45 protein-coding genes and 1 tRNA gene (1 of these 46 running past the window's edge) are annotated in these 57,671 nt (G+C 63.9%); 28 read left to right on the forward strand and 18 right to left on the reverse strand.

All coding sequences use genetic code 11. The features are described 5' to 3' along the window. Positions 1-163: 163 nt before the first annotated feature. From NKI21_RS27890 to NKI21_RS27905, 4 genes are all read right to left on the reverse strand, one after another. A complete protein-coding gene (locus tag NKI21_RS27890; protein WP_023813395.1) occupies positions 164-1,537 on the reverse strand; it encodes a HAMP domain-containing sensor histidine kinase in 1,374 nt (457 codons plus the stop codon). Then, on the reverse strand, positions 1,534-2,211 hold the full coding sequence (locus tag NKI21_RS27895; protein WP_352442366.1) for a winged helix-turn-helix domain-containing protein: 678 nt from the start codon (positions 2,209-2,211) through the stop codon (positions 1,534-1,536). The genes NKI21_RS27890 and NKI21_RS27895 overlap by 4 nt, the downstream gene beginning before the upstream one ends. Before the next feature lie 433 nt (positions 2,212-2,644). Then, positions 2,645-3,436 carry a COG4705 family protein gene (locus tag NKI21_RS27900; RefSeq protein WP_352723092.1) on the reverse strand — a complete coding sequence of 264 codons (792 nt, stop codon included), beginning with the start codon at positions 3,434-3,436 and terminating at the stop codon, positions 2,645-2,647. A gap of 266 nt (positions 3,437-3,702) precedes the next feature. Further along, positions 3,703-4,188, reverse strand: coding sequence for a hypothetical protein (locus NKI21_RS27905; protein ID WP_352442369.1), 486 nt, complete (start codon positions 4,186-4,188; stop codon positions 3,703-3,705). 221 nt (positions 4,189-4,409) lie between these two features. Here NKI21_RS27905 and NKI21_RS27910 point away from each other — a divergent pair, with 221 nt between their 5' ends. Together NKI21_RS27910 and NKI21_RS27915 are read left to right on the forward strand one after the other, a co-directional pair. Next, a complete protein-coding gene (locus NKI21_RS27910; RefSeq protein WP_128305956.1) occupies positions 4,410-4,775 on the forward strand; it encodes a RidA family protein in 366 nt (121 codons plus the stop codon). Between the two features lie 30 nt (positions 4,776-4,805). Continuing rightward, the gene (locus NKI21_RS27915) at positions 4,806-6,038 is read left to right on the forward strand and encodes an amidohydrolase/deacetylase family metallohydrolase (protein WP_128305957.1); all 1,233 of its coding nucleotides are present in this window, start codon (positions 4,806-4,808) and stop codon (positions 6,036-6,038) included. A 234-nt stretch (positions 6,039-6,272) separates the two neighbouring features. Here NKI21_RS27915 and NKI21_RS27920 read toward each other — a convergent pair whose 3' ends face one another. After that, positions 6,273-8,087: an NAD(P)-binding domain-containing protein gene (locus NKI21_RS27920; RefSeq protein ID WP_352868456.1), complete on the reverse strand. Its 1,815-nt coding sequence runs from the start codon at positions 8,085-8,087 to the stop codon at positions 6,273-6,275. Positions 8,088-8,203: 116 nt separating this feature from the next. Beyond that, positions 8,204-9,148, reverse strand: coding sequence for a MurR/RpiR family transcriptional regulator (locus NKI21_RS27925; protein ID WP_352868459.1), 945 nt, complete (start codon positions 9,146-9,148; stop codon positions 8,204-8,206). Positions 9,149-9,483: 335 nt separating this feature from the next. On the opposite strand from NKI21_RS27925, the gene NKI21_RS27930 reads away from it, so the two are divergent. The 5 genes from NKI21_RS27930 to NKI21_RS27950 all read left to right on the forward strand — a co-directional run bounded on the left by NKI21_RS27930 (position 9,484) and on the right by NKI21_RS27950 (position 15,519). Then, positions 9,484-10,311, forward strand: a complete 828-nt coding sequence (locus tag NKI21_RS27930) for an ABC transporter ATP-binding protein (protein WP_352868462.1) — start codon at positions 9,484-9,486, stop codon at positions 10,309-10,311. After that, entirely contained in the window at positions 10,308-11,156 is an 849-nt protein-coding gene (locus NKI21_RS27935; protein WP_352868464.1) for an ABC transporter permease, read from the forward strand. Before NKI21_RS27930 ends, NKI21_RS27935 begins: the two co-directional genes overlap by 4 nt. Positions 11,157-11,227: 71 nt before the next feature. Beyond that, positions 11,228-12,391, forward strand: coding sequence for an ABC transporter substrate-binding protein (locus tag NKI21_RS27940; protein ID WP_352868467.1), 1,164 nt, complete (start codon positions 11,228-11,230; stop codon positions 12,389-12,391). A 305-nt stretch (positions 12,392-12,696) separates the two neighbouring features. After that, positions 12,697-13,788 carry a Gfo/Idh/MocA family protein gene (locus tag NKI21_RS27945; RefSeq protein ID WP_352868470.1) on the forward strand — a complete coding sequence of 364 codons (1,092 nt, stop codon included), beginning with the start codon at positions 12,697-12,699 and terminating at the stop codon, positions 13,786-13,788. Positions 13,789-14,109: 321 nt separating this feature from the next. Continuing rightward, positions 14,110-15,519 carry an amidase gene (locus NKI21_RS27950; protein WP_352868473.1) on the forward strand — a complete coding sequence of 470 codons (1,410 nt, stop codon included), beginning with the start codon at positions 14,110-14,112 and terminating at the stop codon, positions 15,517-15,519. Between the two features lie 281 nt (positions 15,520-15,800). On the opposite strand, the gene NKI21_RS27955 is transcribed toward NKI21_RS27950, so the two are convergent. After that, on the reverse strand, positions 15,801-17,045 hold the full coding sequence (locus NKI21_RS27955; RefSeq protein ID WP_352442375.1) for a M24 family metallopeptidase: 1,245 nt from the start codon (positions 17,043-17,045) through the stop codon (positions 15,801-15,803). A 67-nt stretch (positions 17,046-17,112) separates the two neighbouring features. Beyond that, positions 17,113-17,679, reverse strand: coding sequence for an invasion associated locus B family protein (locus tag NKI21_RS27960; RefSeq protein WP_245273202.1), 567 nt, complete (start codon positions 17,677-17,679; stop codon positions 17,113-17,115). 257 nt (positions 17,680-17,936) lie between these two features. Between NKI21_RS27960 and NKI21_RS27965 the strand changes: the two genes are divergently transcribed. The 6 genes from NKI21_RS27965 (at position 17,937) to NKI21_RS27990 (ending at position 33,968) form a co-directional block, all read left to right on the forward strand. Further along, positions 17,937-30,302, forward strand: coding sequence for an inverse autotransporter beta domain-containing protein (locus tag NKI21_RS27965; RefSeq protein ID WP_352868477.1), 12,366 nt, complete (start codon positions 17,937-17,939; stop codon positions 30,300-30,302). A 216-nt stretch (positions 30,303-30,518) separates the two neighbouring features. Further along, positions 30,519-31,019: a phage tail protein gene (locus NKI21_RS27970; RefSeq protein WP_352868480.1), complete on the forward strand. Its 501-nt coding sequence runs from the start codon at positions 30,519-30,521 to the stop codon at positions 31,017-31,019. Positions 31,020-31,031: 12 nt separating this feature from the next. Continuing rightward, positions 31,032-31,538 (forward strand): phage tail protein, encoded by a 507-nt coding sequence (locus NKI21_RS27975; RefSeq protein ID WP_128304313.1) that lies wholly within the window; start codon positions 31,032-31,034, stop codon positions 31,536-31,538. A 10-nt stretch (positions 31,539-31,548) separates the two neighbouring features. Beyond that, entirely contained in the window at positions 31,549-32,073 is a 525-nt protein-coding gene (locus NKI21_RS27980) for a phage tail protein (RefSeq protein ID WP_128304312.1), read from the forward strand. 29 nt (positions 32,074-32,102) lie between these two features. Beyond that, positions 32,103-33,419 (forward strand): DUF8189 domain-containing protein, encoded by a 1,317-nt coding sequence (locus NKI21_RS27985; protein ID WP_128304311.1) that lies wholly within the window; start codon positions 32,103-32,105, stop codon positions 33,417-33,419. 3 nt (positions 33,420-33,422) lie between these two features. Continuing rightward, entirely contained in the window at positions 33,423-33,968 is a 546-nt protein-coding gene (locus NKI21_RS27990) for a GNAT family N-acetyltransferase (RefSeq protein ID WP_352868484.1), read from the forward strand. 299 nt (positions 33,969-34,267) lie between these two features. Here the strand turns inward: NKI21_RS27990 and NKI21_RS27995 are convergent, their stop codons facing one another. After that, positions 34,268-34,537: a DUF6916 family protein gene (locus NKI21_RS27995; protein WP_352442381.1), complete on the reverse strand. Its 270-nt coding sequence runs from the start codon at positions 34,535-34,537 to the stop codon at positions 34,268-34,270. A gap of 358 nt (positions 34,538-34,895) precedes the next feature. On the opposite strand from NKI21_RS27995, the gene NKI21_RS28000 reads away from it, so the two are divergent. After that, the gene (locus tag NKI21_RS28000; protein ID WP_352868487.1) at positions 34,896-35,687 is read left to right on the forward strand and encodes a SapC family protein; all 792 of its coding nucleotides are present in this window, start codon (positions 34,896-34,898) and stop codon (positions 35,685-35,687) included. A 62-nt stretch (positions 35,688-35,749) separates the two neighbouring features. Here the strand turns inward: NKI21_RS28000 and NKI21_RS28005 are convergent, their stop codons facing one another. Both NKI21_RS28005 and NKI21_RS28010 read right to left on the reverse strand, forming a co-directional pair. Further along, a complete protein-coding gene (locus NKI21_RS28005; RefSeq protein WP_352799192.1) occupies positions 35,750-36,313 on the reverse strand; it encodes a type 1 glutamine amidotransferase domain-containing protein in 564 nt (187 codons plus the stop codon). 176 nt (positions 36,314-36,489) lie between these two features. Then, positions 36,490-36,564 (reverse strand) — tRNA-Gly (locus tag NKI21_RS28010). Positions 36,565-36,809: 245 nt separating this feature from the next. Here NKI21_RS28010 and NKI21_RS28015 point away from each other — a divergent pair. The 4 genes from NKI21_RS28015 (at position 36,810) to NKI21_RS28030 (ending at position 39,417) form a co-directional block, all read left to right on the forward strand. Continuing rightward, a complete protein-coding gene (locus tag NKI21_RS28015) occupies positions 36,810-37,307 on the forward strand; it encodes a prolyl-tRNA synthetase associated domain-containing protein (RefSeq protein WP_023810886.1) in 498 nt (165 codons plus the stop codon). Between the two features lie 84 nt (positions 37,308-37,391). Next, positions 37,392-38,393, forward strand: coding sequence for a thioredoxin (gene trxA / locus NKI21_RS28020; RefSeq protein ID WP_127297739.1), 1,002 nt, complete (start codon positions 37,392-37,394; stop codon positions 38,391-38,393). A 103-nt stretch (positions 38,394-38,496) separates the two neighbouring features. Next, positions 38,497-39,168, forward strand: a complete 672-nt coding sequence (locus NKI21_RS28025) for an LON peptidase substrate-binding domain-containing protein (RefSeq protein WP_023810888.1) — start codon at positions 38,497-38,499, stop codon at positions 39,166-39,168. Between the two features lie 9 nt (positions 39,169-39,177). After that, entirely contained in the window at positions 39,178-39,417 is a 240-nt protein-coding gene (locus NKI21_RS28030) for a Trm112 family protein (RefSeq protein ID WP_023810889.1), read from the forward strand. Positions 39,418-39,642: 225 nt separating this feature from the next. Here the strand turns inward: NKI21_RS28030 and NKI21_RS28035 are convergent, their stop codons facing one another. From NKI21_RS28035 to NKI21_RS28045, 3 genes are read right to left on the reverse strand one after another with little or no spacing between them, the layout of a single operon-like run. Then, positions 39,643-42,990 carry an error-prone DNA polymerase gene (locus NKI21_RS28035; RefSeq protein ID WP_352868492.1) on the reverse strand — a complete coding sequence of 1,116 codons (3,348 nt, stop codon included), beginning with the start codon at positions 42,988-42,990 and terminating at the stop codon, positions 39,643-39,645. Continuing rightward, a complete protein-coding gene (locus tag NKI21_RS28040; RefSeq protein ID WP_352442385.1) occupies positions 42,987-44,462 on the reverse strand; it encodes a DUF6504 family protein in 1,476 nt (491 codons plus the stop codon). Before NKI21_RS28040 ends, NKI21_RS28035 begins: the two co-directional genes overlap by 4 nt. Beyond that, positions 44,404-45,456 carry an ImuA family protein gene (locus NKI21_RS28045; protein ID WP_352442386.1) on the reverse strand — a complete coding sequence of 351 codons (1,053 nt, stop codon included), beginning with the start codon at positions 45,454-45,456 and terminating at the stop codon, positions 44,404-44,406. Before NKI21_RS28045 ends, NKI21_RS28040 begins: the two co-directional genes overlap by 59 nt. 183 nt (positions 45,457-45,639) lie before the next feature. Between NKI21_RS28045 and NKI21_RS28050 the strand changes: the two genes are divergently transcribed. Continuing rightward, positions 45,640-46,062: a metallopeptidase family protein gene (locus NKI21_RS28050; protein WP_023763026.1), complete on the forward strand. Its 423-nt coding sequence runs from the start codon at positions 45,640-45,642 to the stop codon at positions 46,060-46,062. A 31-nt stretch (positions 46,063-46,093) separates the two neighbouring features. Here the strand turns inward: NKI21_RS28050 and NKI21_RS28055 are convergent, their stop codons facing one another. After that, positions 46,094-46,780: a TetR/AcrR family transcriptional regulator gene (locus NKI21_RS28055; protein WP_352442387.1), complete on the reverse strand. Its 687-nt coding sequence runs from the start codon at positions 46,778-46,780 to the stop codon at positions 46,094-46,096. A gap of 172 nt (positions 46,781-46,952) precedes the next feature. Here NKI21_RS28055 and NKI21_RS28060 point away from each other — a divergent pair, with 172 nt between their 5' ends. Beyond that, positions 46,953-47,639 carry a hypothetical protein gene (locus NKI21_RS28060; protein ID WP_352442388.1) on the forward strand — a complete coding sequence of 229 codons (687 nt, stop codon included), beginning with the start codon at positions 46,953-46,955 and terminating at the stop codon, positions 47,637-47,639. Here the strand turns inward: NKI21_RS28060 and NKI21_RS28065 are convergent. Both NKI21_RS28065 and NKI21_RS28070 read right to left on the reverse strand, forming a co-directional pair. Beyond that, positions 47,626-47,832, reverse strand: a complete 207-nt coding sequence (locus NKI21_RS28065; protein WP_013528780.1) for a DUF1737 domain-containing protein — start codon at positions 47,830-47,832, stop codon at positions 47,626-47,628. The two genes, NKI21_RS28060 and NKI21_RS28065, sit on opposite strands and share 14 nt — an antisense overlap. Before the next feature lie 51 nt (positions 47,833-47,883). Next, on the reverse strand, positions 47,884-48,774 hold the full coding sequence (locus NKI21_RS28070) for an HpcH/HpaI aldolase/citrate lyase family protein (RefSeq protein ID WP_352442389.1): 891 nt from the start codon (positions 48,772-48,774) through the stop codon (positions 47,884-47,886). 517 nt (positions 48,775-49,291) lie between these two features. Here NKI21_RS28070 and NKI21_RS28075 point away from each other — a divergent pair. From NKI21_RS28075 to NKI21_RS28090, 4 genes are read left to right on the forward strand one after another with little or no spacing between them, the layout of a single operon-like run. Then, positions 49,292-50,830: a DUF4153 domain-containing protein gene (locus tag NKI21_RS28075; RefSeq protein WP_352868497.1), complete on the forward strand. Its 1,539-nt coding sequence runs from the start codon at positions 49,292-49,294 to the stop codon at positions 50,828-50,830. A gap of 3 nt (positions 50,831-50,833) precedes the next feature. After that, positions 50,834-51,526 (forward strand): response regulator, encoded by a 693-nt coding sequence (locus NKI21_RS28080; protein WP_352868500.1) that lies wholly within the window; start codon positions 50,834-50,836, stop codon positions 51,524-51,526. Next, on the forward strand, positions 51,517-53,118 hold the full coding sequence (locus NKI21_RS28085) for an ATP-binding protein (RefSeq protein ID WP_352868503.1): 1,602 nt from the start codon (positions 51,517-51,519) through the stop codon (positions 53,116-53,118). Before NKI21_RS28080 ends, NKI21_RS28085 begins: the two co-directional genes overlap by 10 nt. Positions 53,119-53,147: 29 nt before the next feature. Further along, entirely contained in the window at positions 53,148-54,314 is a 1,167-nt protein-coding gene (locus tag NKI21_RS28090; protein ID WP_352868506.1) for an NAD(P)/FAD-dependent oxidoreductase, read from the forward strand. Positions 54,315-54,537: 223 nt separating this feature from the next. Here NKI21_RS28090 and NKI21_RS28095 read toward each other — a convergent pair whose 3' ends face one another. Then, the gene (locus NKI21_RS28095) at positions 54,538-54,963 is read right to left on the reverse strand and encodes a GNAT family N-acetyltransferase (protein WP_352868508.1); all 426 of its coding nucleotides are present in this window, start codon (positions 54,961-54,963) and stop codon (positions 54,538-54,540) included. 127 nt (positions 54,964-55,090) lie between these two features. Here NKI21_RS28095 and leuD point away from each other — a divergent pair, with 127 nt between their 5' ends. The 4 genes from leuD to NKI21_RS28115 form a co-directional block, all read left to right on the forward strand. Next, the gene (gene leuD / locus NKI21_RS28100; RefSeq protein WP_127329306.1) at positions 55,091-55,696 is read left to right on the forward strand and encodes a 3-isopropylmalate dehydratase small subunit; all 606 of its coding nucleotides are present in this window, start codon (positions 55,091-55,093) and stop codon (positions 55,694-55,696) included. A gap of 84 nt (positions 55,697-55,780) precedes the next feature. Beyond that, positions 55,781-56,710: an Ivy family c-type lysozyme inhibitor gene (locus tag NKI21_RS28105; protein WP_352612521.1), complete on the forward strand. Its 930-nt coding sequence runs from the start codon at positions 55,781-55,783 to the stop codon at positions 56,708-56,710. Positions 56,711-57,022: 312 nt separating this feature from the next. Continuing rightward, positions 57,023-57,406, forward strand: coding sequence for a RidA family protein (locus NKI21_RS28110; protein ID WP_352723110.1), 384 nt, complete (start codon positions 57,023-57,025; stop codon positions 57,404-57,406). 13 nt (positions 57,407-57,419) lie between these two features. Next, positions 57,420-57,671, forward strand: partial view of a VOC family protein gene (locus NKI21_RS28115; RefSeq protein WP_352555955.1) — the 5' portion only. 99 nt of this gene lie beyond the right edge of the window; the window shows 252 of its 351 coding nt (coding positions 1-252); the start codon lies at positions 57,420-57,422; its stop codon lies beyond the right edge, outside the window.

A 57,671-nucleotide genomic window follows, 5' to 3' on the forward strand; every position in this document is an offset into this window, starting at 1 on the left:
CCGGCCTCAAACCCGAGCCGCAAGGCACCCCACATTGGCCTGACCCTCCCTCCTTGCCCCTATAACTTAATAACGCAACGGGCCCACAAGGGGGGAGATTGGCCGTCACTTCGGCTTTCGCCAATTTCCTTACCTCAGGCATTGGACGAATGGTTCATTTCGCCTACCAATCCAGCGCCGGCGGAAAGCTCACCGCCACCTCAAGGCCAGGCCGACAATCCTCAAGCGTAATCGACGCGCCATGCAGGTCGGCGATGGCCCTGACAAGGCTGAGACCCAGCCCGCTGCCGGATGTCGACCGGCTATGGTCCAGCCGATAAAGCCGCTGAAACACTTTTTCATGTTCGTCGGTGGGAATGCCGGGACCGTTGTCGGCGACACCGGCAACGACGCGTTCGCCCTGGCGCGTCGCCGACAGCTTTATCGTCGTGCCCGATGGACAATGGCGCAGCGCGTTCTCGACCAGATTGGCGAACATCTGCGTCAACAGCTCGCGATCGCCATGGATCCGGTCCGTCGTTTCCTGTGGTTGCGCCAACGACAGCGACTTTCCGTCGTCCTCGGCAACATCGGCATAGATCTCGGCGATGGTTTGCAGCACCTCGCCCAGATCGACATCGGTGAACCGCGCCCGGCGCGCGCCGGCTTCGATCTGCGCGATGCGCAGCAGCGCATCGAAGGTCTCGTTGATCTGCAGGCTCTCGGCATGCGCCTCCGCCAGTTCAGCCGCGATTTTCTGGCCCGACAGGTTCTTTTCCGATGCGGTGTCGAGGATCATCTGCAACCGGTTGAGCGGCGTCTTCAGGTCGTGGGCGATGTTGGCGCTGACCTGTTTCATGCCTTCGACCAGTGCCGACAGGCGATCGAGCGCGGCATTGACCTGGCTGGAGACGATGTCGATGTCGTCGCCCTTGCCGGTCAGCGGAATGCGGGTGTCCAGCCGTCCGTGCGAGACATCCACCATGGTGGCGGCGATGCCGTCGAGACGGCGCTGGACCCGCGAGGCCAGCAGGGCGCCGCCGGCGACCGCCAGCCCGGTGATGATCAGGGTTCCCCAGCCAAAGCTCATCAGCACGATCCTCTCCAGCTCCTCCGTCTCGGAAAGGCTGAAGGCGACGGTCAGGGTGTTGCCGCCGACCGGACCGGAATAGGCGCGGTACTCGGCGCCGGGCGGCACGCCGGGCATTTCGGTGTCGAACATCGAGAAGCCGTCGGGGAGCCCTGCCGCGGTGAAGTTGCCGGCCAGGCGATTGCCCGTCGCGTCGGTCAGCGAAAACAGCTGCTCCTTCTTGAGGCTGCGCAGGGAGTGGCTGCCGACGGTCTCAACCAGCTCCTTGAGATCGTTCTCGGCATAGGTCGCGGCGACCACCGCGTAGGTCTCCTTGATGGTGTCGTCGAGCCGCTCGGCAAGATCGGCGCTCATCATCTGGTAGACGATGGCGCCCGACAGGACGAAGGCCAGCACGAACAGGAAGGCGAAGGTCAGGGCCAGCCGGAACGGCGTGCTGCGCAGCAGGCGGGACCATGTTCCGGTCATGACGGCGCGTGCAGGCTGTAGCCGGTGTTGCGGACGGTGTGGATGAGCTGGGTTTCGAAGGGCTTGTCGACCTTGGCCCGCAGCCGGCTGATATGGGTCTCGACGACGCTGGTCCTGGGATCGAAATGAAAATCCCAGACGCGCTCCAGAAGCATGGTGCGGGTGATGACACGGCCTTCGCCGCGCATCAGCACTTCCAGCAGGCTGAATTCCCGCGGCTGCAGGTCGATCGTCTGGCCCCGCCTGATGACGCGTCGCATGATCAGGTCCATCTCGAGGTCGGCAACCCGTAGAACGGTTTTCTGCTCCTGCGCCGCCGGCCGCCGGCCGAGCGCGTTGATGCGGGCGAGAAGCTCGGAAAAGGCGAAGGGCTTGACCAGATAGTCGTCGCCGCCGGCCTCGAGCCCCTCGACGCGGTCGTCGATGCCGCCGACCGAGGTGAGAAAGATCGCCGGCGTCCGCACGCCGGCGGCGCGGACCGCCTTGATCATCGACAGGCCGTCGAGGCCGGGGATCATCCGATCGGCGATGATCACGTCGTAATTGCCCCGGGTCGCCGCGAACAGCGCGTCATGTCCGTTGCGCAGCAGGTCGCAGACATGGCCGGCCTCGGTCAGTCCCCTGACGATATAGTCGGCCGTCCTGTGGTCGTCCTCGACGAGAAGCAGTCGCATGAAAGGTCCGGTCCGTTGCCGAGATGGAGAGGCTATCACCGGCACGGGCTTGTTCCTAGGATGTCACGAAGGCGCAGGTATGGTGGCGCTTTCGTCATACATTCGCGATTGGCGGAAGCTTTCCTGGCTTCGTCCTTGGGATGCCGTGACATCTCCGAGCCGCGTAGCGATGCGGAACCCGACGTCCGCGGGACAGCACCCCCCTCTGCCCTTCCGGGCATCTCCCCCGCAAGCAAGGGGGGAGATCGGCAGCTTCGATCCCCCACCCCTCTTGCAACTCTTGCAACATTCGAGATTGGCGAAAGCGGAGGTACAGTCAATCTCCCCCCTTGCGGGGGAGATGGCCGGCAGGCCAGAGGGGGGTGTGAAGGATCGCTACTGAAGAAAACTTCCATTCTGCTCTGCACTTGGTCAGCGCACGCACACGCTGAGGTCAATCCGATTCCAGGAGGATCTCATCGGCCTCGTCGCCCTTCAGGGTCATGTGCAGGACGAGGGCGATGATGCAGCCAAGGAAGAGCAGGCTGGTGAAGATGGTGCCGAAGCCCAGGCCGCCATGCCTGGCCGACCGCGACAGCAGGTCACCGAATGAGGCGCCGAGCGGCCGCGTCAGGATATAGGCGAGCCAGAAGGCCAGGATGCCGTCGAGACTGAGCAGCCAGTAGGCGAGCGCTATCAGCGCGATGACGCCGCCGAACAGCAGCCCCGTCGTGAGGTAGCCCATGTCGAAGCTTTCGGCGACGAGATCGCCGGCGGCGGTGCCGAGCGCGAAGGTCAGCAGGATCGCCAGCCAGTAGAAGATCTCGCGCCTGGTGGTGAAGATGGTGTGGATCGACAGCGTCCTTTCGCTGGCGTACCAGACCGCGAATGTCGCAGCGAGCGCGACCGAGAAGGCGATGGTTGCCGTCTGCAGGCGCACGCCGAAACTGTCGACGAGGCTGTCCGTCACCAGCGTGCCGACGATGCTGATCAGCACCACCGCCGGCCAATAAGCCCACGGCATATAGCGTTTCCGCGTAAACTGCAGGACGAGGGCCGTGGTCAGGATGCCGGTCATGATCAGCGAGGTGGCGGTCAGCCCAAGCCCGAGTGTGTCGGCAAGATAATCCGCCGCGGTCTCGCCCGTGGTGACCGCCATCAGCTTGACCAGCCAGAAGTCGAGGGTGACGTCGGGAACCCTGCTGTGGCTCGGTGCGGCGGGTTGTTGCCTGTTGGGCGCGAGCATGGCTGAAGTCCAGAGGTCGACGGTTGCGGCGGGGCGGTGGCGATCCACCCCGCGCATCGTAAGCAAACGAGTTCACACCGGCCTGTCCGGCGGCATACAAATTCGTAAGAATGGCGCGCAAAAGGCATTGGGAATGCCTGGCGATGCGTTTGATGGAATGCGGCGCCTTGCATCCGCCATTGCTGCTCAACGGCGCGCTGATGGCGGGCGCGATGCCGGGCCGCACGTTCGGCCCGACCCACCCTGCGCTCTAGTGATCGGTGGTTCTAGCTGCCGAGCGGATGCGGCATGTAGCCGACGAAGCCGGCGATCTTCCAGCTGCCGCCGACCTTGCTGCAGAAATACAGCGTCTGCCATTTCAAGCGATCGACGCTGCCGTCCGCCTTGGCAACCGAGCCGTCGAATTTCTTGTGCAGCACGGCGCGGTCGCCGTCGACATCGATGTCGCGCATGTTGGTGACGCGAAACAGCGCCTCGCGCAGCGGCTCGGCGAATTTGGTCGCCGCCGTCTCCTTCGCCTGGCGCAGCCACTCGTCGCGATAGATCTCCAGTCGCGGAAACTGCAGCCGCCAGGCATCGGCATTGCTGAGGAAATGCGCATGCATGCCGAAGAAGCTCGAGGCGACGAAATCATCCTCGACCATGGCCCAGTCCTGGCCGATGAAGGCGTCGATGTCGCGCCGCACCAGCATTTCCCAGAGCGCGTGGCGATCGGTATCGCCTGATGGAAACGGGTTCTTGTCGTAAGTCATTGCTGGGTGTCTCCGCTCTGGCAAATGCGTCTGTGCGTTACGGCTCCCAAGTCGCCCGCCAGCGCGTACGATGCAAGCGCTCTTGTAATAAAGCAACGCGGATTTCGAAGAATGTTGCTTTCCAACAAGCCCCCTATGAGGATCGCCCCGATCGGCGTAAGTGTCGATCGAAGCGGGCGCTGCCATGGCACCCCGTCCTGTCATCAGAGGAGGCTTGTCCCTTGCCGAAACAGTGTTTTGGAACATCGCATGTGCCGTTGTCGCCAGCCGTGCGGGCCGGTGATCTCGTCTATGTCTCGGGGCAAGTGCCTGTCGGCAGCGATGGCATCGTGGTCAAGGGCGGCATAACGGAGCAGACCGAGCAGGTGCTCGCCAACATCAAGGCCGCACTGGCGCTGGCCGGCTGCACAATGGACGATGTGGTGAAGACCACGGTCTGGCTGGAGGATGCGCGCGATTTCGGCGCCTTCAACGCGGTCTATGCCCGGCACTTCCCCAAAGACCCGCCGGCCCGCACCACGGTCGAATCGCGGCTGATGATCGACATCAAGATCGAGGTCGAGGCGGTCGCCTACCGGCCTCTCTGAGCAAAAAGCAACGAAGCGGAGGTGACCCCAATGCAATTCGACCTCCTGCTGAAGGGCGGACGGCTGATCGATCCGGCCGCTGGCCTCGACGCGCTACGTGATGTCGCCATCGCCAATGGCCGCGTTGCCGCGGTCGACGCCGATATCCCGGCGGACAGCGCCGCGCAGATCGTCGATGCCGGCGGCTGCATCGTCACGCCGGGCCTGGTCGACCTGCACAGCCACGTCTATTGGGGCGGCACGTCGCTCGGCGTCGATGCCGATCGGCTGGCCGCCAAGAGCGGCACCACCACCTTCATCGATGCGGGCAGTGCGGGAGCCGGCAATTTCCTCGGCTTCCGCCGCCATGTCATGGAGCGGTCGAAGGTCCGCATCCTGGCCTATGTCAACATTTCCTTTGCCGGCATTTTCGGCTTCTCGCAGACGGTGTCGGTCGGCGAGTGCAGCGACCTCAGGCTGTGCGAGCCGCGCGAGGTGGTCGCGGCGGTGCGTGAACACCGCGATGTCGTGGTCGGCGTAAAAGTCCGCTCCGGCAAGCATGCCGGCGGCACCAGCGGCATCGCCCCGGTGGATCTGGCGCTGGAGGCCGCCGACCAGGCTGGCCTGCCGCTGATGGCGCATATCGATGAGCCGCCGCCCGGCCGCTCGGAAGTGCTGCCGCGCCTGCGCAAGGGTGACATCCTCACCCACTGCTTCCGGCCGTTTCCCAATGCGCCGGTGTTCGCCTCCGGCGCGGTGCGGCCCGACATGCGGCTGGCGCGCGAGCGCGGCGTCATCTTCGACATCGGCCACGGCATGGGCTCGTTCGATTTCGCCGTCGCCCGCGCCATGCTTGAGGAAGGGCTGGCCCCGGACGTGATCTCGAGCGACGTGCATCTCTACTGCGTCGATGGGCCGGCCTTCGACATCCTGGTCTGCATGTCGAAGCTGCTGGCGCTCGGCATGCCGCTGGTCGAGGTCCTGCGCGCCGCCACGCAAGCGCCGGCGAGGGCGATCGCGCGGCCTGATCTCGGCACGCTGGCGGTGGGCACCGTCGGCGATGTCGCCGTGCTCCGGCAGCGCCCGGGCCGCTTCACCTTTGTCGATGCGGTCGGCGCGTCATTGGTCGCCGACCAGAGGCTGGTGTCGGAAGGCATCGTTATCGGCGGCACCTGGTGGCCGAACGAGGCGGCTGATCACAACGAGACCGAGCGTTTCGTGGCGCAGGCGTCGCATACGCATGTCGAGGTGGCGGCGAGGCACTTTGGGCACCGGCATGAGTGAAAGTTCTGCGCGACTTCGTCATCCACGGGCGGAGCGGAAGCGAAGCGGACGCGCAGACCCGAGGATCCATGCCGTGACCATTGCCGAAGAATGCGACGGATCAGGATGGTTGTTCGATAGGCCCTTCATCGCCGTTGGTGCATTGAAAGCCGATTCTGGTCCGCTTTCGCGTGCACGAATGGCGCGGCATGGATCCTAGGGTCTGCGCCGCGTCGCTTCGCTCCTTGCTTTGCCCTAGGATGACGAATCCATAGGACGCTCGTTGCTTGAATTGCTCGGTGCCCCGTAAACCGGCGTCTCAATCCCTTCCATCCGCGCCTTGATCTGCAGCGCGACATATTTCGAATAGAAACGCGACAGCGCCAGATTGCCGCCGTGGAACCACAGTGCTTCCTGCGCGGTCGGCTTCCACATGTTGCGCAGCTCGCCCTGCCAAGGGCCGGGGTCGCCCTTGACGCCAGAGCCCAATCCCCAGCAGGGGCCGACCTTGTCGGCGACTTCACGTGAGACGATCGCCGCCACCGTCTCGTTCATCGACTGATAGCCTGTGCAGGCGATGATGGCGTCGGCGGCGAGTTCGCTGCCGTCCTCGAACAGGATGCCGCTCGGGGTCAGCGATTTGATGGCGACGCCGCTGCGGATGCCGATCTTGCCGTCGATGATCAGGTCGGAAGCGCCGACATCGATATAGTAGCCGGAGCCGGTGCGGTAGGCCTTCATCAGAAGGCCGGTCTCGTCGTCGCCGAAATCGAGGGCGAAGCCGGCGGCGCGCAGGCGGTCGTAGAACGCGGCATCGCGCGCCTTGATCACCTCGTAGAGCGCCCGCTGGCCCTTGGGCACCAGCGCGAACGGTGTCGAGGCGACGATCATGTCGGCTTTCTCGGTGGTGATGCCGCGCGCCAGTGCGTCTTCCGAGAAGATCTCGAAGCCGACTTCCATCAGCGTGCTCGATTTGACCACTGTGGTCGGCGAACGCTGGATCATGGTGACCTCGGCGCCGCTTTCCCAGAGGTCGACGCAGACATCGTGGCCGGAGCTTGCCGCGCCGATGACAGCGACACGTCTGCCCCGGAATTTCTCGCCGCTGGCATACTGGCTGGAGTGCAGCAATTCGCCCTTGAACCGGTCGGCGCCCGGAAGATCGATCCGCCGTGGCGGGCCGTAGGCGCCGGTGGCGAAGACGATGTGCTTGGGCTTCAGCGTGATCTGCCGGCCGACGCGGTCGACCACCACGGTCCAGACTTTTTCGACCTCATCATAGGACGCGCTGAGGCATTTGGTGGCGACCCAGTAATTGAGCTCCATGACGTGCGTGTACATTTCCAGCCAGTCGCCCATCTTGTCCTTGGGCGTGAACACCGGCCAGTTTTCGGGGAAGGGGATGTAGGGCAGATGATCGTACCAGACCGGGTCGTGCAGCACGAGCGTGCGGTAGCGGTTGCGCCAGGAATCGCCGGGCCGCGCATTTTTCTCGATGACGATGGTCGGCACGCCGAGCTGGCGCAGCCGCGCCCCCAGCATGATGCCGCCCTGGCCGCCGCCGATGACCAGGCAGTAGGGCTGTTCCTCGTTGCCGAGCTCGCGCGTCTCGCGCGCCCGCGCCTCCGACCAGGTTTCACGCTGGGGATCGGCCTTGTGGCGCACGCCGAGTGGCCGGTCTGCGCCCTTGCGCTCCTCGAATCCCCTGAGGTCCGTCATCGCGGTGAACAATGTCCGGCAGCGGCCGTCGCGCAGCCGCATGATGCCTTCGCCTGACGCCACCGCGGTTTCGAAGCTGAACCAAGCCTCGATGGTGCCCTCCTCCGAAGTTGCCTCGCCGATCAGCTGCCATGCCCTGGGCTTGGTCGTCGCCAGCGCAGCTTTCAGCATATCGGCGATCGCCTCGCGGCCTTCCATGGTGGTGATGTTCCAGGTGAAGGTCAGGAGATCGCGCCAGTAGCAATCATCGACAAACAGGTTGGTCGCGGCCGCCGCGTCTCCCGCTTCGAGTACCTTGGCAAAGGACCCGAGCCATGCGGCTGCCTGTTTCGATGGGGCTATCTCGAGCATGTCTTTCCCTCTTCCTGCAACACGCCGCACACGGCGTAAAAATCTCAATTGTCGAACGCGGCGCCGCCCCTCATCCGCCTGCCGGCACCTTCTCCCCGTGAACGGGGAGGAGGGAGCTAATCCCCGAGCGGCTCCATCTCCTTGCCGGTGCGGTGGATCTGGGCGTTGTATTTGATGCGGCGCACCGTCTCGCGGGCCGAGCCGTCGAGCTTGTAGGCCGAGGCCACCGCCAAAAGGTCGATCGCCGCCAGGAAGGCGAAGCGCGAGGCCGTCGGCTTCAGCGTGTCGGGATATTCGGGCACCGCCACCGTCAGCCTGACGTCGCAGGCGCGGGCGAGTTCGGTGTCGGGCGCGGTCACGGCGATCGCGTTGGCGCGGTAATGCTTGGCGAGCTCGACGGCCTCGATCACCTCGCGGGTGCGTCCCGTCGCCGAAATGGCGATCACCAGATCGCCCGGCTTGAGCGTCGAGGCGGTCATGCGCATCAGATAGGGGTCGCACTGGGCGCTGACTGTGATGCCGTAGCGGAACAGCCGGTATTGGGTTTCCTGCGCCAGCGCCGAGGAGCTGCCGCCGAGGCCGAAGACCGTAACCTGGCGCGCCCTGGCGATCAGCTCGGCGGCTTTCTGCAGCTGCGCCGGGTCGAGCTGCCGCTCGGCCTCCTGCAGCGCCCGGCGCGCCTCGCCGAACACGGCGTTCCAGAACGGCATGCCATTGTCATTGCTGACGGAGGGCGACTTGGCCAGATAGAGCGCGCCGACGACGAGGCTCTGCGCCAGCTTCAGCTTGAAGTCACGCACACCCTCGCAGCCGATGGCGCGGCAGAACCGGGTCACCGTCGGTTCGCTGACCCCGGCGCGCTGGGCAAGGGCGGCGTTGGACGCGTCGACGGCATATTTGACGTCGTCGAGCACGACATCGGCGACACGCCGTTCGGCAGGGCGCAATTCGCTGTAGGAATCCTTGACCAGCGAAATGATGTCGGGAATGCGCCGGACAGGATCGCGCCTCTCGGTATCGGGGTCTGGAACAGGCTCGTCCTGGCTGCCAGCTTCGGTCATGGGGTCCTGGTCTTTCCCTGGGTTGCGAGGCTGTCGTCTTAGCATGTTTGCACGCCTTGGCTCCACGTGCCCGGCCGCATCGCAACCGCAGCGTGTCGTTGGGGAAAGCTCACCTTCCTCCGTTCCTCTCTGATCCGTGTCAGTCCAGAAGTATGTAGGAAAGCAACATGCATTTCAAGGGCGTAAAATGCCATTAAAACAACCAGATAGGTATATCACCCGATTTTCGTGATACAGTTATCATCGCCGGTGCTTGACAGGAAAGTAGGATAGTTACAGACTGATTTTCGCAGGGATGAGCCAATGGATCATCGAGCAATCTTCCCGGGGGGCAGATGAACACGGGCGATGCAAAAAAGCCGAAACTTGGCGTGCAGGCAGCGACCAAGATCTATCACACGGCCTCCGGCGACCTGCTGGCGCTGGACCGTTGCAGCCTCGATGTCAGCGCCAATGAAATCGTCTCGATCGTCGGTCCTTCCGGTTGCGGCAAGACCACGCTCTTGTGGTCGATGTCGGGCCTGCACAGCCTGACCAGCGGCGAGATCCGGCTCGACGGCAAGGCCATCACCGGTCCGCATCCTGATATCGGCATCGTTTTCCAGGAAGCGAACCTTCTGCCGTGGCGCAATCTCGATGCCAACATCCGCTTTCCCTTCGAGATCAAGGGCGAGAAGCCGGACCGGGCGTGGATCGCGCATCTGCTCAACCGGGTCGGGCTCGACGGCTTCGGCGGCAAATTTCCGCGCGAGTTGTCGGGCGGCATGCAGCAGCGCGCGGCGATCGTGCGGGCGCTGGCGCTGAAGCCCTCGGTGCTTTTGATGGACGAGCCGTTCGGCGCGCTCGACAGCTTCACCCGCGAGGAGATGAACCGGCTGGTCGAGGAGATCTGGCTCGACACCAAGACAACCATCGTCTTCATCACCCACTCGATCGAGGAGGCGATCTTCCTCTCCGACCGGGTCGTGGTACTGAGCGCCCGGCCTGGCCGCGTCGCCAAGGAGTATCGCGTGCCGTTTCCCCGGCCGCGCTCGCTGGAGATCATGGCGACGAAAGAGGTCTTCGACCTCACCAACCGTATCAAGATGGACATTGTCGGCGAACGCACGCGGCCAAAAACGCCGGAGCGCCCGAGCGCCGAGATCGTGAGGATCAGACCGTGAGCGGAGGCGACGCCATTCCGGAATTCTCGAAGTCCAAGTCTGGCGATGGCCACGAGGTCAGCCTGACCAACCTGTCGGCCTTCGCCAGTGGCCCCGGCATCAAGTCGGGCAGGGAGGTGGCGGCCATTCTTGCCGTGGCGGTGATCATCATCGGCGGCATCGAACTGGCGCTGCGGCTGTTCCACGTTCCGCTCTACATCATGCCGCCGCCAAGCTCGATCGCCTATGCGCTGTTCGACGAGTTTCCGCTGATCGCGCCGCATCTCGGCTACACGCTGGTCGAGCTGGTGTCCGGCTTCACCATCGGCGCCATCGTCGGCCTGGTGCTGGCCGCCGTCATCACCCAGTTCCCGTTCGCCGAGAAGATCGTCGCGCCCTACATCCTGCTCTTGGTCACCACGCCGATGCTGGCACTGGTGCCGCTTCTGATCCTGCGCTTCGGCTTCGGCTACACGCCGCGCATCATCGCGGTGGCGCTGGCCGCCGGGCCGATGGTGATGATCAATGCCGCGACCGGCTTTCGCCGCGTCGACAGCGCCAAGATCGCGCTGGCGCGCTCCTATGGCGCCAGCACCTTGCAGATCTTCTGGAAGATCCGAGCGCCGATGGCGCTGCCGATGATCCTGGTCGGGCTGATGATCGGCGCCATCTTCGGCTTGTTGACAGCGGTCGGCGCCGAAATGGTCGGCGGCGGTTTCGGCCTCGGCAACCGGCTGACCACCTATTCGTCGATGATCCAGATGCCGCAGTTCTTCGCCGTGGTGCTGATCCTGTCGACGCTCGGCATCCTGATCTACGTGCTGTTCTTCGTGATCGGCAAGAAATGGGCGAGCTGGGAGGCTTGAACACAAAAGTACAGACGACGCCCGGGAGGCGGGCGGCAAGAGACTGACATCAAACAAAAAAGGGGAATGCCATGACCAATAATTTCTCGATCAACCCGGCGGGGATCAGCCGCCGCACTTTCCTGCAGGTGACCGGCGCCGGGCTGGTGACCGCGACGGCGCTCGGCGCCACCGGCCTCAAGGCCAGGGCCGAACCCTACGGAAAGTTCACCTGGATTTCGCCGCGCGGCACGCTCGAAGTGCTCGACGACTATCCGTACTGGGCAGCCAAGAAGGCAGGCTATTTCGATGGGCTGGACACCGATATGCAGCCGGGGCCGTCGGACGGCACCGCGACGGTGAAGTTCGTCGATGTCGGCCAGGCCGATATGGGCTTCCCGTCGCCCGGCGTGTTCTCCTTCGCCATCCAGAACGGCATGAAGCTGAAGTCGGTGTTCCATATGGGCGCCCGCGACACGTTCAGCATCGCCTTCCGCAAGGGCGAGGGCTCGAACGATCTGAAGAAGCTGGAAGGCAAGACCATCCTGCTCGGCTCAGCCGCCTGGCAGTCGATCACCGACCCACTGCTGGCGGCGCAGGGCGTCGACATCAAGAAGGTCAAATATGTCGAGGCCGGCTGGCCGACATGGGGCACGGCTCTTGCCGGCGGCCAGGGCGACGCTGCCCTGTCGTGGGAAGGCCTGCGCGCCGAATGGATCGCCAAGGGGCTCGACTTTGAATACTGGCTCGGCGTGCAGAACTCGAAGCTGCCGGCCAACACTTTCGTCGTGCGCGCCGCCGATCTTGAGGACGCCGACAAGAAGGCGTTGCTGGAAAAGTACCTGCGCGGCTGGGCGATGGGCCTCGAATTCGGCTACCAGAATCCCCGCGCGGCGGTCGAAGCGGTGTTCGATCAGTTCCCGACGCTGGCCAAGAATCTCGGACCCGAGCTCGGCACCACCTCGATCCTGCAGCAGATCAATGTCTTCCGCGGCGACATGGACAAGCGCGGCGGCTGGGGCTCGCACGACATGGCGAGCTGGCAGGGCTTTTTCGACGAGATCCACAAGATCGGCCAGATCACCGCTCCGGTGAAGGCCGAGGATGTCTGCACCAACGATCTGATCGGCCCGGCCAATGATTTCGACAAGGCCAAGGTTAAAGCCGATGCCGACGGATACAAGCTGTCGGAAGGTTTCGCCGCGCTCGATGTCGAGAAGATCAAGGCACATCTGTTCGATTCGGCGATCAAGTAGGGGCGCAAACGGATCATGTCGGCGCCGCCCCTCATTGCCCTGCCGGGCTCCTTTCCTCTCCCTCCGGAGGGGGGAGAGGTGGCGCCGCGAAGCGGCGACGGAGTGGGGGAAGGCGTTCGCCAAACGCGCAGTCGCCGCAAGACAGGCACAATCCGACGCGCAAGAAATATTAGGCGGGCGGCGAAGGTCGACCCCCACTCCGTCGAGCTGCGCTCGACACCTCTCCCCCGATCGACGGGGGAGAGGAAGGGCAGTGAGCGGCGGCGCTGATCGCCGTCCACAATTCAATCAATTGGGAGGCAGCGGTGTCCGACAAGGTAAAGGTGCTGGTGGTGGGTCTCGGCAATATGGGTGCGTCGCATGCCAGCGCGTATCACCGGCTCGACGGTTTTGAGATCGTCGGCATTATGAGCCGCTCGATCAAGAGCAACACGAAGATTCCGGGAGAATTAGCCGGCTACCCACTCTACGAGGATTTCGACCAGGCGCTGAAGGAGACAAAACCGGACGCCGTCTCGATCAACAGCTGGCCGAACACCCATGCCGAATATGCGCTGAAGGCAATCGCCGCCAACTGCCATGTGTTCATGGAAAAGCCGCTCGCCACCAACAATGAGGATGCCGAGAAGGTGGTCGCGGCGGCGCGCGCCAAGAACCGCAAACTGGTGCTCGGCTATATCCTGCGCGTGCATCCCTCGTGGATCAAGTTCATCGAGGTCGGCAAGACGCTCGGCAAGCCGCTGGTGATGCGGCTCAACCTCAACCAGCAGAGCAGCGGCAGCGCCTGGCACTGGCACAAGAACCTGATCGATTCGCTGATCCCGATCGTCGATTGCGGCGTGCACTATGTCGACGTCATGTGCCAGCTGACCGGCGCCAAGCCGGTGCGAGTGCATGGCATCGGCGCCAAATTGTGGGCGGAAGCCGACAAGCAGAATTACGGCCATCTGCACGTCACCTTCGATGACGGTTCGGTCGGCTGGTACGAAGCGGGCTGGGGGCCGATGATGAGCGAGACGGCCTATTTCGTGAAGGATGTGGTCGGCCCCAAGGGCGCGGTGTCGATCGTCGCTGGACAGCAGGCAAGCAGTGCTGCCGAACTGGCAGAGGTTTCGAACTCCGCCGACATCGACCGCCACACCAAGACCGATGCGCTGAAGATCCACTATGCCGCGGTCGACGGCGACAAGAATTTCTCCAAGCCCGACGAGATCGTCAGCATGGAGGACGAGCCCGGTCACCAGGAACTCTGCGACCGCGAGCAGGCCTTCTTCCTGCGCGCCATCCGCGAGGATCTCGACCTGACCGAGCAGATGGATGCCGCGGTCAACAGCCTGCGCATCGTGCTCGCCGCCGAACAGAGCATCGCGCTCGGGCGGACCATCGACCTGGCCTGACGCAATTCCCGTCTCCCCGTCCCCATTCGAGGCTGTCGCATATGGATTCTGGCGAAGAAGGACCCCCACCCTAACCCTCCCCACAAGGGGGAGGGAAGCTGCCGCGCTCTTCATCCTCGGTGTTAAACGCCTGTGATTTGCCGAGTTCAGCGCCTACAGAATCCCCCTCCACCTTGTGGGGAGGGGTTAGGGGTGGGGGTATTCGTAGGGCGAAAAGCTAGGTTTCTTGAGTGCCTTGGTCCCTCTCGACAGAGGGTGCCGGGAGGCGGCGCCAAACGTTGGCAAGATCAACGAACGACGTTGAAAAATTGGGAGAGAGACATGGTCACCGAAAGTCTGCTGAAAACCTATGCCGAGTCCGACGCGCTCGACCTGGCCGGACTGGTGCGGAGCGGCCAGGTTTCGCCGGCGGAGCTGGTCGAGGCGGCGATCACGCTGGTCGAGCGGCTCAACCCGGCGCTCAACGCGGTCATTCACCGCCTCTACGACATGGCGCGCGCCCAGGCCGAAACGGTCGACACATCAGCGCCCTTCGCCGGCGTGCCGTTCCTGCTCAAGGAGCTGGCCTCGTCCTGGACCGGGGCGCCGAACACCAACTCCTCATTCTACCTGAAGGACGTTGTCGCCGATTTCGACACCGAGGTCGTTCGCCGCATGAAGGCGGCCGGGCTGGTGCTGGTCGGCAAGTCGAACGCGCCGGAAAATGGCTGGTCGATCACCACCGAGCCGAAACTCTACGGTGTGACGAAGAACCCGTGGAAGGAAGGCATCACGCCCGGCGGCTCCAGCGGCGGCGCTGCCGCGGCCATCGCGTCGCGCATGGTGCCGATCGCCGAGGCCAGCGATGGCGCCGGCTCGATCCGCATCCCGGCCTCCTGCTGCGGCATTGTGGGCTTAAAACCGTCGCGCGGCCGTGTCAGCCTCGCGCCGTTCGGCGACTATTGGTATGGCGGCGCCTATTTTCTCTGCTGCTCGCGCACCGTGCGCGACACCGCGGCCTATCTCGATGCCGTTGCCGGCGCGCTGCCCGGCGATCCCTACACGCCGCCGGTTCCAGATGGCAGCTGGCTCAGCCTCTCGGCGCGAGCGCCAAAGAAGCTGCGCATCGGCTTTTCCGTCACGCCGGTGAAGGCGGCGGTGCTGGCGACCGTGGCGGCACTCGAGCGCCTCGGCCACCATGTCGAAGAGCATGACATGCCGCTCGACGCCAATGCTGTGTGGAAGACCTACACCAACATGACCTGCGTGCAGACGGCGGCGACGTTCGACTACCTTGAGACGGTGGTGGGGCGGCCGGTGACGCCAGGCGATGTCGAGGCGGTGACTTGGGCAATCATCGAGCGCGGCCGCTCGACCAGCGGCATCAGGCACATCTCCGATGTCGAGCAACTCAGGCAGGTCGGCCGCGACATCGTCGGCGACCTCGGCGCCTACGATCTCTTCATCACCCCGACCCTGACGCAGCTGCCGCGCCCGTTCGGCTATTACGACATGTCGGAAACAGACATCGACCGCTACAACGCCAAATGGGCGGACTCGGTGTTTGCCTTCCCCTTCAACATCTCCGGCCAGCCGGCGATCTCGCTGCCGCTCGGCTGGTCGAAAGGCGGCGTCCCGATCGGCGTGCAGCTGGTCGGCCGCTACGGCGACGAGGCGACGGTGCTGGCCGCGTCGGCACAGTTGGAGCAGGAGATGCCGTGGAGAGGGAGAAGGCCGGCGGTGAGTGGGTAGGTGCTGGGCACCGCGTGCGGCTTCGAGATCGGCCAAATCCGCCCATCGCTTCGTCATCCACGGGCGGAGCAAGGAGCGCAGCGACGCAGCGCAGACCCGAGGATCCATGCCGCGACTTCAAAGCGTCGCTACGATGAAGAGTTCTGCTCCGCTGCATTCCTCGGCCAAGGTCACGGCATGGATCCTCGGGTCTCCGCGACGGAGCTTCGCTCCTGCTCCGCCCGTGGATGACCAAGGTGGGGAGGCTTCGGCCAATCTCCAGCGTTCAGACTCAAAGCCGGCTATCCAATCCTCTCCAACCGTCTCGGCAGACGATTCATGGCAACAGGCCCGTCCGGTGTGATCAGGAACTGGTCCTCGAGATTGAAGCTGGCGAGGCGGTCTATGTAGAGCGGGATTTCGAAGGCCAGCACCATGCCGGCTTCGATCACGACATCGCTGTCGGCCGCAATGAACGGCCATTGCTCTGAGAAGACGGACTGGCCGACGCCATGGCCGAAATGGCCGCGGCGGTAGGTACGCAGCCCTTGCCGCGCCAGGCTGTCGGTGGCCACGCGATGCACTTGGGCGAGCGTGGTTCCCGGAACAAGGGATGCCAGCCCGTCGTCAAAGGTCCGCTCGGCGATCGCGTGCAGTTCGGCCTGCTCGGCGGATGGCGGTCCGAAGGTGAAGTTGCGCGACATGTCGGAGGCGTAGCCGCCGACCGTGCAGACCATGTCGCACTTCAGCGGATCGCCAGGCATGGCTTTCGCATCGGTGCTTCTGAGCCGGGCGCCGAGCGTCACATATTCGGCTGTGGCGACCGGATGGGACAGGCCGGCCGCGGCCGTGGCGACGCCTTGCCGATAGAGGGCAATGAGATCGGCCTGACGCATGCCGGCCATGGCATCGACCTGCAGCCGCTCCAGCCCGGCCTCCGACAGGATGATGCCTTGCTGCAGCAGATCGATCTCGCGCGGCGACTTGACGGCCCGCAGCCTGTCCAGCACGGTCGAACCGTCGACCATCGTGCAGCCCGGCAGCAGCGCCTGCATGGCGGAGAAATCAGCGGCGGGAACAAAATCGAGATCGACGCCGATCGTTGCGCGCTCGAGCCCGAAGCCGGTCAGGATCTGCTTCAGCTCATGGACGGAATTGGCCAACTCGAATGTAGCGGGCCGGGTAATGGCAGGCGTCCAGCCGGACGAGCCAAAGCCGGCCACTATGCGCCGCGCCAGCCCTTGCGCTGGCCTCGAGGCGTCAAACGTGGCGAATTCGATCCAGATCGGGTGGCTGCGGATGACGGCGTCGGGCAGAGCCAGTTGCAACTGTCCCGCATTGAAATCCGCCACCACCACGCCGATCGGCAGGCCTTGGCGGGCCGGGATGACGACGAAGCCGGCGCCGGCGCGCCGGAACAGTCCCGCCGGGCCGATCGAGGCGCCGGTCGCATAGTGGAAGGCCTCGGGTGCGCACAGCACCAGCGCCGCGATGCCCGCGCGCTTCATCAGTTGCGCCGCGCGCCTGCGATCGACAAAGCCTGTCATGATTTCCCCACTGTTCGAAGCGGCAACGAAGCACTCCGCGCATCGACAATCAAGCCGCTGACAGCAGCTACTTGATCGATTCCAGCTTGGCGACGGCGGCCGTGAAGCCAGCCAGCGACACCGGGATGGTGACCGGCTTGCGGGTGACCGATTCCATGCCGATGTTCAGATTGGTGCCGGACTTCATTGCCTTGATGAGATCCGCCGACAGCGGCGTGGCGGCATAAGCGCCGTTCTGGTCGCTGGTCTGGATGGCAATCGTCGTCTTCTGGCCCTGGTCGATCTGGAAGGAGGCGCCGGACGGCAGGAACAGGCCGTGTGGCAGGGCAAGCAGCATGGCGAGGCTGCCATTGCCGTTGTCGCGGCGCACGGTCACGGTCAGCACGCGCTGCCCGGTCTTGGCCTCGGTCAGGTTCTGCGAAACCTGGCACTGAAGCTCGCTGGTCGCCGAACCGCTGGAGCAGTTCACTGCCCATGGATTGGCATCGGCCGGTTTTGCATTGCTTTCAGCCGGCTTTGGCTGGGCCGGCTTGGCATCTTCGGCAAGGGCTGGGCCGGCGGCCAGACCAAGCCACAGGGCGGTCAGCCCCGCGGCCACGCCAAGTAAATTAGACTTCGCTAAAGTAGCTGTCATGTTATTTTGCCGGACGTCTTGCATGTTTCCTCACCGCGCCCGGTATTCTCCCGAGCACGGCTTGATACAACACCCGCGACTGTTTCGAAAGCTCGACCGGAGGCAAGAAAGCCGGCGAAATTACTGTGACCTTTCGGATACAGCGAACAATTTTACAGGGAGCTTTCAGAAATCGGAGCGCCCGAGACTCGCTATACAATAGAATTCGATTAAGGATTTACACGGGGCGCGTGTAGTCCCCGAAGGACTCGCCAGGGATGGGAACTACCGAGACTTCTCGGCAAGTTGGTGAGATAGCGGCGCGTGGGGAGGATTTCCACGCTCGCGCCGGCTATCGCCGTTCGCGAATCGCCAGGCATCTCTGGAAGACGACGGCGCTGACGACGCTGGCGCTCGGCCTTTCCGGTCTGGCGGCCCATGCCGATCCGAACGGCCTGTGGCAGCCGCAGATCCGCGCTATCATCGGCGCCGACAACAATGGCGGCAACGCCGCGCTCGAAGGTTTCATCCCGCTCAAGCAGACGGCCGAATCCGTGCTGTTCCTGGATGTCCGGGCCAAGCACGATTTCAAGGATGGTTTCGGCCAGGATGTCGGCCTCGGCATTCGCCGCATCGTCAACCCGGACCTGATGATCGGCGGCTACGCCTACCTCAACATCGAGAACTACAACTCCACCCAGTTCACCGCCGCCACGCTGGGCGCCGAGGCGATCACGCCTCATTTCGATGCGCATGTGAACGTCTATCTGCCGATCAAGGGCGATTCAACGGATCACTCGGCCAGCTCGACCCTGTCGATGGTCAGCAACCAGCTGATCGAGCAGATCTCGGTCATCGACCACCGCGACTACGCGGCGTGGGGCATCGAGGGCGAGATCGGTGCGCAGGTGCCGGTCGCCCTGCCCGACAAGCATTCGCTGCGGCTCGACATCGGCGGCTATCATTTCGAGGATCCGCATGGCGACGACGGCAGCGTCACCGGCGCCAAGGCCGGGTTCGAGTATACGATCGGCGATGTCTTCGGCAGCAACACGGAACTGGTCTTCGCCGGCGAGGTCCGCAACGACAATCGCGACGACACCCAGTTCGCCGGCAGTGTGCGGCTGAACATCCCGTTCAATCCTGGCAGCGGCTCGGACAATGCCGCCAATGGGGCCGACAACGGGGCCGACAACGGGGCGGAGCCGGTCTATCCGGTCAGCGAAGGCCTTCGCAAGCGCGTCAACGAACGGGTGCGTGGCGACATCGGCGTCCGCGTCCAGTCGCAGACGCTGACCGGCGGCACGACCACGCGCATCGCCATCAACGCCGCCACCAATGCCGCCTTCGGCAAGTTCTATTTCGCCGATGGCGGCCTCGCCGGCGCCGGCACGCTGGCCGACCCGACGACGCTGGACGACGCCGTGACCAAGTCGGGTGCGAACGGCTTTGTCGTCGCGCTTGGCGGCAACGGCAATCTGACGACCGGCGGCGTGACGCTCGCCAATGGCCAGACCGTCATCGGCGGCGGCGAAAGCGTCACCGCCAGGCTGTTCGGCGGCGGCACCAGCACCTTCAACCTGGGCGGCAGCGACGGCACGATCCAGGGCACCAACGTCGCCAACCCCGTCATCACGCTGGGCAACGGCAACACGCTCAACGGCATCACCATCACGGGCGGCGCCGACGGCATTTTGGGCAACAACATCACCGGCGCGACGCTGACCAATGTGACGGTCACCGGTGCGGGCGGCAACGGCGCCGACTTTACGGGCAGCTCGACCGGCATCACCGGCTCCAACTTCACCGCCACCGGCAACGGCCTCGATGGCCTGCACATCGACGGCGACGGCACCTACAATTTCACCGGCACGACGCTGCTGCAGGGCAATCTCGACGACGGTCTCGATATCACCGGCAAGGGCACCTACACCTTCGCCACCGTCAATGCGCAGGACAATACCGACCGCGGCATCACCGTGCAGGGCACCTCGACCGGCGGGACGTTCACCACCACCGGCGGCACAATATCGGGCAATGGCGGCACCGCCGTCTTCATCGATCCGATCACCGCTCATGTGGTGCTGGACTCGATCAGCCAGAGCGGCGGCACGTCGGGTGTCGTGCTCGAGAATGTCGCGGGCAGCTTCACCGTCAACGGTGCGACGACGATCTCCGACACGACCGGACCGGCGATCGCCATTTCGGATTCGCCGGCGACGATCCGCTTCGGCGACATCAGCATCACCAACCCCGGCGCCGACGGCATCTCGTTTGCCGGCGTCAATGCGGCGGTGGTCGCCGGCAACATCGTCATCTCCGGACTGGGTGTCGGCACCGGCCTCGACTTCTCCGGAGCCAGGACCAATTTCACCGCCCAGTCGCTCAACATCACCGGCACCGGTGCGGCCGGCTCGATAGGCATCGACCTGACCTCACCGAGTGTTGGCGGGGCGGTCATCACCATCACCGATGGCGGCGTCATCACCAATGTCGATACCGGCGTGCGGCTGGGCATAGCCGGCACGCCGGGGGCCACGGCCAACGCCGAATTTACCTTCGGCGGCGATTCCAGCTCCATCTCCGGCATCACCGCCTCGCTCGATGCGCGCGGGCTCAATGAGGGCAGCGGCCACTACGCCTTCGGCACGACACAGTTTACCGGCCTGCAACTTTACGATCTGCGCAACTATATCTTCGTCGCGGCCGGGGCTTCGGGCGGCGGCACGTCGATCACCGACCTCGCCTCGATCGATTATGCCGACAGCATTACCGCCAGCGACGCCATCATTGTGCTGGTCAACCGCGGGACAATCGACGACGCCACCGGCTTCTCGCTGAGCGACGGACAGGAACTGGCCTCGTTCGGCAACGGCCGCGAGTTCTCGCTCGGCGGGGTGCCGTTGAATGTCACCGGCACCAACGTCCATCATGACGAATCCATCTCGGATTCCGCGGGCGCGGCAACGCTGACCAGTTCCGGCGGCGGCGATGTCGTGACGCTGGGGAACGGCAACACGTTGCTCGATTTCAATATTTCCGGTGGCGCCGCCGCCGGCATACACGGCCTGGGCATCAATGGCCTGACCGTCCAAGGCGTGACGGTCAGCAATGTCGCTACCGGCCTCTTCCTCGATGGAGTGACCGGTACGGTCTCGGTCGACGACCTGACCGTCCAGACCGCATCTCAAACCGGCATCGCGCTTGTCGGTTCGAGCGCGACCGTCAATTTCACCGGCAACACCAAGATCACCAACGCCACCAGTGCCGCGCTGTCCACCAACAATTTCGACAGCATCGCCACCTTCGACGATCTCGACATCACCGGCGGCGGCGTAGGCATAGGCATCGTCGGCGGTTCCAGCGGAACCTTGACCTTCGGGGTCGGGAGTTCCATCGCCAACACGAGCAGCAACGCCTTCTCCATCAGCAACTCGACGCCCAACGTCACCTACAACGGCACCATCAACCAGACCGCTGCTACCAGCGCGGTGACGATCTCTGGCATGAGCGGCGGCAGCGCCACGTTCGGCGGAGCGATCACCGCCAGCACCGCCACCGCCTTCGCGATCAACCTGAGTGGCAACACCGGCGGCACAATCAAATTCACCGGCGGGCTGGATCTGACCACGACGATCGGCACCGGCTTCAGCGCCACCGGGGGCGGCACGATCACAGTCGCGGCCGCAGGCACGGAGCAGATCACCACCGGCACCGGCCACGCGATCTATCTCGACGGCGTCACCATCGGCACCGGCGGCATGGCGTTCGACAGCATCACGACAGGCGTCGTGGCAGCCACAGCGCTCAATTTCAATGCCGTCTCGGGCGGCCAGTTCCTGGGTGGCAATGTCACTATCGGTGGCACCGGTGCCGGCATCAACGGCGTTGCAATCAACGCTTCGTCATCGACCTTCACCATCACCAATTTGGTGACGACCAATGTCGCGGGCACCGATGTCAGCCTGACCAACAACACGGGCTCGATCACGATCCTCGGTGGCACCATCACCAATTCGGGCGTTGGCGACGGTGTCGTCATTTCCGGTGGCAGCGCGACAATCGGTGTAGCAGCCAACATATTCAGCTCGGCAACCGCGCCAGGCACGGCGGTCAAGGTCGACGGCACCACCGGCGGCTCGGTGACCTTCAGCGGCAGCATCACCTCGACCGGCACCGGCAATCTTTTCGCGATCGGCTCGTCGCTGCCCCCGGTCGGCGGCGCGATCAGCTTCATCGGCTCGACGCTGTCTGCGACGGGCGGCGGTGGCGCCGTCGTCACCGGCCTTGCCGGCACCGCGACGCTGAACGTCACAACTCCGCTGTCGATCACCGGCGCGACGGCTACTGGCCTGGCCGTCGCCAATGTCGCCAGCACCGCATCGGCGACCTTCGGGGCGGTGACCGTGTCGGGCGCCACGGGCAATGGCATCGACATCACCAACAATGCCGGCGCCGTCACCTTCGGCACCACCAGCGTGACGATGGGTTCGACCGTCGGTCCAGCCGGCATCAACTTCGCCCTGACCAATGCCGATGTCACATTTGGAACAACAAATGTGACGATGGGCTCCGGCGCCAACCAGACCGGCATCGACTTCAGCGGTTCGTCAACGACAGCCGATTTCGGCGTGACGACGATCACCGGCACCGACGACCTGACCTCGCGCGGCATCGACCTGTCGTCGACCATCGGCAACAAGACCATCACCTTCCTGCAGGGCTCCAGCATCTCGAAGGTCGGCGTCGGCGTCGAACTGTCGTCCGGCGGCACAACGGCGACGTCGGCCAACGCCAATTTCACCTTTGGTGATGGCAATGCGGGTGACGGGCTGGAATCCTTCATCAGCGCGACCACCGGCGGCTACACAGTCAACACGATCGGGCTCGATCCGACGCTCGGCAATTATGATTTCGACGATGTCACCTTCTCCGGTCCCGCCCATCTGGCCAGCGCGGTCGGCGCGGTCGTCATGATTTCCCAGGACGGTGGCATCGTCCACGCCAACACGGACGGGCTCAGCGCCGACGTGACCACGGTCACGGCCGCCCAGGCCGATGCCATGACCGGCACGCAGACCTTCGCCTTCGTCGGCACCGTCGATCTCAGCGGCACGCCGTTCACGCTCGATTCGGGCCAGTCGATCACCGGCTTCGGCAACGGCAGTTCGATCCTCACCTCCGGCACCATCCAGCCGATCAATGTCCAGGGCAATCTCGGCGCCACCGGCGGCAACGTCACCGGCAATGAGGGCGTGGTCAAGAGCACGGGCGGCGATACCTTGCAGCTGCTCGGCAGCAACCAGGTGCGCGACACCGCGTTCGACTTCAGCGGCGGCAGCGGTTCGGTCTTCACCATCGACCAGAATGCTACCGGCTTCAGCAATGTCGGCGGCATCGTCATCCAGGGCGTCACGGTCAGCAATGTCGCCACCGGCCAGACGGCGTTCAAGGTTGCCGGCCTCGACAGCAATTTGTCGATCACAGACAACAACATCAACGTTGCCGGCACGCTGCTCGACGTCGATGGCGGCGCCGGCAACATCACGGTCACGCGCGGCACCTTGCCCAACAGCGGACCGGCTGGCACGCTGACCGGCGGCGGCATCTCGATCGCCAACCGCAGCGGTGGTACGGTCGATTTCACCGACAAGGTGACGGTCGGCGGCAATGGCGTCTCGCTGACAGGCAATGCCGGCTCAACGATCACCTTCGCCGATGTCGACATCACCACGAACGACGTGACAGCGTTCAGCGCCACCGGCGGCGGCACGGTCAATGTCGTGACCGGCACGATCAACGCCACCAACGCGCAGGCGGCGGCGCTCGACGGCATCACGGCCGGTATCAACTTCGCCTCGACAAGTGCCACATTCGCTTCCGGCAGCGGCGTCAACCTGCAGAACCTCAGCGGCACGGCAAGCCTCGGCACCGGTACGCTGACCAACACCGGTTCGGGCACGTCGTTCAATGTCGGCTCGGGGACCGCAGGCAGCGGCGGCAACGCGACGATTTCCTATGGCGGCACGATCGCCAGCAACGGCACGGGCGCCGCGGTGTCGATCCAGAGCATGACCGGCGGCTCGGTGACGCTGTCGGGCAATCTCACCGATACCAATGCGGCAGCCGGTGGCAACATCGTCGTTGCCGGCAACGACGCGGCCGCGATCACCTTCTCGGGCACCAGCAAGGTGATCAGCTCGGGCGCGACGGACGGCGTGAGCTTGGGTATCATTGGCAATTACGCTTCAGCCGTCCCGGCACTCAATACCAACAGCACGATCGACTTCACCAATGGTGGCCTTGCTATAACGACAATGACCGGGGCGGGCTTCGTCGCAATTGGCGATTTAGGCCCGGCTGGCGCAACCTCCACCATCATTACCGTCACCGGCGCCGGCAACAAGATCAATGCCGGCAGCGACGGACTTGTGGTGTATGGTGCCAATGTCGGCAGCGCCGGCATTACCTTCGACAGCATCTCGGCGGACTCCACGATCCCTGCCCTTCCCGGCGACCCCGGCGGTGCCGGCGTGACGCTGTTGGGCGCCAATCTCGTCGGGGATGTCAACATCGGCGGCCTGAGGGATACTGGATACACCGGCGCCTGGCTGTACGCCCTGAGTGGCACCGGGGAGGTCAACTTCACCGGCACGATCGATCTCGACGTCCAATATGCCGGGTTCGATATCGGCGGTCCCGAGGTTGGCACCGTCAACATCGCCAATGTCGCCGGATCCACCCTGACCATCGATGGCGGCCAGTTCGGCATCATACAGAGCTCGCAGGGCGGGACCGTCAACGTCGGCGTCAACGGCAGCGCCAGCATCACGAACACCACCCTCTCGGCTATCAGCCTCGGCGGCGGCAATGACCTGGCCTTCACCACGCTGACCTACAAAGGTTCGATCACGGTCGGTGCGGGATCGGTGATAAGCGCCAGCGGCGATGCGACCCGTCTGAACATGAGCGGTTCCGTCGTTTCCACCACGTCATCGACGGCCTTCGACTTCTTTGGCCATGCCGAAGGCATATACGATATTTCGAGCACCATCGATCACAGCGGTGGCGAGGGTGTCGCCATCGGCGGCTCGGCCAACGGCACGGTCACCTTCTCTGGTACGTCGAAGATATTCAACACCGGCGCCAACGATGCCATCGTCAAGGCACCGTCGTACGTGATGGACCCGCAGACCAAGGGCACGCTCAACTTCACCAATGGCGGCCTCGTCATCACCACCAGCAGCGGCGCCGGCTTCACCGCCAGCACCTTCGGTTCGGGAACAGTCAGTGTCACCGGCGACGGCAACACCATTACCACCACGAACGGCGGCACGGCGCTGAAGCTTGGCGACGCGACGGCGGTCGTCGCCGGGGCGAAAGGCGCGACGGTCGGCGCCGGTGGTATCAAGTTCGATACGATTTCGACCAACGGTGCTGCGACCGGCATATCGCTCAACAATGTCAGCGGCGGCACCCTCAATCTCGGCGCGGTCAACCTGCAGGGCGTCACCACGACCGGCGTCCAGGTCTCTGGCACGCTCGGCTCGACGCTGAATTTCGCCAGCCTGACCATCGGGCTCAATGCCGCCAATGCGGTCGGCCTCGACCTCAACGGCGCGGCGCTCGGCGCGAGCAACATCACCGCGGACGATTTTGATGTAGACGGCGGCGGCTTCGCCGGCACGATCGGAATCGACATGGCCGGCACCACCGGCACGGGCACCATCCAGCTCGGCGACACCGTCAACAACAATCCGGCCGGCCAGAAATCGACTATCGCCAATGTCGGCTATGGCGTGCAGTTCTCCAGCACCACCAACGCCAGGCTGGTGTTCGGCGACGGCGCCGGCCCGGCCGAGTCGTCGATCGCAACCACCGGCGGCCAGGTCATCCACACCACCGATAGTTTGCCGACCAATGGCGACTACAATTTCAACGACGTCAATTTCACCGGCGACGTTTCCAACCTGTCATCGATCAGCGTCTACTACGTCACCGAAGGCGGCACCGGCGACGGCAGCCTCGCCAATCCGGGCAGTTACGCGGGCGCACAGGCTTCCACGGCCAACGTCGTGGTGCTGATCGACAAGAACGTCAACGGCGCCCAGGAAACCATCGACCTGAGTGGCACCACGTTCAACCTCGATGACGGGCAGGTGCTGCTCGCCTTCAAGAGCGGCGACGCGGCGGTCGATGTTTCGCAGCTCGGTGTCGACACCAGCAGCGGCGCCTCCGCCGCGTTCCACTTCACCACGGTGCAGAACTCGCCGATCATTTCGGCGCCGGGGGGCATCGACACGCTGCGGCCGGTCCTGCAGAGCAACAACGCCACGCAGGTCATTAACCTGGCGACATCAGGCAGCGGCATCTTCACGGGCGGCATCCAGAACCTGATCGTCAGCAATCTCGGTTCCGGTGCGGGCGTTGCCGCCAACGCCACCGGCGCCTCCAGTTTCTTCGTCAGGAACAACACCATCGCCGCCGGCGGCAACGCGCTCGATTTCTCTATCACGGGAGCTCCGGCCAATACGCTTCTGCTGTCGATTGACGGCAACACGCTGCAATCGACCGGCTCCGGCCTCGCAGCGTCCTTCGCCGGCCAGAACATCAATGCGACCGACAATTCAATTGCGATCAGGTCGTTTGCCGGCAACAAGGTGACCGGCGGCGCCGGCAGCGGTGGCATCGCCTTCAACAATGTCCGCTTCGATTCCGACGGCGCCGGCGGCACGGTCAGCGCCGGCACGCTCGGTATCGGTAACCCAGGCGCTCGCGTCCAGGGCAATGGCCTCAGCTTCACCAACACCAGCGGTACCCTTGATCTGGGCACGCTCAGCCTTGCCAACAATGGCGGCACCGGTGTCATCGCCAACACCAAGACCACCAATTTCACGCTGAACAACAGCGGTGGCGTGGTCACCACCAACAACGGCGCGGCATTCGATCTCGATCCGCTGACCGTCAACATGACGTTTGCCACCGTCAGCGCCCTAGGCGGCGCCAGCGGCATCATCTTCGACGGCGTCGCCGGGACCTTCACCGTCACCGGCGGGACAAGCATCACCAACACGACGGGCTTCGGCATCGATGCCATCAACACCAACACTGGCACCTTCAACTTCAACACGGTGACGGTGAACAATGTCACCGTCCCCAACACAGGCGGCGGCATCCGAGTCCAGACCGGCACGCTCAACGTCACCGGTCTCGCCAACATCGACACGACCAGCGGCGTTGGTCTCTCGCAGGCCGGCGGCACAACCAGCTTCACCAATGGCGTCACCATCGACACCACCGCCGGCACCGGCATTCTCGCCACCGGCGGCACGATGGGCATCACCGCTACGGCTGCCGCCCAGACGGTGAACGCAACCGGCGGCACAGCGATCAATCTCTCCGGTGTCGCCGCCACCATCGCGCTCGATTCGACCTCGTCGGCCGGCGGCGTCAACAATGTCAGCCTGACCAATGTCAGCGGAGCGCTCAATCTCGGCACCGGCGCGCTCAGCGGGGCGACGGGCGCGTCGTTCAATGTCGTCGGCGGTACGGCTGCCGTGAGCTATTCGGGCACGGTCAACAATTCGGGCGCATTCAGTCCGGCGCTGAATGTCCAGAGCCGGCTTGCCGGCGCCGGCCTCGTCGCACTGAGCGGCAATCTGACGGCCAGCGGGCTGGGCGTATCGCTGAACAACAATGCAGGCGGCACGGTGACGGTGTCCGGCGCCTCGAACAGCTTTACCGGTGGGGGCACCGGCATATCGATCACCGCCAATACCGGCGGCACCTACAACATCAGCGGCGCCAGCTACGCCATCGGCATGAGCGGCGGCGGGCTTGGCGTCGATATTGCCGGCAACAGCGCCCCGGTGACGGTCAATTTCAACGGCGGCGGTCTGGCGATCGTGACCTCGGCAGGCGCCGGCTTCAATGCCACGGGCTCCGGCACGGTCAGCGTCACCGGCGTGGGCAACTCCATCGCCACGGGCACCGGTGTGGCGATGAACCTGAGCGGCGTCACCGTCGCGGCCACCGGCATGAATTTTTCCTCGACCAGCAACGGCGCCGGCGGCAACAGCGCCGTCGTCCTCACCAACGTCATCGGGTTGGGGACGATCAATCTCGGCACCGGCACGCTGGTCGGCGGCAGCGCGGCAACCATCGCTGTCAGCGGCGGCACCGCCAACCTCAACTATACCGGCAATGTCAGCCAGGCGAACAATGCCACCCTGGTCAGCGTCGCGGGCGGCCACAGCGGCACGCTCAACTTCGCTACCGGTACGCTGTCGGCGACGAACGGCACCGGCCTGCAGTTCGACAATGCGGACGGCATCTACAGTTTCGTCGGCACGACGACGCTGAATGGCGGCAATGCCAGCGTCGACATCCTCAACGGCTCGGGCGGCACGTTCAATTTCGGCACCGGCACCTCGATCATCAGCCCCAGCGGCACGGCGTTCAACGTCAATGGCGGCACCGCCACCGTCACCTATGCCGGCACGATCACGCAAGCCACCGCCGGCCAGCGCATGATCGTCGTCGCCGACACCGCCGGCGGTTCGGTGAATTTCACCACCGCCGTGGCGAACGGGCTCAACGACACCGGCGGCACCGGCATTGTGATCGACGGGGCGGCGGGCAGCGTCACCGTCAACAATGCCAGCCTGACGGGCACGGCCGGCATCACCATTCTCGGCGATTCGACCAACAATGCGACCGGCACCTACACTTTCAACAATGTCGCCATCCAGACCGACGCGGGGGCTGCGAACAATGCCTTCGTCGTCGATGGCGACCAGGGCACGCCAGGCAATGACGACGTCAGCGCGGTCGTCAACCTGAACAATGTCGACATCACCAATCCTGGCGGCAATGTCGCCAACATCCGCGGCATGGCCGGCGGCTCGGTCAATTTCGACAGCGCCAGCACGATCACTCGCAGCGATGGCGGGCTGGGCATTGCCGTGCTCAGCAACGCCGGCGGCACGATCAACTTCGGCGGCGCGGTCAAGACGCTCTCGACCGGTGTTAATGCCGCCGTCATCCTGACCAGCAACCCCGGCGCGACCATCAGCTTCACCAATGGCGGGCTGATTATCAACACAACGAGCGGCGGCGGCTTCAGCGCCACGGGCGGAGGGACGGTGACGGTGCAGGGCACCGGCAACACGATCACCTCCGGCACAGGCACGGCGCTCAACGTCGTCAACACGACGATCGGTGCCAGCGGGCTGAATTTCCAGAGCATTTCGGCGAATGGCGGCACCAACGGCATCGTGCTCAACAATACGGGCTCGGCTGGATTGACCGTTACAGGCGTCGGCACCACCGCCGGCTCGGGCGGCACTATTCAGAACACAACCGGGCGCGGCGCCAGTTTCATCAGCGCGAGCAACATCACGTTGAAGAACATGAATTTCACCAATGCCGGCACCGACGATCTCGATGCCGACAATTCGGGGCTTTCGACCGGTGACAACCTCGCGACCAACGCGGCCATCCACCTTCAAAACGTCTCTACGGCGACGCTGGACCGGATCGCCATTTCGGGCGGCGCCGAGCAAGGCATCAACGGCAATACTGTTTCGAACTTCACGCTCAGCAACAGCAGCATATCGAATGCGGGCAATGGCGCGGACGAAGACGGCATCCATTTCTACAACATGTCCGGCACCAGCGCGGTCACCAGCACCACGATCACAGGCAGCGGCGACGACAACTTCCAGCTGCAGACCCAGTCCGGCACGCTCGCACTGACGATTTCAGGCGGCAGCTCGACCGGCGCCGTGCTTGGCAGCGGGTATCTGTTCGGCATCCGTGGAACGTCGAACGCCACGATCAACTTCTCGGGTGCCAATTCGAGCAACAACTTCAGCGGTGGAATCGTCGCCGATGCGTTCGACAGCTCCACGATGAACCTGAACGTCATCAACAGCACGTCGAGCAGCAACAACGATCAGCTGTCCGTCAGCGCCGGGGACAACAGCGATGTGAGCCTCGTCGCCACCGGCAACACGCTGAGCAGTACGGCCACGGGCGACTTCGTCGTGGTGAGCCTACTCGGCTCGGCGTTCGACAACGGCTTCACTTTTGACGCTCGAATTGAAAACAACACCATCACGGTCGCAAACGGGCTGACAGCTGATGGCATATCGGTAATCAATGCCGGCGGCGGCGCCATGCGGGTCGGGATCAAAAACAACACCATCGATTATGCCGGCTCGCAACGCGCCATCCTTGTCCAGACCGGACAGGACGGCGCCGGCAGCATCCTGGCCCAGATAACCGGCAACGCGATTGACATCAAACTGGATGGCGCCGGAAATGCAGTCGCTGGCATTCTCGTTCAGTCGGGCATCACGTCGCCGACGGGAGATGGTTCATCCATCGATTTGAACATAGGCGGCGCCGGCGCTCTGGCCAACACCTTCACGCATTCGCTTGGCGGCACCATGGCGGCCGGCGACATCCGGGTACGTCAACGCAACAACGGGACGATCAACCTTAGTGGCTATGCCGGGGCCCCCACGGATCTGGCCGCCGCCATCGCCTATCTGAACAGCCGCAATACAGTTGTTTCTGCATCAACTGCGACGGCCGACTCGACCGGATTTACCGGGCTCGCCACGCCGCCGTTCCCGTGATGACGACGCTGATGAGGTAGAAAGGCCACCACTCGGCCGGTTCAGTGCCGTGATCTTGGTGCGATGATCTACAGCCTTGGATGTGTACTGTCTTCCTGCGCCTCTCGTTATTTAAATACTGTCTATTATTTTATAAAGTACCTATTTTGTTAGAGAGCCAAGTAGACTTTTGTGTCGTTCCGTGTATTCTACTGATATCTTATGAGGGCGCGAGACATGGCCGAGCCATTTCTATCGGAAATCAGGATTATGTCATTTGTCTTCCCGCCCAAGGGTTGGGCACTCTGTAACGGGCAGCTTTTGCCAATCAACCAGAACCAGGCGTTATTCTCACTGCTCGGAACCACTTTCGGCGGTGACGGCCAGGTCAATTTCGCACTGCCCGATTATCGGGGACGTATCCCAGTCCACGTCGGGAGCGGTCACACACTAGGCGAGCGCGGTGGCGAGCAAAGCCATACGCTGTCGATTTCCGAAATACCGACACACGTTCACGTTGCGCAGGCAAGCACAAACACCGGTAGTAGCCAGGATGGTGCGGGGAACGTTTTGGGGGTGGTTCCGGGGCGGCTTTATAGCGACTTCGCGAACGTGACGACGCTGAGCCCGAGCACAATTACCAGCATCGGCGGCAGTCAGGCGCATCTCAACATGCAGCCGTTCCTGACGCTGAGCTTCTGCATTGCCCTGCAGGGCATTTTCCCTTCGCCGAATTAAGGAGGCGCGACCATGGCACAGCCTTACGTTGGCGAGATACGCATGTTTGCCGGCAATTTTGCGCCGGCCGGCTGGATGTTCTGCGAGGGACAGCTTCTGCCGATCTCGGAGAACGAGACACTGTTCCAGCTGATTGGCACGACCTATGGCGGCGATGGCGAGAGCACTTTTGCGCTGCCCGACCTGCAAGGCCGTGTTCCGCTCCATCAGGGCAGCGGCTTCATCCTTGCGGAGACGGGAGGCATAGAGGAAGTCAATCTGACAATTTCCCAGATTCCGTCACACAGCCATCCGATGGTCGCGTCCCTGAACATTGGTCAAGATACCAGTCCCAGCGGGAAGGTCGTTGCACAGATTGGCGGTGGCGCCTTGCCATACATCCAGGACACGACCGATACCGACATGGCACAGCAGGCTGTAACAGCCGTTGGCGGCAGCCAGCCGCACAACAATTTCCAGCCGTATCTTTGCATCAGCTTTATCATTTCACTTTTCGGCATCTTTCCGTCGCCGACCTGAGAGGGACATCATGGCTGACCCGTTCGTCGCCGAAATCCGAATCTTCCCCTTTTATTTCGCGCCCAGGGGTTGGGCGTGGTGCGACGGGCAGTTGCTGCCGCTGTCGCAGAACACGGCATTGTTCTCGTTGCTGGGCACGACCTATGGCGGCAATGGCAAAAGCACTTTTGCCTTGCCCGACCTTCAGGGCCGCTCGCCGATGCACCCGGGGCAAGGACCAGGGCTTTCGCTGCACGATCTCGGCGAGACCGGCGGTACGGAAACGGTAAGCCTGCTCGAATCGGAGATTCCTAACCACACCCACGCAATGCGCGACCATGACATCGACCTGGGCGAACTCAATGCGCCGTCCTCGACGCGAAGCCTGGCCAAATCCACCAACGCAACAATCTATACCCCGGCGGCCAACCTGACGCAGATGAGCCCTCAAGCGCTCCCCCCTGCCGGCGGCGACCAGCCGCATAACAATATGCAGCCCTATCTCACCTGCTATTTCTGCATCGCGCTGCAAGGCGTCTTCCCGCCAAGAAGCTGAATTCCGAACTAAAAGGGCAGGACCGTACGATGGCCAAGAACGCAGAACCGAAGTCGAAGGCCCCCGCAGCGAAAGCCCCGGCGCCGAAAGCGGCTTCCAGGGCCAGTGTCCGCCCGGCGCCGTCCAGCCCTCCATCCATTTACCAGCACAAGCCGGCCGGCACGTCGTTTTTCGAACTGTCGCGGCTGATGGTGGTGGGGATCGATTCCGCCAAGGGGCAGTTGATCCAGAAGGCGCAGCTTTCGCCGAACGGGCCATGGCCTTCGGCCTGGTCGTTCATCGCGCCCGGCGCCTGGGTGATCATGACGGCGGGCCTCACCAAGGACGGCCGTGTCGCCGTGGTCGCGCAGCCATCGGGAACCACCAATCTGTCCTTCATCACCGAAGACGCCAACCAGATCGGCCCGGTCGAGAAATGGACCGCGCCGATGGGCATCGGCACGCCGCCCGGCGCCACCTCCTATCAGAAGCTTTCGATGGCGCGCGATGCCGACGGCCGCATCGAGGTCTTCGTCACTGACAATCAGGGCCGCATCTGGTGGATCTACCAGAATCCGGACCAGATCGTGCAGGTGCAGAAAACCATCACGCCGCCGGGCACGACGACACCGATCGTCGTCACCGTCGACGTGCTGACGCCGCCGGCCAAACCGTGGAGCGACTGGATCCAGATCCCCGGCGGGCTGGTGACGGTTTCGGCGATACGCCAGGGCGACGGCCGCATCGCCCTGTTCGGCATCAATTCGAACCTGCATCTCTATCGCTGCCAGCAGGCGAAGGCGCAGGCCCTGAAGGCCGCCGACTGGACGGGTTGGGTGCAGATCGACACGACCCAGACAGGTGGCTTCATCGAGATGGCGCCGGTCGTCGGCCCGCTGGGCGCCACCAATCTGTTCGCCCTGACCCAGAACGGCCAGGTGCTGCACACGCGCCAGATGCCCGCCGGATCGGATACGTGGACGCAGTGGGCGACACCCGGCTACTCCAGGGCGCCCAACCTTGCGCTTGCCGCCGGCATCCAGGGCGACGGCGATATCGTGCTGGTCGCCGCCGACCAGCAGCACTTCCTCCAATTCAACGCGCAATGGGATGCCTATACCCAGAACTGGTCGGGATGGCGCGATTTCGGCGCATCCCTTCGCTCGACGCGCCTGACGCTCAACTACAATGCCGACGGCCGGCTCGCTTTGTTCAGCCTGGCGCTCATGCCGGACGGCACCAACGGCCTGTGGACGATCAACCAGATGGGCATCGACAGTTCCGAATGGGAGTATAACTGGACGTCGCTGACCGACAACAATCTCAAGCAGATCGTCGTCGTGCGCGACCTGACGCCGCCGGTCTGACGGTTGATTTACGCCAGCGTGGCGCAAGCGAAGCAGGCCCGTCCGGTCTGGCCCCGGTCTGACACGGCCGGGCTCGGCTTCCGCGCTGCGACGGAAGCGGATTTGCCGTTCCTGTCGCGGCTCTATGCCTCGACCCGCTTCGAAGAACTCGCGGTGACGTCGTGGAGCGAGGCGCAGAAGGCCGAATTCCTCGGTATGCAGTTCCAGGCCCAGCACGCGCATTACCGAAAACACTATCCCGAGGCCGACTGGCTGGTGGTGGAACGCGATAGCGAAGACATCGGCCGCCTCTACATCGAGCGCTGGCCGAGCCAGCACCGCATCATCGACATCGCTTTCCTGCCGGAGCATCGCCGCAAGGGCTACGGCACCGCACTGCTGCGCGACCTCATCGACGAGGCATGGTTAGCCGGCAAATCAGCCTCGATCCATGTCGAGAAGAACAATCCGGCGAGACGGCTTTACCTGGCGCTGGGCTTCGCGGTCGTCGAGGACAAGGGCGTTTATGACCTGATGGCCTGTGCGCCGTCAGGGGGCGACGATCTATGATCGTCGGAACCGATTTGTTGGCAGATGCGATCATTGTCTATGGTCATCGTTTGCGCTGCCCCTCACCTGCCTGCCGGCATCCTCTCCCCGTATAGTGACGGGGAGAGGGACGCTTTCGCCGCGGATTTCACCACTCTCCAGCGTTGCAAGAAAGGCGCCCGCGTCGCAGCCAGCCACTCTCGCCCCGTTTACGGGGAGAGATGTCCGGCAGGACAGTGAGGGGCGGCGCCGGCGGCAAGGATTGTCGCATTAGGCCCTGTCACGATGCGATAGGCCTGCATGCAGCCCAAAACTGGGTCCTAATTGAACACCGCCTCGTACAGCCGCCCCGTCGCATCGGCGGCGACCGGCACGATGAAGATCTCGTGGCTGCCGCTTTCCCCCGTGAAAAAATAGGTCGCCTGCGGCAATGCGATTTCGCGCGGGCCTTTGAACAGCAGCGAGAAACCGCCACCCGGGCGCGGGCTGGCGGCGATGGGCTTGACCGCGCTCAGTTCGAGCGGGATCTGCCGGCCCCCGGCTTCTATGGTGAAGGTTTGTCCCTGCTCGAAATCCGACACCGACGCCATTCCGTTTCCTTAATCTGTCCGCTGGAGCGGTTCAGCGTTCGGATCGCTGATCCGGCTTTTGTTTCTTCGCAATTGCAAGGGAAACCACTACACACTTTTCCGGGAATTGCTCCAGCGGAGGCACTGTCGCCGCTTCGCCGCAAGCTGTCCAGAGGCGGGCAGGCCGGCGGTCGTGTTCCCCAAGACAATCGACCGCCGCATCCCAAAATACAGCACCGCCTGTCCTTTTATGCGCGCAAGAGACGCTGTAGTACTTTGTTCCTGCGCGGGATTCCTTTCGGCCCAAGATCAGCGCAAACAAGCATAGATCCCGGCTTCGGGACCATTGGCAGCCTGATGGGCGTGCGGGAGACGGATGATGGCGGATGCAAAGACGAACGGGACGGGCGATGCGTTGCCGCTGTTCTATTCGAGGCCCGAGGCGCTCAATCCGGCGCGGCACGGCTCGCTAGGCCTGACCGCGCGCAGCGACTTCGGCTTCGCCCGCTCCGCGCACGCCATTCCGGTGGTCGCGTCGGAAATGCCGGCGGCGATGCGATCCTACCCGATCGTCTTTATCGGCCCGGCCAAGTCGCCGGTGATCATCACCGGCGTGCGCCAGAACGAGAACCTGTTCGTCGATGCCGACGGCAAATGGACCGGGCCGCACTACATCCCCGCCTATGTCCGGCGCTATCCCTTCATCCTGGCCGAAGACCCGACATCGGCCGGCCGGCTGACGCTGTGCGTCGAACGGGCCAGCGACCGGGTCGTCGACCAGTTGTTGGCGCCGTCCCGCGATGACAAGATCCTGCCGTTCTTCACCGGCAACGAGCCGAACGAAGCGACCAAACAGGCGCTCGCCTTCTGCAACCAGTTCCAGATCGACTTCAGAGCCACCCGCGAGATGGTCGAAAAGATCGATGCGCACGGCCTGTTTTCACCGCGCCAGAGCAAGGTGACGCTGGAAGGCGGCGAGGTGCTCAACCTCACCGATTTCCAGGTGATCGACGAGCCGGCCTTCAACAGATTGAGCGACGAGGCGTTTCTCGACCTGCGCAAATCCGGCGCGCTCGGCCTGCTCTATTGCCACCTCGCCTCGACCAACAGCTGGACCTCGCTGGTGCATCAGGCGTCGCTGCGGAAGGCGGCTGGGGCGAAGAGCGCCTGAGGAAAACGTTGCGGTTTTCCCGGCGTAACCTTCCAATCGATGCGTCCGGGCGGACAAGCCGGCTAGGCAGCAACCCTTCTGTCGTGCCGCCCTTCGCTGATCTCCTCGGCGAGCTTGTCGCAGAACGCCTCGAGATCGCCGGGGTTGCGGCTGGTGACAAGTCCCTGGTCGGTAACGACCTTGCTGTCCTCCCACAGACCGCCGGCGTTGATCACATCGGTCTTGATCGATTTGTAAGACGTGACCCGGCGACCCCTTACGATGCCTGTCTCGACGAGAAGCCAGGGCGCATGACAGATCGCGCCGACGACCTTCTTGGCCGACCAGAACGATTCGATGAAGCCCAGGGCCTTTCGCTCGACACGCAGCAGATCGGGATTGATGACCCCGCCGGGCAGGACGATCGCGTCATAGGCGTCCGCTCGCGCCTCATCCAAAGTCTTGTCGACGGGAACTTCTCGGCCCCAGTCCTTGAGATCCCAGCCTCTGATCTTGCCGCTTGCGAGCGACACGACATCGACCTTGGCGCCCGCCTCGCGCAGCTTCTTCAGCGGCACCTCAAGTTCGGATTGCTCGAACCCGTTCGTCGCCAGGATAGCGACGTGCTTGCCGGAAATGTCCTGCATGGCTTTCTCCATCGTTGCGTTGATGGAGCGCTAACGAGGCGAGGCGGGAACCGTTCCTCGCTGTAATTTTATGTGACTCCTGGGGAATTCCGCCGAAACTCTTAGCCAGGCAAGCCCAAAAACGAAAAAGCCGCGGAGTTCCGCGGCTTTTCGATGCTTAGTCCCCTGGAGGAAACTGGAGCGGGTGAAGCGATTCGAACGCTCGACCCCAACCTTGGCAAGGTTGTGCTCTACCCCTGAGCTACACCCGCTCGCACGGCGTCTTGGCCGCAAGCCGGGCCTATATGGCTGAAGAGCGCGGCGATTGCAACAGGGAAATCACAGGCTTTTTGTGACACGCCGCGCGGGGCCGGCAAGCCGCCGGCGGGCGCGTGAGTGGCGGGCGGCGGGGCGCCAGCGCGAAGGGCGGTGCCGCTCACCATGATGTCGCATGACGGTCTTGTGTCGGCTGCCCCATTGGCCGTAAACGGCTGGCTTGAGAAACGGAACGAAACCGATGCCGAAGACCGAAGCCGATTTGATGGCCTTTCTCGCCGAACTCGGCATTGCCGCGTCGACGAAGCGCCATCCGCCGCTCTACACGGTCGCGGATTCGCAGGCGTTGCGCGGCGAAATCGCCGGCGGGCACACGAAGAACCTGTTCCTGAAGGACAAGAAGGATAATTTCTTCCTGGTCACCGTCGGCGAGGACGCGGTCGTCGACCTGAAGCAGATCCACCAGGTGATCGGCGCCGCCAGCCGGGTCTCCTTCGGCAAGCCGGAGATGCTGATGGAGCTGCTCGGCGTCACACCGGGCGCCGTGACGGTCTTTGGCGTCATCAACGACACGGCAAACAGGGTCAAGCTCGTGCTCGACAAGGATTTGATGGAGCATGCGGTGATCAATGGGCATCCGCTGACCAATGAGGCGACGACATCGATCGCGGCGCGGGACCTGATCAGATTCGTCGAGGCAACCGGGCACGATGCTGCTATCTTGAAAGTCTCCGTGTGATCGCCACATGGATGGCTTGAGTCAGATGGTCTGAAGCATAGGGCGCCTGGCCGCCGGCCGGCGGCGCCACGGAAGGGCAAAGAGATGAGCGACAACAATCCGTTCGGCGGCTCCTTTGGCGGTAATGGCGGCCAGTACACCACCTCGGTGCAGTATGGTGGAGCGGCGCCGGCGCCGGCGAAAGTCGCGCTTGGCGATGCGCCCGCCGCTCCCGCCGATGTGATCAAGGACACGACGACGGCTGCCTTTGCCGCCGATGTCATCCAGGAATCGCGCCGCCAGCCGGTGCTGGTCGATTTCTGGGCGCCCTGGTGCGGGCCTTGCAAGCAGCTGACGCCGCAGTTGGAGAAGGCGGTCAAGGCCGCCGGCGGCAGGGTCAAGCTGGTCAAGATGAACATCGACGACCATCCCTCGATCGCCGGCCAGCTCGGCATCCAGTCTATCCCGGCGGTCATCGCCTTCAAGGACGGCCAGCCGGTCGATGGCTTCATGGGCGCCATCCCGGAGAGCCAGATCAACGAATTCATCACCAAGGTCGGCGGCAAGGGCAACGGCGCGCCGCCGGTGGCGGAAGCCTTGGCAGCGGCGACCGAAGCGCGCGAGGCCGGCGACATGCAGACCGCGGCCGACATTTATGACGCCATCCTGGCGCAGGCGCCGGAGACGATCGAGGCGATCGCCGGACTGGGCGAACTGTTGTTCGACGCCGGCGACACGGAAGGCGCCGAGGCGCTTTTGGCAACAGCCCCGGAGGCCAAGAAGGATGCGCCGCCACTGGCAGCCCTACGGGCCAGGATGGCGGTTGCGGCGCAGGCGGCAGCTCTCGGCAATCCAGCCGAGTTCGAGCGCCGGCTGGCGGAAAATCCTGGGGATCACCAGGCGCGCTTCGATCTGGCCATGATCCAGAACGCCAACGGCGACCGCACCGCGGCCGCAGACAATCTGCTGGCCATCATCAAGGCCGACCGAAGCTGGAACGAGGATGGCGCCAGGACGCAATTGCTGCAGCTGTTCGAGGCATGGGGCATGACCGACGAGGCAACGCTTGCCGCGCGCCGCAAATTGTCGGCATTGCTGTTTTCCTGAGCCGTTTGCCGGTTGTTTTGCCGCACGGGCTTGGCGTCGGCCATGACTGCGCCAGATTAGAACTGCCATGACGCGCTTCTGGTGAAGCGATCGGAGGAATATGGTGCAAGCGGGAAACGCGCATTACCGGCTCGCCAAGGATTTGCCGTCGACGATCCCGATCTTTCCGCTCGAGGGTGCGCTTTTGCTGCCGGGAGGGCGCATGCCGCTCAACATCTTCGAGCCGCGCTATCTGCAGATGGTGGACGAGGCGATTGCCGGTTCGCGGCTCATCGGCGTCATCCAGCCCAGTCTCGACGGCGCCTTGCGCGGCGATGGCGAGCCGGAACTCTGCAATGTCGGTTGCGCCGGGCGCATCATCGCCTTTTCCGAGAGTGGCGACGGCCGCTACCTGATTTCGCTGCAGGGCGTGTGCCGGTTCCGCATCGCCCACGAATTGACCGTCAAGACGCCGTTTCGCCAGTGCAAGCCCGCGCCTTTCCTTGCCGATCTCGACGAGGATCAGGCGGACAACGAGATCGACCGGCCATCGCTGCTCAAGGCGTTTCGCGCCTATCTGCAGGCCAACGATTTGGAGGCCGACTGGGAAAGCGTCAGCCGCGCCGAAAATGCCATGCTGGTCAATGCGCTGTCGATGATGGCGCCCTACGGGCCGGCCGAGAAACAGGCGCTGCTCGAAGCAGCCGACCTGAAGACCCGGGCGGAGACGCTGATCGCCATCACCGAAATGGCGCTGGCGCGCGAGAATGAGGATTTTGGCTCGAGTTTGCAGTAAGAGGGCGCGATGGCGGACGGACGTGACGAGAGGAAGGTCGACCCCAAGCTGCTGGAGCTGCTGGCCTGCCCGCTGACCAAGGGGCCGCTGGCCTGGGATCCAGAGCGCGGCGAACTGATTTCCAGGGTCGCCAAGATTGCCTATCCGGTGCGTGACGGCATCCCGATCATGCTGCCCTCCGAGGCGCGGACGCTTTCGGTGGAGGACGTGCTCGCCCCGCCGCCGCCACGCTTGGGTGGGCCGGGCTGAGTTCTTGCACCACAGGCTGGCGAGGTGGGCGGGACAGCACCCCCCTCTGGCCTACCGGCCATCTCCCCCGCAAGGAGGGAGATTGGCAGCTTTGGCGCTTTCGCACATTCCAGCAACCGTGGAGATTAGCGAAAGCCGAGACTACATCCAATCTCCCCCCTTGCGGGGGAGATGGCCGGTAGGCCAGAGGGGGGTGCTGTCCCGCTGCCATCGAAGTTTTTGACACTACTGAAAATTCCGCCCCTTGGGCATGACCCTTTCCGCTTCTTCCGACAGCGTTGCGAGATCCTGCCGGATCGGTGCGCTTTGTTCGGCGGGGCTGGAGTGATCCGAACGCTCCTTGGCGAGGTCTCCCGGAGGAGCCGCTGGTGCGGCTTCGCTGACCTTCTCCAGAAGCACGGTCAGCCAGGGCGTCAGATCCTCGATCCTCTCGGCGACGATGTGGACCACGCCCGATTCCGACTGCAATTTTCCGGTGACCTTGACGAACCGGGCGCCCATGACGATGGGTCGGTAACGGTCGAAGGTTCTTTGCCAGAAGATGACGTTGGCCACCGCCTTGTCGTCCTCCAGTGTCAGGAAGATCGCATTGCCCTTGCCGGGGCGCTGCCGCACCAGCACGAGGCCGGCGACGGAGACGCGCCTGCCGTCACGCACGGAAGGCAGGTTCGCATTGGGAATGACGCCGGCGCGGTCGAGCCGCTCGCGCAGGAAGGCGACCGGATGCGCCTTCAGCGACAGGCCGAGCGCGCGGTAATCATGGATGACATGCTCGCCGAGCGGCATTTTCGGCAGCTTCGTCTCGGGCTCCAGCTCGCGCAGGCGAAGCGCCGGCTGGTCGAACAGCGGCAGCCTTTCGGCGGCGCTCTTGCCGTCGAGCGCGCGCACCGCCCACAACGCTTCGCGACGATCAAGGCCGAGCGAGCGGAAGGCATCGGCCTGCGCCAGTTTTTCGATCTCGCCGACATCAAGGCCGGAGCGCAGCCAGACATCCCGGACGGATCCGTAGCCTGAGCCGCGCCGTTCGACGAAGGCCGCCATGCGCTCCTTCGACAGGCCCTTGATCTGGCGGAAGCCGAGCCGGACGGCATGCTTCGTCTCGATGACGCCGCGCATTTCGGCATGGCGCGGGAGGATACGGGCCGGATCGAACGGCGCCTTTTCCAGCGTACAATCCCACACCGAAAAATTGACGTCGACGTCGCGAATGTCGACGCCATGGTCGCTTGCGTCGCGCACCAACTGGGCCGGCTGGTAAAACCCCATCGGCTGTGAATTCAGGATCGCGGCGCAGAACACGTCGGGATAGAAGGTCTTGAACCAGCAGGAGGCATAGACGAGCAGGGCGAAGGAAGCGGCATGGCTTTCGGGAAAGCCATATTCGCCAAAGCCCTCGATCTGCTTGAAGCAGCGCTCGGCGAAGTCCTTCGTGTAGCCTTTGTCGACCATGCCTTCGATCATGCGGCGACGATAATTGCCGATGGTGCCGGTGCGCTTGAAGGTGGCCATGGCACGGCGCAGTTCATCGGCCTCGCCCGGCTTGAAGCCGCCGGCAACGATGGCGATCTTCATCGCCTGTTCCTGGAACAGCGGCACGCCCAGTGTCTTGCCGAGGATCGCTTCCAGCTCCGGCTTTTGATACTCGGCCTTTTCCTTGCCTTGCCGGCGGCGCAGATAAGGGTGGACCATATCGCCCTGGATCGGGCCGGGGCGTACGATCGCCACCTCGATGACGAGGTCATAGAATTCGCGCGGTCTGAGGCGAGGCAGCATCGACATCTGCGCCCGCGATTCAATCTGGAAGACGCCGAGCGTGTCGGCGCGGCAGATCATCTTGTAGACCTGCTTGTCCTCCGGCGGCAGGGTGGCCAGCACATAGGGCTGCCCATACGGGTCCCTCGCCTTTGGATAATGCTCAGTGAGCAAGGTGAAGGCGCGTTGCAGGCAGGTCAGCATGCCGAGCGCCAGGATGTCGACCTTGAGTATCTTCACCGAGTCGAGATCGTCCTTGTCCCACTCCACCATCTTGCGCTCGTCCATCGCCGTCTTGACGATGGGCACGATCTCGTCGAGCCGGTCCCGGGTGATGACGAAGCCGCCGACATGCTGGGAGAGGTGGCGGGGAAAGCCCATGATCTCGTTGGCGCGTTCCATCACGTGCCCCGACACCGGGTCGGTGCGGTCGAGGCCGCCGGCGCGGGCTTCCTTCTCGCCAAGCTCCGATGTCGACCAGCCCCAGATCGAGCCGGAAAGCGATGACCTGACATCCTCAGACAGGCCCATCGCCTTCGACACTTCGCGCAACGCCGAGCGGCCGCGATAGCTTATGACGGCGGCGGCAAGTGCTGTGCGCTTGCCGCTGTATTTCGTATAGATGTACTGCATCACCTCTTCGCGCCGCTCATGCTCGAAATCGACGTCGATATCCGGCGGTTCGTTCCTTTCCTCCGAAATGAAGCGCTCGAAAAGCGAATTGATTTTTTCCGGCCCCACTTCGGTGATGCCGATGCAGAAGCAGACGACCGAATTGGCGGCTGACCCACGTCCCTGGCAGAGAATATCCTTGCTGCGCGCGAACTTGACGATGTCGTGGACAGTCAGGAAATAGCGGGCGTAGTTGAGGCGCTCGATCAGAGCGAGCTCTTCCTCGATGCGCTTGGTCACCGAATCCGGAACACCGGCCGGATAGCGGTTGACCGCTCCCTCCCGCGCCAGCCGTTCCAGTTCGGCCTGCGGGCCGAGGCCCGATTCCGTCGGCTCGTCAGGGTAATTGTACTGAAGGTCGCTCAGCGAAAACGTCAGCTCTTGCGCAAACCGCAGCGTCTCGGCCAGTGCCTGCGGATGCCTGCGGAACAGGCGCGCCATCTCCATTGGCGGCTTCAGATGACGCTCGGCATTGGCGCTGAGTTGCAGCCCGACCCCGGCGACGGGCGTGTTGAGGCGGATCGCGGTCAGCACGTCCTGCAGCGGGCGCCGTTCGGCGGTGTGATAGAGAACGTCGTTGGTCGCCATCAGCGGAATACCGACGCTCTCGGCAAGCGCCGCGGCCTGCTCGATGCGGAAACGGTCATTGCCGGCGTAGTCGGGCGAAACGGCCAGACGGAGATTTCTGCCGAAACGATCCTTGAGCAGCCGAAGCAAGGCGAGACCGTCCTGCGCCCCCGCCGACAGATCGGGCAGGACTGCCAGCGACATCAGATCCCCCCATTCGAGCAGGTCGCTGCGCTGGAGAAGGGTGGCGCCCTTTTCGTTCTCGTCGCGCAGATTGGCCTGGGTGAGCATGCGGCACAGATGCCCCCAGCCCTTCCGGTCCTGGGGATAGGCGAGGATGTCCGGCGTGCCGTCGCCAAAAACCAGCCGGCAGCCGGGATGATAGGAGAGTTTTTCGACCTTGGCCTGCTGCCAGGCGCGCACCACGCCAGCCACCGTGTTGCGGTCGGCAAGCCCGATCGCCGAGAAGCCCAGGAGCTTGGCCGCGACCACCAGCTCCTCCGGCTTGGAGGCGCCGCGCAGAAAGGAGAAATTCGACTGGATGCCGAACTCGGCAAAGGGAATGACGGTCAGCGCGTTCATGCGAAGACACCATGCATGAACCAGCGCGGCGGCACCTGCGTGTTGCCGTAAAGACCTTGCCGGTAAAGCCAATAGCGGCGACCATCGGCGTCCTCGATACGGAAATAGTCGCGGGTTGACGTGATCGGATCGCTCGCTGCCTCGCGCCACCATTCGGCGGCGATGCGTTCCGGCCCTTCGGCGCGCGTGACCCGGTAGAGCGCGCGCCGCCAGCGGAAGTTCAGCGGTGGTCCTTCCGGCATTTCAGTGGCCGGCACATCGATGGGTTCGGGCGAGCGGAACAGCCGGATCGGCCGTTCCGGCGGAAAAATGGTTTGTGGTGCCTGCAGCCTGTCCGGCTTCTTCGGCGGCGTGGTCCGGCGCGGCGCTTCGGTGAAGGGGATCGTGGCGACGGCACGCTCCGGCAGATGGCTCTCGACCGCGACCGGTTGCAGAACCGCGCCCTCGCCGAGCCGGGCGCGGATGCGGTCGGCGAACAGCGCGATATCGGCACCGTCGTCGGTCGTTTCGCCAGTCAGATCGGCCTGCTGCATGTCGAAGGTGGCTGCCGCCAGCACCGAGAGCCGCACCAGATCGAAACCATAGCCGGCATCGATATCCTGTTCGAGCGCGGCGAGCCTTTCATGGAACAGTTTCTGGATCAGCATGGGTTCGCGCATCGGCCGCGAGGTGCCGATGGCGATGCGGCTGACGGCGCCGTCGACGCGAAAGAGCAGCAGCGCCAGCGTCCTGGCACCCTCGCCGCGGCGTTCGAGGTCGGTTTTCAAGGTCGCCGCCAGCATGCCCACCAGCCGTTCGATGTCCTCGGTCAAGGTGACGGGTTCGGCTAGGTGGCGTTCGACCGAAAGCGGCGCGACGGGAAGGCGCGGCGACACCGCCTCGTCGAGGCGGCCAAGCGCCTGGTCGAGGCGCAGGAGCAGCAAGGCGCCAAAGCGGCGGGCGAGCGGCGCGCGCGGTGCCGCCATGACGGCGCCCGCCGTGCGCAGGCCCACACTTTCCAGGCTGGTGCGGGTTGCGGGCTCGATGCGCAGTGCGGCCAGCGGCAGGGGTGCCAGCAGCGCTTCCTCCTCGCCTGACACAATGATGCGGTCACTGCAAAAGCGTGCCGCCGCCCAGGCCGCGCCCGGCGTCGCGGCAAGCCCGGCTCGGACATCGAAACCCTGATGGAAGAAGCGCGACAGGATCTCGTCCAGCATGGCGCGTTCGCCGCCGAACAGATGGGTGCAGCCGGTGACGTCGAGAAACAGACCGTCCGCCCCGTCCAGCGCCACCAGCGGGGTGTAGCGGTCGCACCAGTCGGCAAGGCCTTCGAGCAGGCGGCGGTCGGCTTCCGGATCGGCCTCGACGATGTCGATCGACGGATGCATGGCGCGCGCATCGGCAATGCCCATGTCGCGCTTCAGGTGCAGGGCCTCAGCCCGCTCGTCGAGGGCCGAGATGCGCTGCGCGTTGCGGTCTCGATGGCTGATCACGAGCGGCGGGTGAGATGGGTGATCCGACGGCCGGGAACGCCAGGACCGCCCCAGACGCTGGCGCAGGACCCTTTCCGCCGCCAGATAGGGAAACCACAGGGACAGGATTCTTTGGCCGGTTTCTTCCCCCACCTGCTCCTTCGTCGCCCGCTCTTTCGTCGCCCGCTCTTTCGTCGAATGCGCATTCATCGGGATTCCACTCCAGTGTGAATTGTCCAGGCAGGGCCGTGCGGCTCTTGCCGATGGTGAGGGTGAAGGCCGGGCGGCCGATCGAGCCGGCCAGCGGCCCGGCGATGGTGTCGCGCGGCACCGCCGGTGCCGACGTGACGATGAGGCGGACGGGTGCCGCCGTCGGTTCGGGCTCGGCCGCCTGCCGCAGCAGGAACACCGGGCGGCCGGCCGCTTGCGCCCTTGCATGCAGCCGGCGTGTCGCGGTCAGGTCAAGCCGCTGCGGATTGCCGCGAATTTCGAGGATGACCGCGGCGAGCGCCGTCATCCGGGCCGCCTCCTCGGCGACCCACAGCGCATCGACAAGTCTCGGTGCCTCGGAAAACAGCAATTGCTCCGGCTCGATGCCGAACGAGGCGTGAAGCCCCCTGGCATAGGGAAAGCCGGCCTCGCGAAAGATCTCCGATGTGCCGATCCACAGCACCGGCAGCCCCGGCGTTTGCTTGAGGATCAGGCTTGTGAGCGACAAAGCGAAGCCGGCGACGGCCCCGGCATCGCGGGTTTGCGTGCCATGGATTTCGCTCAGGGCGGCCTTCGGCAGGCCGCCGCTCAGGGCGGCGTCGAGGCGCTCGACGCCAATAGGCAGGAACGCATCCGGCAACGCCGCGGCAATGCCACGCCGGACGATTGTGAGATCGGTGTTGACGTCGGCATCAAAGGGCGCGGCGGCCGGCGCAGCCAAGCGCTCGGGCAGCGTTCCCTCGATTTTCGCGATCTGGCGGCGCAGGGCAAAAACAGTCTCCCGCGCCACGGCGGTCATCGCCATGACGGTCAGCTTCCACTCACATTGTTCCTGTTATGTTCCTTATAGATTCCAGAGCGCATCCCAAGAGTCAAGCAGACACATAGGGAATTTATTCCTCTCCGCGCGGATGGCGCAGGCGCATCGGCCCGTGTCATTTGCCGATTCCGGTGCGAAAGCCTATATGCCGGGATCAAAGGACAAAGCATGGCCCGCATCTACAAGACCCGCACCTGGCACGACGAACTCTCGCCCTCGATGGACGAAATGGAGTTCCTGGCGCTGGAGGCGTACGCGCATCTGCCGGAAGATTTCCGCAAGCTGACCGGCGAGATCGTCATCCAGATCGCCGAATTCCCGACCGACGAGATCATGGACGATCTGTCGCTGGAAACGCCGTTCGACCTGCTCGGCCTGTTCGAGGGGCGAGGCATCGCCGAGCGCTGGAACCCGCAGACCGGCGAAGGCCCGAACCGCATCACGCTCTACCGCCGCGCCATCCTCGATTACTGGTCCGAAAACGAAGAGACGCTGGGCGACATCGTCACCCACGTGCTGATCCACGAGATCGGCCACCATTTCGGGCTGTCGGACGATGATATGGAGAAGATCGAAGAGGCGGCGGAGTAACTGCTTCCTGCGTCACGTGAATTGTCCATTCCTATCCAGTCGGTCCAGAACTCAGCGGCGGCAAGGGTTCTTGGGATCTCGCTTCGGATAGGTTGGTCATCCCGCTGATGAAAAGATGCAGCGCCTTGCGCACGGCGAGCGATGGCGGCTCGGACGGATGCCACTCCGGAAAATGACCATCAACCACCATTCGTGCCAACCCATAGACAAAGGCACGAGCGGCAAGAACCAGATGATCGAAGTCCGTGTTCGCAGCCAGCCGACCCTGGTGTTGCGCCTGGGTCAGCAGGTCGATCATCTTCCGGCGAATGGCCTCATTCTGACCGCGAAGACTGTCCGACGCGTCGAAATCAATCAGCGTTCGGGAACTGATGATCTGGAAATGCGTGGGATTGGCGATCGCCCATTCCAGATAGCCTTGTCCGATTGCTTCGAAGGCCACGATGGGATCCGCGCTGTCGACTTCTGAAAGTGCATTGGCAACAGCCTCTGTCAGCCGGTTCATGGCCTGTTCGGCGACCGCGGTCAGCAGCGCTGCTTTCGACTGAAAATGCCGGAAGGGAGCGCCGGGGGAAACGCCGGCCCGCTTTGCGGCTTCGCGCACGCTCACATTGTCGGGGCCGCCTTCCTCGACAAGTTGAATTGCAGCATCGATCAACGTGTCCCGCAAATTGCCATGGTGGTAGCCGGTGCGGTGAGGTGTCTTGGCTTTTGCCATCTCTTTTCTTTCGTTCCGTAGAGCTGCTTCAGGCGTCCGTAGCACGATCCGCGATTTATGTAATCACTGTTTACAATGCAGGTAACAGAATGTAATCAGTGATTACAGATGGGACCGGAACAGGCCTGCGGTCTTCGCGGGCTCCCCGTTTTCTCTGAATGAGGAGACGAACATGTCTGCCAGAACCGCCGAACCCCGCCGTCCGCAATCGTTGATTTCGCTGAGGAGTCCAGCCGAAGAACCTCAGCACAAGGAGAATCTCACGACTGTCCAGTCGAGCGCGGCTGTGCCCAGCGTCACGCTTTATCGGCTTGCCGCCGTCGCCGGGGTGGGAAGCGCGCTTATTCTTGTGGTTAACGCGGCCAAACGCAGCGCGCTCATCGCGACCACCGATCTGACACAACTTCTCGCGCCAGTCGCCGAGATATTGGCGCTTGGTCTTGTCGTCGGCCTGTTTCTTGCGTTTGGCCGGCGCGCGGGCCTGTTCGGCACCATCGCGTTTGTCATCAACTTCGTTGCACTGGCAAGTTTGGTCGGTGTGGAAGTGGTGATCAATCTCGTATTTTCGAAACTTCCGCTGACAACCATCATCGAGCTGCGCGCCGGCCCTCTCGGACTGGCTTTGGTCGTCAGTTCGTTCCTTTTTCTGCTTGGGACACTTGCGTTTGTAATCTCTCTTGTCGTTGCAAGAGGCGTTCCGCGCATTCCACTCGCCCTCTATTTCATTGGCGCGGTGCCTATCGCGCTCCGTGCGTTCGTGCCGGAGTGGGCTCTTGACCTGGGCCTGGTGACGCTTGCGGCAGCCATCGCCTGGCTGGCCGGCTGGCTGTGGATGCGAGCGGAGCCTACCAGTCGCTGAGCTTCGTATCGGGTCCGTATTCCTGCCCGTCTATATCCTTGACCACGGCCTGGCCGCAACGCATCGCTTTGGCCTTCTTGTCGTAGGCATAGGTCGGCGAGCCGAACAGGTGCCAGCCCTTGTTCAGCGCCGCCGTCACCTTGTGGCAGAAGCTGGCATCGTCCGGAGCGGACAGAAAGCGGTAGAGTTTCATTGTTCAATTCCTGTCGTGAGTAGCTATAGCTCGCCCGCATCCATCGAGCATTTATGACCCGATGGCGGCTGCCTTCGCCAGCAGTTTTTCGGCCTGCGCCAAGTGCAGCCGCTCGACCATCCTGCCGTTCAGCGCGATCACGCCCTTGCCGGCATTTTCCGGCAGCGCGAAGGCTTCCTTCACCGAGCGCGCCTCGGCCACCGCTTCCATGGACGGCGCAAAGGCTCGGTTCGCGGCTTCGATCTGGGCCGGGTGGATAAGGCTCTTGCCGTCGAACCCCATGGCTGCGGCTTCCGCGCATTCATGTGTGAAAGCGTCGAGGTCACGAAAATCGTTGGAGACGCCGTCGAGCATGTCGATGCCGCCGGCGCGCGCGGCCAGCACCATCTGCATCAGCCATGGCACGAGGTAGCGTCGATCAGGCGTTGCCAGAATGCCGGTCTCCTTGACCAGATCATTCGTTCCGGCAACGAAACAATTTAGCCGCGAGGCCGGATCACGGCCAAGCTCGGCGATGGCGCCGATGTTGAGCAGCGCCTTGGGCGTCTCGATCATCGCCCATAGTTTCACGCTATCGGGGACAAAATTGTCGTCAAGCACATCGCCGGCCTCGAGCAGGTCGCGCGGCGTGTCGACCTTGGGCAGAAGGATGCCGTCGGGCTCACAGCTTGCGGCAGCCAGCAGGTCGTCGGCGCCCCATTCGCTTGATATCGCATTGATGCGCACGATCATCTCGCAGCGTCTGCCAATATGGCTGGCAACGGGATGGCCGGCGAAAATGCTGGCCAGTTTTTCGCGGGCAGTGATCTTGTCGGCCGGAGCGACGGCGTCTTCCAGGTCGATGATGATTGCGTCGCAGGCAAGCTGCGCGATCTTGGCCAAGGCCTTGTCGTTGGAGGCCGGGATGTAGAGCACGGAGCGGCGCGGGCGATAGGTTTCCATGGGTGATCTATGCCGCCTGCGGTTGTTGGAGGCAAGCGCGCAGGGCTGTGCGCCGACCCTCCCCCTTGTGGGGAGGGTCGCTGCGAAGCAGCGGGGTGGGGGTGCGGCGCCGGGCCCCCCCCCCCCCCCGCGGGGCGACCACCCCCCCCCCCCCCCGTGTGGGGGGGGGGGCCGCCGCCGGGGGGGGGGGGGCCGCCGCGGCGCCGGACCCCCACCCGGACCTGCGGTCCGACCTCCCCACAAGGGGGAGGTAGACGCTCGGCGTCCCGACCCTGCACGAAAACTGCACATGCCTGCGGAAAACCTCCTCGCATCCGCCCCACCCTTTCCCCGTCGGCCTGACAAACAGGCGGCATGCAAAAGCGAGCAAAACCCTATTGGTTCCTGCCTCACCGGCTGCGCAGCGAAGGCTGGTGGCTGGCCGATCGCCGCGCGCGAACGCCACGGCGATCCTCATTCCCTTTGTCCGCAGAACCCCGCCGGCAATCCGGCCGGACGCCATCAGGAAGGCCAGGTCATGATATCCTTCTTCACCGCCGCGCCAGGCTATTGCACCCGCTTCGGGGTCGCCATCCTGCTGGCAGCACTTGCGGATTCTCTCTTTTATGGCCAACCCGCCGGCATCACGGTTTTCCTGTTTGCCACCCTGATTGCCGCCGCGGTGGTCGCCGTGCATCCCGCAGCCTTCAGCGACGGCAGGGTCTGGCTCAAGCCCGCCGCCCTGCTTGTCGCGCTGCTGCCGCTCGCCGAGAACATCAGTGCCTTGTCGGTCTCGATCGCGCTGGCGGCGCTGACCGTCTTTGCGCTTTCGCTGAGCGGGCGGCTGCGGCACAGCATCGCGCGTATTGCCGGCCAGATCGCGCTGTTCGGGCTGGCGGCGCCGTTCCGCTTCGCCAACGATTTCATCCGCTGGCGCAAGACGGCGCGCCGGTTCGGCCGACGGCGCATCCGGCTGGCGGCGATCGCCGTCTGGGTGATGCCGCTGACGCTGGGTGCGGTCTTCCTGGCGCTGTTCGGCGCCGCCAATCCGGTGATCGACTACTGGCTGTCGCTGATCGACCTCGTGAGGCTGCTCGATCTTATCCAACTGGCGCGGATTGCCTTCTGGCTGTTCGTGCTAGCTGCTGTCTGGGCTTTTCTGCGGCCGCGCCTGCCGCGCCTGGTTCGTCGCATCCCGCACGCGGCGCCGGCCGTCAGCGCTCAAGCCGACAAAACCGTCACCACCATCGAAGACATCCTGTTCGGCAAGGCCGCCATCCTGCGCGCCCTGATCGTCTTCAACGTCCTGTTTGCGCTGCAGACGGCGCTCGACGCCACCTATCTGTGGGGCGGGGCGGCCCTTCCCGACGGGCTGAGCTACGCGGCCTACGCGCATCGTGGCGCCTATCCCTTGATGGTCACTGCGCTGCTTGCCGCCGGCTTCGTGCTGGCAGCGCTGCGGCCAGGCAGCGAGACATCGGCCGATCCGCTCATCCGCCGGCTGGTCTATGCCTGGGTGGCGCAGAACATCATGCTGGTCATTTCGTCGATCCTGCGGCTCGACCTCTATGTCGGCATCTATGCATTGACCTACTGGCGCGTCGCCGCCTTCGTCTGGATGGGGCTGGTCGCATCGGGGCTTGCCCTGATCATCGCCCGCATCGCACTGGGAAAATCCAACGAATGGCTGCTGTCCGCCAATCTTCTGACGTTATCTCTGGCGCTTTATGCCGGCTGTTTCATCAATTTTGCAGCGACGATCGCCAACTACAATGTCGACCATTCCCTCGAAATGACCGGCCAGGGCATTCCCCTAGACGCCTGGTATCTTCACTCGCTCGGTCCGGGCGCGTTTCCCGCACTCGATCGGTTCCTCGAGCAGCAGGGCAAGACGGCGGCCGCCGGCACTGTCCGCGAACTGGCTGGCGTGCGCGGCAGCGATGAAATCTGGTATCGAACTATCCAGCAGAACTGGCGGGCCTGGAGCTTTCGCGACTGGCGGCTGCTTCGATATCTCGACACCAAGGGGCCGTTCGTGATTCCCTCCGCAATCGAACTTTCCATGCCGGGCCGCTGATCCATGCCGCATCACATCCTCGTCGCCGACGATGACCCGCACATCCGCGAGGTGATCTGCTTTGCGCTGGAAAAGGCCGGCATGAAAACGACAGGGGTGGCCGACGGTGCCGCCGCCCTGCAAGCGATCGGCCGCCGGGCGCCGGATCTTGTCGTGCTCGACATCGGCATGCCGGAGATGGACGGGCTGGAGGTCTGCCGGCGACTGCGGCACGCATCCGATGTGCCGGTGCTGTTCCTGTCCGCGCGCGACGAGGAGATCGACCGCATCCTCGGGCTCGAAATGGGCGGCGACGACTATGTAACGAAACCATTCAGCCCGCGCGAGCTGGTCGCCCGCGTCAACGTCATCCTGCGGCGCGCCCGCCCGGCGGCGCCCGAACCGGTCGACGACAGGCAGTTTTCGCATGGCAAACTGGCTCTGGCGCCGGCCAGTCACGCTGCCAGCTTCGATGGCAAGGCGCTTGCCCTGACGGGGATCGAATTCTCGATTTTAAAAGGGTTTCTGACGCGGCCCGCGCATGTGCTCGACCGCGACGCAGTGATGGCCAGCGCCTATGCCGCAAACATCCATGTCGCCGGCCGCACCGTCGACAGCCATATCCGCAACATCCGCGCCAAGCTGGCAGCAGTGGGTTGCCTGGATGTTATCGAGACGGTGCATGGCGTCGGCTTCCGGCTCGGCCGATGCGGCTGACGACTTCCGGCAAATGGATCGGCCGCAAATGGCGGCCACGGCTTGCCACGGTCGTCGTCGCCATCCTGATCATGGTGATGGCCCTGCCATTGGTCGGCTTGTTCTTCTTCCGTCTCTACGAGAACCAGCTGATCCGCCAGACCGAAGCGGAGCTGATCGCGCAAGGGGCGGCCATCGCCGCCATCTATGCGCAGGATGTGCGTGACGCCGGTATTGCGGCGGACAAGCTCGGCGCGCCGATGCCGAGGCCAAGCGGGGATTCAAGCCGAAGCGTCAATCCGGACCCGCTCTACAGGCCAATCGAGCCGCAACTCGATCTTGCCTCGGATTATGTGCTGCCGACCCGGCCGGCGGCGATGCCTGCGATCGTCGATCCCACCTTTGCCGCGATCGGTACCCGTCTGTCCGGCATTCTCGACGCCACGCAGAAAACCACGCTGGCCGGCTTCCGGCTGCTCGACGCCCGGGGCGTCGTCATTGCCGGACGGGGCGAGGTCGGCCAGTCGCTCGGTGCGGCCGAAGAGGTGCGCGCAGCGCTTGCCGGTCACTATGCCAGCGCGCTCAGGCTGCGCATTCCCGACCAGCCGGCGCCACCGCTCTATTCGGTCAGCCGCGGCACCAAGGTGCGGGTCTTCGTCGCTTTGCCGGTCGCCGTCGACGGCAAGGTCGCCGGCGTCGTCTATGTGTCGCGGACGCCCAACAACATCATCAAACATCTCTATGGCGAACGCGGCAAGGTGACGTTGGCGGCGATTGCCATTCTCGGCGGCACGCTGCTCATCGGTCTCATCTTCCTGCGCACCGTCAGCCGGCCGATCTATGCGCTGATCGACCGCACCGAGCGCATCGTCGCCGGCGACCGCACGGCGATCCGGCCGCTCGACCATCACGGCACGCGAGAGATGGCGGAGCTGTCCGCAGCCTTCCTCGACATGGCCGAAAAGCTTCAGGCGCGGTCGGACAGCATCCAGACTTTCGCCACCCATGTCTCGCACGAGCTCAAATCGCCGCTGACAGCGATCCAGGGCGCGGCCGAACTGCTGCGCGATTCCGGTGGCGCTATGGACGATACGGAGCGGCGGCGCTTTTCCGACAATATCGTCACCGACGCCGGGCGGCTCAATCTGCTGGTTCGCCGTCTGCTCGACCTAGCGCGTGCCGAAAACCTGGCGCCGAGCGGCGAAAGCACATCGATCGGTGCGGCGCTGGCGCTGCTGCCCGTCGACAACAGGCTGGCGGTTTGCGTCGGAGCCGGCGGCGACATCAGATTGCGCATATCGGCCGAGAACGCGGCTATCGTGCTGGCCAATCTCATCGACAATTCGGCCAGGCACGGCGCGACGGCGGTTTCTGTCTCCGCTACGAGCGCCGACGGCAAGGCGAGCATCCTGGTCAGCGACGACGGCGCCGGCATTTCGCCGAGCAATCGGGCGCGCATTTTCGAGCCGTTCTTCACCACGCGGCGCGAACAGGGCGGCACCGGCATGGGGCTCGGCATCGTGCTGGCCCTCCTGAAAGCGCATGATGGTATGATCGCGCTGGTTGACAGCGAACGCGGCACGCGCTTCGAGATCATTGTGCCGGTGGCGTGACGGACACCATCGGCCGGATCGGAGAAAAAATGCGCTACGACATCGTCATCATCGGTGGAGCCATCGTCGGCTCCTCGGTCGCCTATTACCTGCGTGAGCAAGGGTTTTCCGGCACGATCGCGCTGGTCGAGCGTGATCCGCAATTCGCGCATGCGGCAACGACGCTGTCCATGGCTTCGATCCGCCAGCAATTCTCGATCCCGGAAAACATCCGCCTGTCGCAGTTCACGCTAAAACTGTTCCGGCGGCTGAAGGAAGAGTTCGGGGATGATGCCGATATCGGCTTTCGCGAGGGCGGCTACCTCATCCTTGCCGGCGAGGACGGCTTGCCGATCCTCAAGAGCAATCACGAGGCGCAGATCGCGGAGGGCGCCGACATCGTGCTCGAGGATGCCGACCAGCTTACGCGCCGGTTCCCGTGGCTGTCGACCGAGGGCATTTCAGCCGGCGCCTATGGCCGCACCGGCGAAGGCTGGTTCGACGCGCATGCGATGCTGACGCTGTTCCGAAAGGCGCTGCGGCAGAAGAAAGTCGATTTCATCGCCGCCGATGTCACCAGCATCGCGCGCGATGGCAACCGCGTCACGGGAGTGAGCCTCGGCAATGGCGAGACGCTGAAGGCCGGCATCGTCGTCAACGCCGCCGGCCCGAACGCCGGCAAGGTGGCTGCCATGGCCGGGCTTGAACTCCCGGTCGAGCCGCGCAAGCGCAATGTCTTCGTCTTCGAGGCGCGCGAGAAGTATGCCGACATGCCGCTGCTGGTCGATCCCTCCGGTATCTATGTCCGTCCGGAAGGCTCGGTCTACCTCACCGGCGGCGCCGAACCGGAGGAAGGCGACTGCGCACCCGATCCCGGCGATTTCGAGGTAAACTGGGCGCTGTTCGAAGAGGTGATCTGGCCGGTGCTGGCGACCCGCATTCCCGCCTTCGAGGCGATCAAGCCGACCCGCGCCTGGGCCGGCCACTACGACTACAACACGCTCGACCAGAACGCGGTGATCGGTCCGCACCCCGAAGTCGGCAATTTCATCTTCGCCAACGGATTCTCCGGCCACGGCCTGCAGCAGGCGCCGGCGGTCGGCAAGGCGCTGGCCGAACTGATCGTGCATGGTGGCTACCGCACGGTGGACTGCTCGGCGTTTGGGTATGAGCGGGTGGCGGAGGGAAGGGCGTTCCGGGAATTGAATGTGATTTGAGCGATCAGCGCAGACCGCCGTTCTGTCGAGTTCCCCCCTCTGGCCTGCCGGCCATCTCCCCCGCAAGAAGGGAGATCGGCAGCTTCAGCGCCTTGCTCTTTCCTGCAACGCAGGAATTGGCGAAAGCGGTTGAGCGCTCAATCTCCCCCCTTGCGGGGGAGATGTCCGGCAGGACAGAGGGGGGTGCTGTCCCGCTAGCCGTTGCAAGTCAGGTGACCGCACGTCAGCCCTTGCGGTCGAACCAGAAGGCGTCGGCCATGCGCTTCATGCCGATACGTTCGTAGAAGCCGACGGCGTCGGGCATGGAGATCAGGCTGATGGCGACCGACGATCCAAGCTGCCGGCGCGCCTCGTCCATCAGGCCCTTGCCTATGCCGAGCCCCTGCGCGGATTGGGAAACGGCGAGTTCGGAGATGTAGCAGACCCAGGAGAAGTCGGTGATCGCCCTGATAACGCCGATCAGCGGCTTGCCCTCGACGTCGAGGCGCGCGGTCAGTACCAGGTTGGCGCCCGACAGCATCGCCCGCAGCCGTGCTTCATCATCGACCGGCCGTGTCTCGCCGAGGCCGGATTCGACCAGCACGCGACGGAATTCGGCGATGTCGAGCGCGGCTTCGCTGTTATAGAGGACGTGTGCGTTTTCTGCCATGTCCGCCAGACTGCACCATCGGGCTGGCTTGTGCCACCGTGCACGAACAGTTGCCTTTTATTTGCCGCCGGCTTTGTGTAAACCGTGCCTCAGCAATCCCCCCGCAACGAAAACACGGGCAAAAGCCATGGAAAAGTTCACCAAGCTCACCGGCGTCGCCGCTCCGATGCCGATCGTCAATGTCGACACCGACATGATCATCCCGAAGGATTACCTCAAGACGATCAAGCGCACCGGGCTCGGCACCGGCCTGTTCGCCGAAATGCGCTACAAGGATGACGGCTCGGAAAACCCGGATTTCGTGCTCAACAAGCCGGCCTACCGCAAGGCGCAGATCCTGGTTGCCGGCGACAATTTCGGCTGCGGTTCCAGCCGCGAGCACGCACCGTGGGCGCTGCTCGACTTCGGCATTCGCTGCGTCATCTCGACCTCGTTCGCCGACATTTTCTACAACAACTGCTTCAAGAATGGCATCCTGCCGATCACCGTCAGCCCCGAGGATCTCGAGAAGCTGATGGACGACGCCTCGCGCGGCTCCAATGCCACCGTGTCGGTCGACCTCGAATCCAAGGAAATCCGTGGTCCCGACGGCGGTGTCGTCACCTTCGACCTTGACGATTTCAAGCGGCACTGCCTGCTCAACGGGCTCGACGACATCGGCCTGACCATGGAGAAGGCCGGCGCCATCGCCTCGTTCGAGAAGCGCAACGCCGAACAGCGCCCCTGGGCCTGAGCGGTACACACTCCAGGCGGAGGCCCGGCCGCTTTTCAGGCCTTCGTTGCGCCGGGTTCGTTGCGACTGAGTGGAGGGACAGTCATGACACGTTTGCTTCTTGCCGGCGTTTGCGGGCTGGCCTTGTTGCTGGGGCAAACCGTGAGCGCGTTTGCGCAGACACAGGCACCCGCCAACCAGCCGGCCCCGGCGACGGACCAGCCGTCCGCCGATCAGGGGACGAACGCCGCCGACGCTGCCGATGACGACAAGCAGGCGCCCGTCCCTTTCGAAGGCGGCACGCTGACCATCACCCAGAAGGAACAGTATGGCGAGAAGGTGCTTGCCTATGACGGCCAGCAGCTGGCCACCAACTATGACGTCTTCTTTGACAGGATCGTGGAAGTCGGCGGCGTCAAGGTGGCGCTGTTCGATGTCGGCGACGGCGGCAACCAATGCGGGCCGGCGACGGTGATCGTCTGGAAACCGGAAGGTGGCACGATCCAGAGCACAATGGTCGAGCAGGACCAGTGCGGCGCCCCGCCCTCGGCGGTGTCCGACAATGCCATCTATTTCGTGCCGTATCTGTTGCCGGGGGATGAGAAACCGGCTTTGCAATGGTCGCCGACCGATGGGCTGACGATTTCGGGCAATCTGACCTACATGCCGGAACCCGGCACGGACTGGAAAGACATCGATCCGGAAAAGTACCAGAACATCATCGACGCTTTCCACAATGAGGCTGTCTACAAGGAAGCCGAAAAGCTGCTGGGCAAGGACATGCCCGATATGGCGACCAGCCTGCTGGTCGGCGGCGGCACGGAAAAGACCGCTTCGGGCGCCTTCTACGCCAGCGGCTGCGTGCCGCATGATTGCGGCGGCAATGACGGCTTCATGGCGGTCGACCCGGCCAAGCAAAGGCTCTATTTTGCGCGCCGCGGCGACAATGGCAAGCCGCAGGCGTGGCCTGATGTGGCGACATGGCCGGCCGATGTGAAGGCGGCGTTGGACAAGGCGCTGGGGTCTGCGAACTAGGCATTTCGGCGGTGAACCAAAAACTGTTTCGCCGCGATCCTTCACACCCCCCTCTGCCCTGCCGGGCATCTCCCCCGCAAGGGGGGAGATCGGCAGCTTGGCCGCTCTGCCTATCTCTGCACCGTTTGTAACTGGCGAAAGCATTCGAGACATCCGATCTCCCTCCTTGCGGGGGAGATGGCCGGCAGGCCAGAGGGGGGTGCTGTCCCGCCGACATAAAAATGCCTTTGCAGCGCCAGTCGCTCTGCGTTGACCCATGGTCAGATCTGCCCTTTCCCTGCAAAATGGCCCACCACAACTCACGAGAACCCCATGCGAAAACTCATCTCCACCGGTTCCCCCTTCGAAAAGACCGCCGGCTATTCGCGCGCCGTGGTGCAGGGCGACTGGTGTTTCGTCTCCGGAACGACCGGTTACGACTATGCGACGATGACGATGCCGGAGCCGGTGGAGGCGCAGACGCGCAATTGCCTGGCGACGATTGCCAAGGCGCTGCAGGATGGCGGTTTCGACATGGCCGACGTGGTGCGGGCGCATTACTACATCACCGACCAGGCCTTCGTGGACATCGTCTTCCCGATTCTGGGCGAGACGTTCGGCGATATCAGGCCGGCGGCGACGATGATCGTCTGCCAGCTCAACAAACCGGAAATGAAGATCGAGATCGAGGTAACGGCGCTGCGGCGCACGGCTTGAAAGGCGACCGACGATGAAAGTCCGGCGCATCGTTGCCAATATCGAGACATCGGATGCCACTGCGGCCAAGCGTTTCTATCAGGATGTCCTCGGCCTCGATGTGCTTATGGACCTTGGCTGGATCGCCACCTACGGCTCGCAAGCAAAGATGGATGTCCAGGTCAGTTTCATGGCGCAAGGCGGCTCCGAAACGCCGGTGCCGGATCTTTCGATCGAGGTCGATGATGTCGATGCGGCGCTCGGCGCCATGAAGACGGCGGGCTTC

It is taken from the genome of Mesorhizobium sp. M0715, assembly GCF_040320355.1.
In the GTDB taxonomy this organism is placed as follows: Bacteria; Pseudomonadota; Alphaproteobacteria; order Rhizobiales; family Rhizobiaceae; genus Mesorhizobium.

Coding starts and splice junctions, on each gene's coding strand:
- NKI21_RS27890 (WP_023813395.1), bottom strand. CDS start 1,537: ATGACCGGAACATGGTCCCGCCTGCTGCGCAGCACGCCGTTCCGGCTG.
- NKI21_RS27895 (WP_352442366.1), bottom strand. CDS start 2,211: ATGCGACTGCTTCTCGTCGAGGACGACCACAGGACGGCCGACTATATC.
- NKI21_RS27900 (WP_352723092.1), bottom strand. CDS start 3,436: ATGCTCGCGCCCAACAGGCAACAACCCGCCGCACCGAGCCACAGCAGG.
- NKI21_RS27905 (WP_352442369.1), bottom strand. CDS start 4,188: ATGACTTACGACAAGAACCCGTTTCCATCAGGCGATACCGATCGCCAC.
- NKI21_RS27915 (WP_128305957.1), top strand. CDS start 4,806: ATGCAATTCGACCTCCTGCTGAAGGGCGGACGGCTGATCGATCCGGCC.
- NKI21_RS27920 (WP_352868456.1), bottom strand. CDS start 8,087: ATGCTCGAGATAGCCCCATCGAAACAGGCAGCCGCATGGCTCGGGTCC.
- NKI21_RS27925 (WP_352868459.1), bottom strand. CDS start 9,148: ATGACCGAAGCTGGCAGCCAGGACGAGCCTGTTCCAGACCCCGATACC.
- NKI21_RS27930 (WP_352868462.1), top strand. CDS start 9,484: ATGAACACGGGCGATGCAAAAAAGCCGAAACTTGGCGTGCAGGCAGCG.
- NKI21_RS27940 (WP_352868467.1), top strand. CDS start 11,228: ATGACCAATAATTTCTCGATCAACCCGGCGGGGATCAGCCGCCGCACT.
- NKI21_RS27950 (WP_352868473.1), top strand. CDS start 14,110: ATGGTCACCGAAAGTCTGCTGAAAACCTATGCCGAGTCCGACGCGCTC.
- NKI21_RS27955 (WP_352442375.1), bottom strand. CDS start 17,045: ATGACAGGCTTTGTCGATCGCAGGCGCGCGGCGCAACTGATGAAGCGC.
- NKI21_RS27960 (WP_245273202.1), bottom strand. CDS start 17,679: ATGACAGCTACTTTAGCGAAGTCTAATTTACTTGGCGTGGCCGCGGGG.
- NKI21_RS27965 (WP_352868477.1), top strand. CDS start 17,937: ATGGGAACTACCGAGACTTCTCGGCAAGTTGGTGAGATAGCGGCGCGT.
- NKI21_RS27970 (WP_352868480.1), top strand. CDS start 30,519: ATGGCCGAGCCATTTCTATCGGAAATCAGGATTATGTCATTTGTCTTC.
- NKI21_RS27975 (WP_128304313.1), top strand. CDS start 31,032: ATGGCACAGCCTTACGTTGGCGAGATACGCATGTTTGCCGGCAATTTT.
- NKI21_RS27980 (WP_128304312.1), top strand. CDS start 31,549: ATGGCTGACCCGTTCGTCGCCGAAATCCGAATCTTCCCCTTTTATTTC.
- NKI21_RS27985 (WP_128304311.1), top strand. CDS start 32,103: ATGGCCAAGAACGCAGAACCGAAGTCGAAGGCCCCCGCAGCGAAAGCC.
- NKI21_RS27995 (WP_352442381.1), bottom strand. CDS start 34,537: ATGGCGTCGGTGTCGGATTTCGAGCAGGGACAAACCTTCACCATAGAA.
- NKI21_RS28000 (WP_352868487.1), top strand. CDS start 34,896: ATGGCGGATGCAAAGACGAACGGGACGGGCGATGCGTTGCCGCTGTTC.
- NKI21_RS28005 (WP_352799192.1), bottom strand. CDS start 36,313: ATGCAGGACATTTCCGGCAAGCACGTCGCTATCCTGGCGACGAACGGG.
- NKI21_RS28015 (WP_023810886.1), top strand. CDS start 36,810: ATGCCGAAGACCGAAGCCGATTTGATGGCCTTTCTCGCCGAACTCGGC.
- trxA (WP_127297739.1), top strand. CDS start 37,392: ATGAGCGACAACAATCCGTTCGGCGGCTCCTTTGGCGGTAATGGCGGC.
- NKI21_RS28030 (WP_023810889.1), top strand. CDS start 39,178: ATGGCGGACGGACGTGACGAGAGGAAGGTCGACCCCAAGCTGCTGGAG.
- NKI21_RS28035 (WP_352868492.1), bottom strand. CDS start 42,990: ATGAACGCGCTGACCGTCATTCCCTTTGCCGAGTTCGGCATCCAGTCG.
- NKI21_RS28045 (WP_352442386.1), bottom strand. CDS start 45,456: ATGGCGATGACCGCCGTGGCGCGGGAGACTGTTTTTGCCCTGCGCCGC.
- NKI21_RS28050 (WP_023763026.1), top strand. CDS start 45,640: ATGGCCCGCATCTACAAGACCCGCACCTGGCACGACGAACTCTCGCCC.
- NKI21_RS28055 (WP_352442387.1), bottom strand. CDS start 46,780: ATGGCAAAAGCCAAGACACCTCACCGCACCGGCTACCACCATGGCAAT.
- NKI21_RS28060 (WP_352442388.1), top strand. CDS start 46,953: ATGTCTGCCAGAACCGCCGAACCCCGCCGTCCGCAATCGTTGATTTCG.
- NKI21_RS28065 (WP_013528780.1), bottom strand. CDS start 47,832: ATGAAACTCTACCGCTTTCTGTCCGCTCCGGACGATGCCAGCTTCTGC.
- NKI21_RS28070 (WP_352442389.1), bottom strand. CDS start 48,774: ATGGAAACCTATCGCCCGCGCCGCTCCGTGCTCTACATCCCGGCCTCC.
- NKI21_RS28075 (WP_352868497.1), top strand. CDS start 49,292: ATGATATCCTTCTTCACCGCCGCGCCAGGCTATTGCACCCGCTTCGGG.
- NKI21_RS28080 (WP_352868500.1), top strand. CDS start 50,834: ATGCCGCATCACATCCTCGTCGCCGACGATGACCCGCACATCCGCGAG.
- NKI21_RS28085 (WP_352868503.1), top strand. CDS start 51,517: ATGCGGCTGACGACTTCCGGCAAATGGATCGGCCGCAAATGGCGGCCA.
- NKI21_RS28090 (WP_352868506.1), top strand. CDS start 53,148: ATGCGCTACGACATCGTCATCATCGGTGGAGCCATCGTCGGCTCCTCG.
- NKI21_RS28095 (WP_352868508.1), bottom strand. CDS start 54,963: ATGGCAGAAAACGCACACGTCCTCTATAACAGCGAAGCCGCGCTCGAC.
- leuD (WP_127329306.1), top strand. CDS start 55,091: ATGGAAAAGTTCACCAAGCTCACCGGCGTCGCCGCTCCGATGCCGATC.
- NKI21_RS28105 (WP_352612521.1), top strand. CDS start 55,781: ATGACACGTTTGCTTCTTGCCGGCGTTTGCGGGCTGGCCTTGTTGCTG.
- NKI21_RS28110 (WP_352723110.1), top strand. CDS start 57,023: ATGCGAAAACTCATCTCCACCGGTTCCCCCTTCGAAAAGACCGCCGGC.